The sequence below is a fragment of the Desulfovulcanus ferrireducens genome, from assembly GCF_018704065.1.
GTDB classification, from domain to species: Bacteria; Desulfobacterota; Desulfovibrionia; order Desulfovibrionales; family Desulfonatronovibrionaceae; genus Desulfovulcanus; species Desulfovulcanus ferrireducens.
On sequence record NZ_JAGUQP010000005.1, the window covers coordinates 38,035 to 95,088 of the forward strand.

Sequence of the window (57,054 nt, forward strand, 5' to 3'; positions counted from 1 at the left end):
AGAACAAATAGGGGGTAAGGTTATGAGTAAGGCAAAATTTGAGCGTAAGAAGCCGCATGTAAATATTGGTACAATCGGTCATATTGACCATGGTAAGACCACATTGACAGCAGCGATAACAAAGGCGTTGAGCATGAGGGGGGCTGCTGAGTTTGTAGCTTTTGATCAGATTGACAAGGCACCTGAGGAGAAGGAGAGGGGAATTACCATTGCAACAGCTCATGTTGAGTATGAGACAGATAAGCGTCACTATGCACACGTAGACTGTCCTGGTCATGCTGACTACATCAAGAACATGATTACAGGTGCTGCTCAGATGGACGGAGCTATATTGGTGGTAGCAGCAACAGACGGTCCAATGCCTCAGACCCGTGAGCATATATTGTTGGCCCGTCAGGTAGGAGTACCTAGTCTGGTAGTGTTTTTGAACAAGGTAGATTTGGTAGACGATCCAGAGCTTTTGGAGTTGGTAGAGCTTGAGGTGCGTGAGTTATTGTCCAAGTATGGATTTCCTGGAGATGAGATTCCAGTAATTCAGGGCAGCGCATTGAAGGCGTTGGAGGCAGATAGTGCTGACAGTGAAGATGTAAAGTGCATATACGAGTTGATGGATGCATGTGACGAGTATATCCCAGAGCCTCAACGTGATATAGACAAGCCATTTTTGATGCCAATAGAGGATGTATTTTCAATTTCCGGTCGCGGTACAGTGGTAACAGGAAGGGTAGAGCGTGGTATTATCAAGGTAGGAGATGAAGTAGAGATTGTAGGAATGAAGGAGACGATGAAGACAGTATGTACCGGCGTAGAGATGTTCAGGAAGATATTGGATCAGGGAGAGGCCGGAGATAATGTTGGAGTATTGTTGAGGGGTATTAAGAGAGATGAGGTTGAGCGTGGTCAGGTATTGGCAGCGCCCGGTTCAATTACCCCGCATCGTAAGTTTAAGGCAGAAGTTTATGTATTGAACAAGGAAGAGGGAGGTCGTCATACTCCGTTCTTCTCAGGCTACCGTCCTCAGTTTTATTTCAGGACCACGGACGTAACCGGTGTGGTGACATTGCCCGAGGGAGTAGAGATGATCATGCCTGGTGACAACACCACATTTGAGGTAGAATTAATAGCACCTATAGCCATGGAAAAGGGATTAAGGTTTGCTATCCGTGAAGGCGGTAGGACCGTAGGTGCTGGTGTTGTTTCAGAAATTATGGAGTAGTATAAAAAATGCGTGTGAACATCCTTCTCGCCTGCAGTGCGTGTAAAAGAAGAAATTACGCTACAACTAAGAATAAGAGAAATACCACATCAAAGCTGGAGCTCAAGAAATTCTGTCCTTTTTGTGGGAAACATACTCTGCATAAAGAGACCAAGTAAGTAGCGTAATATTAATAGTGCAGGCCAGTAGCTCTAATGGCTAGAGCACCGGACTCCAAATCCGGGGGTTGGGGGTTCGAGTCCCTCCTGGCCTGCCATTTTAATGAGCAAACAAATGGCCAAAAAAAAGAAAAAAGAAGTAGTTGAAAATAAAAGTCTCCTTCAGGAAAAAATCCAGAACTTAAGAGATTTTTTTGAAGAGTCCAAAGGAGAACTGAAAAAAGTTACCTGGCCGACAAAGAAGGAGACATTGACAACAAGCGCGGCAGTTTTGCTTCTTGTTTTAGTAGTTTCACTTTATTTGGGCCTTGTGGATCTTGCCCTGGCCAAAATTATAGAAGCTCTATTATCTTAAAAAAATAGAGTGGTAGTTTAGAGCCTGGGTAAGATAAAAAATAATTTCCAAAAAAGCTTGAGATAATAAAACAGGCTCTAAACAAAATATTTAAAAAATACGTTATGAATCCAGAGAAACCAAAGGCCAGATGGTATATTGTTCATACCTACTCTGGGTATGAACAAAGAGTCGAGCAAACAATTAAAGAAATGATCAGAACCGGACAGGATCAGGGCCTGATTGAGGATGTCATAGTGCCCACTGAAAAAGTGGTCGAACTGGTTAAGGGCCAGAAAAAAACCTCAACCAGAAAATTTTTCCCTGGTTACGTTCTGGTTAAGATGATTTTTAATGAACATTCTTGGCATTTGGTTCAGTCCATACCAAGAGTAACGGGTTTTATTGGCGGTAAAAACAGGCCAACTCCCCTGTCAGATAAAGAAGCTGAAAGGATACTGGCCACAGTCGTGCAGAGGCAAGAGCAGCCAAGGCCAAAATTTCATTTTGAAAGGGGAGACCAAATTAGGGTAATAGATGGTCCTTTTGCTAACTTTGATGGCGTAGTTGAAGAAGTAAATTATGATAAAGGGAAATTAAAGGTAACAGTTTCCATATTTGGACGCCAAACCCCGGTTGAGTTAGATTTTGTTCAGGTTACCAAAAGCTGATTGAATTAAGAGGTAAGTAGAAAATGGCCAAGAAGGTAATGGCAAAAATTAAATTACAGATTCCAGCAGGATCTGCCAATCCGTCACCTCCGGTTGGCCCGGCACTGGGTCAGCATGGAGTGAACATAATGGAGTTTTGCAAGGCATTTAATGCCAAAACTCAGGATCAGAAAGGAATGATCATTCCTGTAGTGATTACAGTTTACCAAGATCGTTCATTTACCTTTATAACCAAGACACCACCTGCATCTGTACTTTTATTGAAAGCTGCTAAAATTGATAAAGGCTCTGGTGAGCCTAACAAAAATAAAGTAGGTAAGGTAACTAGGGCACAAGTAGAAGAAATTGCCAAAATTAAAATGCCCGATCTTACAGCGAGCAGTATGGATGCAGCGGTCAGAACAATAATGGGGACTGCCCGTAGTATGGGTATTGAAGTAGAAAATTAGGCCGAGAGGAATGGAAAGCTATGCCTAAGCATGGAAAAAAATATAGAAAAGCAAAGGAAAGAATCGATACAGCAAAAAGATATGCTGTAGAAGAAGCGGTTAAACTGGCACTGGAAACTGCCTATGCCAATTTTGATGAGACAGTTGATATTGCTGTTCGTTTAGGTGTCAATCCTAAATATTCTGATCAAATGGTCCGAGGCGCAGTAACTCTCCCACATGGACTAGGTAAAGATGTAAAAGTCCTTGCCTTTTGTAAAGGAGAGAAAGAAGCCGAGGCCAAAGAGGCAGGCGCTGATTTTGTAGGTGGCGAGGATTTGGTTGAAAAAATTAAGTCTGGCTGGCTAGAATTTGATAAGGCTGTTGCTACACCTGACATGATGGCTCATGTGGGTAAAATTGGCCGCATATTAGGACCACGCGGTCTGATGCCTAATGCCAAAACAGGTACAGTAACATTTGATTTGGCTAATGCGATTAAAGAGTTGAAAGCAGGTAAAGTAGAGTTTAAGGTTGATAAAGCAGGCGTTGTGCATGCTCCTTTGGGCAAAGTATCTTTTGGCCCTGAAAAAATTCTGGAAAACCTAAAAGCATTAGTCGATACTTTACAGAGATTAAAACCAGCATCAGCCAAAGGAACCTATTTTAGAGGCATGGCTGTATCTACTACCATGGGGCCAGGAGTCAAGATAGATACGAGTTCCATTAGAAATCTGTTAGACTAGACTTGAGGGTGCTGAAAAAAATCATCCTTGAGTTAAATATAAAGAGTCAAAGACAACAGGCGGGGTATCCCTTAATTTCCTGTCGAGACCGCTTTGGCTCTAGAAGCTAGATGAAGTGAGGTGAACAGGTGAACAGGGCAGAAAAAGCAAAAGTTATTGAAGATTTGCGTTCTAAAGCCCAAAAAGCCAGTATAGCAGTAATTACAGACTTTAAAGGGCTTAAAGTCGAGGAGATGACTGAGCTGAGAGTCAAGCTCAGGGAAGAGAATGTCGACTATCAAGTGGTCAAAAATACATTGGCCAGGATTGCCTTTGGGGAAACTCAGCATGAAGCCTTAAAAGATCAATTTCAAGAATGCTGTGCTGTTGCATTTGGTTATGATGATCCAGTAGTTGCTGCCAAAATTTTGGTTCAATTTGCTAAAAAGAGCAAAAAGTTCAAGACCAAATGTGCATCCCTAGAAGGTAAATTTTTAGAGCCTGATGCCCTTAAAGAACTCTCTGAGTTACCAAGTAAGGAGCAATTACTAGCCAAGGCTTTGGGTACTATGAACGCAGTACCAACCAATTTTGTATCTTTGTTTGCCAATTTACTGCGTAACTTACTTTACGCTTTAAATGCAATTAAAGAGCAAAAAGAAGAGGCTTGAGCCAAAGCAAAAAAAACTTAAGGAGGAAATAAATGTCCGAAGTTACAAAAGAACAAGTTATTGAATTTATTTCTAATATGACAGTACTTGAACTGGCAGAGTTCATCAAAGAACTTGAGGATAAATTCGGAGTATCAGCAGCAGCCCCAGTAGCTGCCGTTGCTGCAGTTCCCGGAGCAGCAGGAGGAGAAGCTGGTGCCCAAGAAGAAGAAAAAACCGAATTTGATGTAGTTTTAAAAGAGATTGGTGGTAACAAGATTGCAGTAATCAAAGCTGTAAGAGCACTAACTGGTCTTGGCCTTAAGGAAGCAAAAGCCAAGGTTGATGAAGTGCCTTCAGTAATAAAAGAGGCTGTAAGTAAGGAGCAGGCTGAAGAAGCTAAGAAACAGCTTGAAGAAGCCGGCGCTGTTGTAGAGTTGAAGTAGGTTTTTTTGTATTATTTAAATTTTTAAGTTTAGAGAGCGCAAGTTAAGGGATACTTGCGCTCTCTAAACTATTTATTATTTTTCATTATCATAATAGATATTGAGCTAAATTACAACTGAAATTTGGCTATATTCTTATCTTTTTTATTTTATTGGTCTGTTTTTAATTGTTACAGATCCATAATTCCATCCATTTCCATTAATTAACCTACCCTAAATTTCTCTTTTGAGAGGATAAAATGGTAAAATTTTTAAAAAAATTTGGTGATATAAAAAATACATTAGAAATACCTCATCTACTTTCATTGCAACTTAACTCATATAAAGAATTTTTACAAGAAGATGTACCGCCTCAAGCTCGTGCAGATAAAGGATTAGAAGGTGTATTTAGATCTGTATTTCCCATTGAAGATTTTAATAAAACAGCAACTTTAGAATTTGTCAGTTATGAAATAGGAAAACCTAAATATGACGTTGATGAGTGTATTTCTAAAGGTCTTACTTATGAAGCACCTATAAGAATTAAAGTTCGACTTGTTGTCTATGATGTCGATGAGGAAACAGATAACAGGACTATAAGAGATATAAAAGAACAAGATATATACTTTGGTACAATACCTTTGATGACCCCTAAGGCTACTTTTATCATCAATGGGACAGAGAGGGTCATTGTTAATCAATTGCAGAGGTCACCGGGTATCATTTTTGAACACGACTCTGGGAAGACTCATACCAGCCGAAAGGTGCTTTACAGCTGCCGGATAATTCCTATGCGTGGTTCATGGCTGGACTTCGATTATGATCATAAAGACATCTTATATGTTCGCATAGATAGACGCAGAAAAATGCCAGCCACAATTTTGCTTAAGGCCATGGGCCTAAGCAAAGAAGAAATATTAAATTATTTTTACGATAAAGAGGAATTACTTTTTAAAGATGGAAAGGTTTACCGGAAGGTCAACAAAGATCATTATCGCAAAGATATTGCCGTTTCAGATATAATTACTCAGGATGGTAAAGTCCTTGTGGAGAAGGGTCGTCCTATTACCAAGAGGGCCTGGAAAGAGATTATTAAAAATAATATTGACTTGATTGAGCTTGATTCAGAGCTTTTGCATCAACAATATGTTGCTCATGAAATAATTCACCCAGAAACCGGTGAGGTCTTGGCTGAACCTGGTGATGCACTTGACCTTTCTTTGATTGAAAAGATTTTTGACGCTAACATTGAAAAAATAGAGATTTTATATACTTCGGGATTAGATGTTTCATCTTCTATACGCGATACGCTCCAATTGGATAAGACCACTGATGCTTTGGAAGCCCAAATAGAGATTTATAAAAGGCTACGCCCCAGTTCTCCCCCAACTCCTGAGATTGCAGCCAGTTTTTTTGATAATTTATTTCGGAATCCTGACTACTATGACTTATCTCCGGTAGGCAGGTATAAGCTAAATTCCCGTTTAGGCCTAGATTTGCCATTAGACTACCGTACATTATCAAATGAAGACATACTCAGGGCTATAAAAAAATTGACCAAATTGAAAGATAGTCATGGCCCTGGAGACGATATAGATCATCTTGGAAATAGAAGGGTGCGACCAGTCGGCGAGTTGGTTGAAAATCAGTACCGCATTGGCTTGGTGCGCATGGAAAGGGCTATAAAAGAGCGCATGAGCTTGCAGGAAGTAGCTACCTTAATGCCTCATGATCTGATAAATCCAAAGCCCGTTACTGCTGTACTCAAAGAGTTTTTTGGCACTTCCCAGTTATCTCAGTTTATGGACCAGACTAACCCGCTTTCAGAGGTAACCCATAAACGAAGACTTTCTGCTCTTGGGCCAGGAGGTTTGACACGGGAACGGGCGGGTTTTGAGGTTCGCGACGTTCATACTAGTCATTATGGTCGGATTTGTCCTATTGAAACTCCAGAAGGTCCTAATATCGGCTTAATCGTATCACTGACTACTTATGCGCAGGTAAATGAATTCGGTTTTATTGAAACCCCTTACAGGGTAGTTAAAAATGGTCAGGTTACAGAAGAAGTCCGCTATCTTGATGCCTCTAATGAATTTGGAGAGATTATCGCTCAGGCCAATGCGCCTCTGGACGATGAGGGAAGGTTTAAAAATGAGTTGGTTTCGGCCAGGGTCAATGGCGAGTTTGCCATGGTCAAAAGGGAAGAAGTGACTTTGATGGATATTTCGCCTAGCCAGATAGTCTCTATCTCTGCATCCCTGATACCTTTTTTGGAGCATGATGACGCAAACCGGGCCTTGATGGGTTCAAACATGCAACGCCAGGCCGTACCGCTCCTTAAGACTGAACTTCCCTTGGTAGGAACAGGAATGGAAGCTGTGGTTGCCAGAGACTCTGGTAGTTGTCTAATCGCAGAAGGTAATGGGGTTGTGCGTTATGTAGATGCAGAGCGAATTGTTGTCAGTTACGAAGATGAAGATATATATCCTGAGAGTCTTGGAACAGTAAGTTACGACTTACAAAAGTTCCATAAGTCAAATCAAAATAGCTGTTTTACCCAGAAACCTCGAGTCAAAGTAGGCCAAAAGGTTGCTAAGGGAGACATACTGGCTGACGGCCCTGCCATTCTTAATGGTGAACTGGCTTTGGGTAAGAATTTACTTGTCGCCTTTATGCCCTGGTGTGGATTTAACTACGAGGATTCAATTCTTATTTCTGAAAGGATGGTCAAAGAAGATGTTTATACCTCGGTACACATAGAGGAGTTTGAGGTTGTTGCCAGGGATACGAAGTTAGGTCCTGAAGAGATTACCCGTGATATCCCTAATGTCAGTGAAGATATGCTCAAGAACCTGGATGATAGCGGAATTATCAGGATTGGGGCCAAAGTTAAGCCGGATGATATTCTGGTAGGTAAAATTACACCCAAAGGCGAAACACAACTTACGCCCGAAGAGCGTTTGCTGCGAGCCATCTTTGGAGATAAGGCCAGGGATGTTAAGAATACATCATTGAAAGTACCTCCCGGAATTGAAGGCACAGTAATTAACGTTAAAGTCTTTAATCGTAGGTCAGGGGAAAAGGATGAGCGAACCAAACTGATTGAAGACTTTGAACTAGAGAAACTTGATCGCAAAGAAGCACAGCATGTTAAGGCCTTGACTGCCCAACTCAGAGATAAGATCTGGAAGGTAGTTTCAGGTAAGCGATTGGCAACTTCAATACTTGGCCGCAAAAAAGGTGAGGTGCTGGCAGAAGCAAACAAGCCTCTGAAGAGAGAAGATTTGGACAATATACCGGTTAAAAAGCTTGCTAATGTCTTTGTAAATAAAGAAGTCAATGAAGAGGTAAGTGAGCTTTTGGCCAACTATGAAAACCAACTGCGTTTTGTTAAAAATATATATGATCAGAAGCGAGACAAGGTTACCGAAGGAGATGATCTACCACCCGGCGTGATTAAAATGGTGAAAGTCTATATTGCGGTAAAGAGGAAATTAAATGTCGGAGATAAAATGGCAGGACGACACGGAAATAAGGGTGTTGTCTCTTGTATCCTGCCAGAAGAAGACATGCCATTTTTTGCCGATGGTACTCCAGTTGATATTGTGCTCAATCCTTTGGGCGTACCCTCACGTATGAATATTGGACAAATAATGGAAACACATCTGGGTTGGGCCGCTAGAGAATTGGGTCATCAGCTTGCGGCCATGCTTGAATCTGGTGTTGATATTCAGATGTTGCGTAAAGAGGTTAAAGAGATTTTTGACTCTAAAGAAATCGATGAATTAGTGGATAATCTTGATGACGAGGAATTTGTTGAGTCTGTACGGGAACTTCGAAACGGGATAATTACAAAGACTCCTGTATTCGATGGAGCAAAAGAAGAAGAGATTTGGCGTTGGTTGAAAAGGGCTGGGCTTAGTGATGACGGCAAAGCAATTCTCTATGATGGTCGTACCGGGGAGCCGTTTGATAATCCGATTACAGTGGGCAATATGTACATGCTCAAGCTCCATCATCTTGTTGATGAAAAGATTCACGCTCGATCCACTGGTCCATATTCTTTGGTTACTCAGCAGCCCCTTGGTGGTAAAGCACAATTCGGTGGTCAGAGATTAGGAGAGATGGAGGTCTGGGCAATCGAGGCCTACGGTGCTGCTTATCTCTTACAGGAATTCCTCACTGTTAAATCGGACGATGTCACTGGTCGTGTGAAGATGTACGAAAAGATAGTTAAAGGAGACAATTTCCTTGAAGCAGGAATGCCTGAATCATTTAATGTTTTGCTAAAGGAATTAATGTCACTGGGTTTAGATGTTTCATTAATTAAAGATGAGAAGAAAAAAGGGAAAAGGAAGTTACATTAAATAAAAGAAGTGAGCAGGAAATAGTGTACCAGGGATTGAGTTGATATTAAAATATGTAACCTGCTCATTGTATCTAATCCTTAGGTCGATGAAATTTATTTACGAATTACGAAAATAAGAGGGATTAAATTATGACTCTTGATGATCTTTTCACCCAAAGGGGAAGTGATACCTCTAAGATTACCAGCCAGGAGCTTAAAGGGATAAAAATCAAGATAGCTTCTCCAGAAAAAATCAGAGAATGGTCGTATGGAGAAGTAAAAAAACCAGAGACCATTAATTACCGAACCTTCAAACCAGAGCGAGATGGTCTGTTTTGTGCTAAGATTTTCGGCCCTGTAAAAGATTATGAGTGTAATTGTGGAAAATATAAACGCATGAAGCATCGCGGTATAGTTTGTGAGAAATGTGGTGTTGAAGTCATTGCATCAAAAGTACGTCGAGAGAGAATGGGGCACATAGAGCTGGCCGCTCCTGTGGCTCATATTTGGTTTTTAAAGAGTTTACCGTCGAAAATCGGTACACTCTTAGATATGACCATGGCTGAATTGGAGAAGGTCCTGTATTTTGACTCTTATATTGTCCTTGACCCTGGAGCCACAAATTTAACCAAGAAACAGGTCATATCTGAAGAGCAATACTTTCAAGTCATTGACCATTATGGAGAAGATGCACTCAAGGTGGGGATGGGCGCAGAAGCCATTAAGGTTTTGCTTGAGGAGCTAGATCTGGAAAAGCTGCGCGTAGAACTTCGCGAGGAATCTCTTACTACTCGTTCACAGACCAAGAAAAAGAAGTTAGCCAAACGATTAAAGATAGTAGAGGCTTTTATTGAGTCCGGTAATAAACCAGGGTGGATGATTATGGAAGTAATTCCGGTTATTCCTCCGGAGCTTAGACCTCTTGTCCCCCTGGATGGTGGCCGCTTTGCCACATCAGACCTCAATGATCTTTACCGCAGGGTTATCAACCGTAATAATCGTCTGAAAAGACTTATAGAGCTTGGTGCCCCTGATATCATTATTCGAAATGAAAAGAGAATGCTTCAGGAAGCTGTTGATGCCTTGTTCGACAATGGTCGAAGAGGAAGGGCCATTACTGGAACTAATGGCCGCCCGCTTAAATCATTGAGCGATATGATTAAGGGCAAACAGGGCCGTTTTCGTCAGAACCTGCTTGGTAAGCGTGTAGACTATTCAGGTCGTTCGGTGATTGTTGTCGGTCCAAAGCTGAAGCTACATCAGTGCGGACTGCCAAAGAAAATGGCTCTGGAGTTGTTTAAACCCTTTATTTACTCCAAGCTGGAAGAAAAGGGTTATGCCAGCACGATTAAAAGCGCCAAAAAGATGGTCGAGCGCGGCGATGTTGTTGTCTGGGACGTATTGGAAGAAGTAGTTAAAGAATACCCGATTTTATTGAACCGTGCACCCACCCTGCATAGATTGGGTATTCAGGCTTTTGAGCCTATCTTGGTTGAAGGCAAGGCCATTCAGCTTCATCCGTTGGTATGTACTGCCTATAATGCTGACTTTGACGGTGACCAGATGGCCGTACATGTACCTTTATCTATCGAGGCCCAGATTGAATGCCGCGTTTTAATCATGTCCACTAACAATATTCTTTCACCGGCAAATGGTTCACCGATCATTGTTCCCACGCAAGATATTGTTTTGGGTTTATATTATCTTACAGTAGAAAGATCGTTTGAAAAGGGTGAAGGCAAGGTTTTTACATCTCCGGATGAAGTTATTGCTGCATATGATGCTGGATGTGTCGAATTGCATGCTCGAATCAAGGTTCGTATCAACGGAAAAATTGTACCAACAACACCCGGGCGGGTTATTGTAGGCGAATTATTACCGGAAAATGTACCCTTTGAACTAGTAAACTGTCTTTTGAGCAAAAAGAATATCGCTCGTTTAGTAGGTGAAACCTACCGTCGGGCAGGGACTAAAGCCACGGTTATTTTGTGTGATAAGCTAAAAGATTTGGGTTATGAGTACTCTACACGTGCAGGGATTACGATTGGTGTAAAGGATTTGAAAATACCAGATAAAAAAGAGGCTATTCTTAGAGCTGCCCAAGAAGAAGCGAATGAAATAGAAAGACAGTACCGTGAAGGTATTATCACCAGAACTGAAAAATATAATAAAGTCGTTGACGTATGGACCAAAGCCACCAATGATGTGGCCGCGGAAATGATGAAAGAACTTTCCACTGATATTGTTAAAGACCCTGTGACGGGTAAAGAAGAAGAAAATATCAGCTTAAACCCCATTTTTATGATGGCTAACTCAGGTGCTAGAGGTAATAAAGACCAGATGAGACAGCTGGCAGGGATGCGGGGTTTAATGGCAAAACCATCAGGTGAGATTATCGAAACTCCTATTACGTCAAGCTTCAGGGAAGGACTAACGGTTCTACAATACTTTACCTCAACTCACGGAGCCCGGAAAGGTTTGGCTGATACCGCTCTAAAGACAGCTAACTCGGGTTATTTGACCAGACGACTAGTGGACGTTGTCCAGGATGTTACAATAAGTGAATATGATTGTGGGACAGTTGACGGGATTGAACTTACGCACTTGATGAAGGCAGGAGAGATCAAAGAGCGCCTAAGCGAAAGAGTATTGGGTCGTATAGCTATGTTTGATGTTCTGGATCCTGAGAGTGGTGAAGTGATAGTGCCTGCCAATAGTATGATTGATGAAGACAAAGCCAAGCAAATTGAAGACGCTGGTATCAGTAGTGTAGTTATTCGCTCTACTCTGACCTGTAAAAGTAGGCATGGCGTGTGTTCCTTGTGCTATGGTCGTGATCTGGCCCGGGGGCATCTAGTCAATGTTGGGGAAGCGGTAGGTATAATAGCTGCCCAGTCCATTGGAGAGCCAGGAACTCAGCTGACTATGCGTACTTTCCATATTGGTGGTACCGCATCAAAAGAGATTGAGCAGTCCAATATTTTGGCTCAGAATAAAGGGCAGGTAATATTATCCAGGGTGAAAACAGTAGCAAATACCAGAGGGGAGTCCATGGTCTTGGGTAAAAGCGGTCAAATCAAGATCGTGGATGACCAAGGCCGCGAGAGGGAAAAATATTTCCTGCCTTCCGGGGCCAAACTGTTTGTCAAGCACGAGCAGATGGTGGAGAAGGGTCAGCTCCTGGCAGAATGGGATCCATTCAATGAACCTTTTGTTACCGATGTAGATGGATATATTAGGCTGACAGATATTATTGAAGGTAGAACTTATCAGGAAAAGGTTGATGAAACTACAAATAAAGCTACTCAGACAATTATTGAATACAGATCCACCAACTACAGACCAAGTATATCCATCTGCGATGAAAATGGTAACGTGAAAAAAAGACCGGGAACAAACACAGATGCGGTCTTTCAGCTTCCAGTAGGGGCCATTATCATGGTCAAGGAAGGTGATCATGTTGAAGCAGGTGATGTAATCGCCAGAAAGCCCAGGGAAAGTTCCAAAACCAAGGATATTGTTGGTGGTCTGCCCAGAGTAGCAGAGCTGTTTGAAGTACGTAAGCCTAAAGATCAGGCTATAGTTTCTGAAATTGACGGTATTGTCTCCTTTGGTCCCGATACCAAAGGTAAAAGGAAAATCATTGTTACCCCTGAAACAGGTGAGCCGAAGGAATATCTTATCCCCAAAGGTAAGCACATAACCGTTCAGGAAGGTGATTTCGTTGAAGCTGGTGAACTTTTGACCGAAGGTAATCCAGAATTGCATGATATATTGAAAATTAAAGGAGAGAAACATCTGGCCAAATACTTAGTAGAAGAAATCCAAGATGTTTATCGTTTTCAGGGTGTACATATCAATGACAAACATATAGAGATTATAGTTCGTCAGATGTTAAAAAAGGTTAATATCATTGACCCAGGTGATACAGGGTTCCTTGTAGGCGAGCATGTTGACAAGAATAAGTTCATGCAGGTTAATGCTCGGTGTGTTAAAAAAGGCTTAAAACCGGCTCTGGCTGAACCATTGGTCCTGGGGATTACGCAGGCGTCATTAAGTACCGAATCATTTATTTCGGCTGCATCATTTCAGGAGACAACGAAGGTTCTTACAGAGGCGGCACTTCTAGGTAAAGTAGACTGGCTCAGAGGTTTGAAAGAGAATGTCATCGTTGGTCGCCTTATTCCTGCCGGTACAGGGTACAGAGCCTATGTAAATACTGACATAGTTGTCCCGGAGCAGCCTGAAAAACCTGATAAGTTCTTGGAAGAATTGGAAGAAGAAACTTATGTCTCAGAGTAAGGACTACAGCATATATGTCTGATAAAGGTCTGCCAAGCCAGATATCAAAGCTGATTGAGGCCAATGAGTCGTAAGCTTTTGCTAAAAAAATTAAACTTAAAACAGATAAAAATTAAATTAACCCTTGACAAGAGGGAGACTATAAAATAAGTCTCCCAGGTTTCTGCAAGGTTATTAACGATGGAGGATTTATGCCGACTATCAATCAATTGGTTCGAAAAGCTAGGCAAAAGGTAGTCAAGAGAAAGAAGAGAGCGGCCCTGCAAGGTTGTCCACAAAAAAGAGGCGTTTGCGTGCGTGTATATACAACAACCCCAAAAAAGCCTAACTCAGCCTTGCGTAAGGTGGCTAGGGTCAGGCTGACTAATGGGATTGAGGTTACTTCTTACATTCCAGGTGAAGGTCATAACCTGCAAGAGCACTCTGTTGTTCTGGTTCGTGGTGGTCGTGTTAAAGACCTTCCGGGCGTTCGTTATACTGTTATTCGTGGAACTTTGGATGCTGCTGGGGTGCAAGACAGGCGCAAAAGTCGTTCGAAATATGGAACTAAGCGACCAAAATAATTCATAAAAGGGAGTAGATTGATGCCACGAAAAGGCCCAGTACCCAAAAGAGAAGTCTTGCCAGATCCGGTTTATGGGAGCCGATTGGTAACTAAGTTTGTGAATAGGCTCATGATCGATGGCAAGAAAAATGTAGCGGAGAGGATTTTTTATAAGGCCATTGAGGAGTTGGCAAAAAATACCGGAGAAGAGCCACTGAAGGCTTTTGAGCAGGTTGTTGAGAATGTAAAGCCTCAGATGGAAGTAAAGTCTAGAAGGGTGGGTGGGGCAACCTATCAGGTGCCCATGGAGGTTCGCCCTGATCGTCAGCAGTCTTTGGCTATTAGGTGGCTGGTTACTTATGCCAGAGCCAGAGGCGAGAAAGGTATGGATAAAAAGTTGGCTGCAGAGTTTTTGGATGCATATAATAATCGTGGTGGCGCGATTAAGAAAAAGGAAGATACCCACAGAATGGCTGAAGCCAATAAGGCATTTGCGCATTATCGCTGGTAAAATTGGAGATTGATTGTGGCAAGACTTGTACCTATTGAGAAGCAGAGAAATATTGGGATAATGGCCCACATTGATGCGGGCAAAACAACAACGACAGAGCGTATACTTTTCTATACGGGAGTATCCCATAAGATAGGAGAAGTCCATGATGGCGAGGCCACCATGGATTGGATGGAACAGGAGCAGGAAAGAGGAATAACCATTACCTCAGCTGCAACTACATGTTTTTGGAAAGATCATCGTATTAATATTATTGATACTCCAGGACACGTTGACTTTACTGTAGAAGTAGAAAGATCCCTGCGTGTGCTTGATGGTGCAATTGCTGTTTTCTGTGCTGTGGGCGGAGTCGAGCCACAGTCAGAAACAGTTTGGCGTCAGGCAGATAGATATAAAGTGCCCAGGATGGCTTTCGTAAACAAGATGGATCGTACTGGCGCAGATTTTTTCCGTGTTGTCGATATGATTAAAGAAAGGCTGAAAGCCAAGCCTGTACCCTTGCAAATACCTATTGGTGCTGAGGATAATTTCAAAGGCGTTGTAGATCTTATTCAAGGCAAAGCCATGATCTTTGATGACCAGACCCTGGGCAAGAAATATGAGTATGTTGATATTCCTGACGAATTAAAAGAAGAAGCAGAAAATTGGCGTCAAGTAATGGTTGAAGCCATTGCAGAAGAGGATGAAGAATTACTCGAAAAGTATCTGAGCGGTGAAGAATTAGAGCCTGAGGAGTTAAGGGTAGGTATTCGAAAGGCAACGATTTCACTAAAAATATGCCCGGTACTCTGTGGAGCCGCCTTTAAAAACAAAGGTGTGCAACCTCTACTTGATGCCATTGTCGATTACTTACCCTCTCCAGTAGATATTCCGGCGATTAAAGGAAAAGATCCGCAAACCGGAGAAGAAATAGTATGTCACGCATCTGATGATGAGCCTTTAAGTGCATTGGCTTTCAAACTGATGTCTGACCCATTTATTGGGCATTTAACCTTTCTGCGTATTTATTCCGGATATATTCAGACCGGGATGACAGTTGTAAACGCTGTAACTGGGAGAAAAGAGCGTATAGGAAGGCTACTAAAAATGCACGCTAATAAGCGTGAAGAGATAAAAGAGGCTTATGCCGGTGATATTGTAGCTGCTGTTGGTCTAAAGTATACTGCAACCGGTGAAACCTTATGTTCTTTAGAGAGGCCAGTTCTTCTTGAGTCCATGGATTTCCCTGAACCAGTAATTGAAGTTGCAATAGAACCCAAAACAAAAGCAGATCGTGATTCATTAAGTAATGCATTGCAGAAATTAGCCAAAGAGGATCCATCTTTTAGGGTTAAGACAAATGAGGAAACAGGTCAGACTTTGATTGCCGGAATGGGCGAGTTGCATCTCGAGATCATAGTTGACCGCTTAACAAGAGAATTTAAAGTAGATGCCAATGTTGGTCAGCCTCAAGTTGCTTATCGTGAAACAATAACCAAACCCGTCAAACATGAAACTAAATATGTTAAACAGACAGGTGGTCGCGGTCAATATGGTCATGTAGTTATTGAAATAGAACCACTTGAGCCCGGATCCGGTTATGAGTTTGTTAACTCAATTACTGGTGGAGTGATTCCAAAAGAATATATCCCAGCGATAGATAAAGGTATTCAGGATGCTCTACAAAACGGCGTTCTTGCTGGATATCCTGTAGTTGATATAAAAGTAAACCTTGTTTATGGTTCCTATCACGAAGTTGATTCATCTGAACAGGCCTTTTACATAGCAGGTTCCATGGCCATAAAGGATGCATGCCAGAAGGCTGGGCCTGTTCTTCTTGAACCGATTATGTATGTTGAGGTCCTAACTCCTGAAGAGTATCTTGGTGATGTAATGGGCGATATAACCGGACGCAGAGGAAAAGTTATAAACCTTGAACCACGGCTAGGAACTCAAATCATTAGAGCCCACGTACCATTGAGTAGTATGTTTGGTTACGCCACCGAGCTTAGGTCCAAGACACAAGGTCGGGCAACGTATACAATGCAATTTGATCACTATGAAAAAGTCCCAGCAGGACTCGCTGAAGAACTTCTGAAGAACAAATAGGGGGTAAGGTTATGAGTAAGGCAAAATTTGAGCGTAAGAAGCCGCATGTAAATATTGGTACAATCGGTCATATTGACCATGGTAAGACCACATTGACAGCAGCGATAACAAAGGCGTTGAGCATGAGGGGGGCTGCTGAGTTTGTAGCTTTTGATCAGATTGACAAGGCACCTGAGGAGAAGGAGAGGGGAATTACCATTGCAACAGCTCATGTTGAGTATGAGACAGATAAGCGTCACTATGCGCACGTAGACTGTCCTGGTCATGCTGACTACATCAAGAACATGATTACAGGTGCTGCTCAGATGGACGGGGCTATATTGGTGGTAGCAGCAACAGACGGTCCAATGCCTCAGACCCGTGAGCATATATTGTTGGCCCGTCAGGTAGGAGTACCTAGTCTGGTAGTGTTTTTGAACAAGGTAGATTTGGTAGACGATCCAGAGCTTTTGGAGTTGGTAGAGCTTGAGGTGCGTGAGTTATTGTCCAAGTATGGATTTCCTGGAGATGAGATTCCAGTAATTCAGGGCAGCGCATTGAAGGCGTTGGAGGCAGATAGTGCTGACAGTGAAGATGTAAAGTGCATATACGAGTTGATGGATGCATGTGACGAGTATATCCCAGAGCCTCAACGTGATATAGACAAGCCATTTTTGATGCCAATAGAGGATCTATTTTCAATTTCCGGTCGCGGTACAGTGGTAACAGGAAGGGTAGAGCTTGGTATTATCAAGGTAGGAGATGAAGTAGAGATTGTAGGAATGAAGGAGACGATGAAGACAGTATGTACCGGCGTAGAGATGTTCAGGAAGATATTGGATCAGGGAGAGGCCGGAGATAATGTTGGAGTATTGTTGAGGGGTATTAAGAGAGATGAGGTTGAGCGTGGTCAGGTATTGGCAGCGCCCGGTTCAATTACCCCGCATCGTAAGTTTAAGGCAGAAGTTTATGTATTGAACAAGGAAGAGGGAGGTCGTCATACTCCGTTCTTCTCAGGCTACCGTCCTCAGTTTTATTTCAGGACCACGGACGTAACCGGTGTGGTGACATTGCCCGAGGGAGTAGAGATGATCATGCCTGGTGACAACACCACATTTGAGGTAGAATTAATAGCACCTATAGCCATGGAAAAGGGATTAAGGTTTGCTATCCGTGAAGGCGGTAGGACCGTAGGTGCTGGTGTTGTTTCAGAAATTATGGAGTAGTACTATGGTAACTATGAATAGAGATCGTATTAGAATAAAGTTAAAAGCTTATGATTATCGTATTTTAGATAAAGCCGTATCAGAGATTGTAGATTCAGCCAGAAATACCGGTGCTAGCATTGCCGGCCCAATTCCCTTACCAACAAGGATTCATAAAGTGACTGTTAACCGCTCCGTTCATGTAGATAAAAAATCACGTGAACAATTTGAAATGCGTGTCCACAAAAGGCTTTTAGATATATTAGAACCGACACAGCAAACCGTAGATGCATTAGGTAAGTTGAATTTACCTGCAGGTGTTGATGTTGAAATAAAGCTATAGTGTGAGGACAAAATGAGCAATAGTTTGGGAATTATCGGAAAAAAAATTGGAATGACAAGAATTTTTGGAGAAGACGGATCAGTTATCCCAGTAACTGTTGTCCAGGCTGGTCCTTGTCCCGTGATCCAGAAGAAGACTCTCGATAAAGAAGGATATAATGCAATACAGCTTGGCTTTGGAGAAGTTCCTGGCCACAAATTAAATAAACCTGAACAGGGTCATTTAAAAAAAGCTGAAAGAGGGTACTTTAAGCATTTAAAAGAGTTTAGAGTTGACGATGTAGAACAATATGAGCTTGGACAGGATATAACGGTAGAGATTTTTCAGCCTGGTGAAAAAGTTAAAGTAACAGGTACATCTAAAGGTAAAGGCTTTGCAGGCGTAATGAAGCGCTGGAATTTTGGAGGCTCACCAGCATCTCACGGACATGAGAAGGTACATCGTTCGCCAGGTGCTATCGGACAATGTGCTTATCCGAGCAGAGTTTTTAAGGGAAAGAAGATGGCCGGTCATATGGGCAATAGAAAGGTAACATATGTAAACGCTGAAATCGTGGACATTCGACCCAAAGAAAATCTTATTTTGATCAAAGGTCAAGTTCCAGGCTCAAAGCATAGTTTAGTTATATTACGAAAGAAGAGCTAAGAGGCATAAGATGATAAAGACAAAAGTATATTCTCAGGATAATGTTCAAATAGGCGAAATCGATTTGAAAGAGGAAGTCTTTTCAGTTGCTGTTAAGCCTGAAATTTTACATCAAGCTGTCAGATATCATTTAGCCGCAAAAAGGTCTGGTACAGCCAGTGTAAAAAATCGTGCCACGATAAGGGGTGGAGGGAGAAAACCTTGGCGGCAAAAAGGAACTGGAAGGGCAAGAGCTGGTTCAATCCGTTCACCATTATGGAAGGGAGGAGCCGTAGCTCATGGTCCTCAACCACGGGATTATTCTTTTAAATTGAATAAAAAGGTAAGACAACTCGCACTTAAGATGGCCTTATCAGCAAAGTATTTAGATGAAAGCTTAAAGGTCATAGAAAAGTTTGAACTTCCGGAGATTAAAACAAAAAAATTTGTTGAGATAAAAAATAAATTAGGTTTGAAAAAACCCTTGATTGTTCTAGCAGAAAAGTATAACACTCTTGAACTTTCCGCTCGGAATGTACCTGGTGTTCAAGTAGTTACACAAGATTCTTTAACAGCCTACGATATTTTAAAGCATCAAGAGTTAATATTAGATAAGCAGGCTGTTGAGAAATTGCAAGAGAGGTTAGGATAGTTATGGATAGTACACAAATACTGATAAAGCCTCTAATATCAGAAAAGGCAACCCTCCTAAAGGATGCTTATAATAAAGTAGTTTTTATTGTTCATCCTGACGCGAACAAGTATCAGATAAAAAAAGCTGTTGAGTCACTGTTTAATGTAAAAGTTGAAAAGGTAAGTATAGTTCGACAGAAGCCTGTTCTCCGAAAGAGATTTGGACGCGTAGTTGGTAAGAAATCTGGCTACAAGAAAGCCTATGTTTCTCTTTCAGCAGGCGATAAAATAGAATTTTTTGAAGGGGTATAAAAATGGCTATAAGAAAGCTAAAGCCTACTTCGCCCGGGAGAAGGTTTCAGACAGTATCCACTTTCGAGGAGATTACAAGAACAACCCCTGAGAAGTCCCTTGTTATAGGACTTTCAAAGAAAAGTGGGCGTAATAATTTAGGAAGAATTACTTCCCGTCGGCGTGGTGGTGGAAATAAACGTCGATATAGAATAATTGATTTTAAACGTGATAAATTTAATGTTCCAGCTAAAGTTACCTCTATAGAGTATGATCCAAACAGGAGTGCCAGAATCGCATTATTAACTTACGCTGATGGCGAAAAGAGATATATATTGGCTCCACTTGGTTTAAAAGTAGGCGATCAGGTGGTAGCAGGTGAAAAGGTTGATATAAAACCAGGAAATGCCCTCCCACTTGCTAAGATACCAGTAGGTACGATAGTACATAATATAGAGCTTTATCCAGGTAAGGGCGGTCAATTGGCTCGTTCAGCAGGAACTTATGCTCAGTTGGTAGCAAAAGAAGGTAAATATGCTTTGCTTAGACTTCCGTCCGGAGAGATGCGAAATGTGTTGGCCTCAAATATAGCTACAGTGGGTCAAGTTGGAAATGTAGATCACGAAAATATTTCCTTGGGAAAGGCCGGTAGAAACCGGTGGTTAGGTCGTAGGCCAAAGGTAAGGGGTGTTGCTATGAACCCCATTGACCATCCCCTTGGAGGTGGTGAAGGAAAAAGTTCTGGTGGGAGACATCCTGTATCACCCTGGGGTTGGCCGACAAAGGGTTATAAGACTAGAAATCCGAAGAAGCAGTCAACAAAACTAATTGTAAAAAGGCGGACTAAATAATTAGGAGTAACTATGCCCAGATCAGTTAAGAAAGGTCCATTTGTTGATGATCATCTGCTAAAAAAAGTAATAAAGGCCAGAGAAGAACGAAGTAGAAAAGTTATTAAAACGTGGTCAAGAAGATCTACGATTATACCTGAAATGGTAGGTCTTACATTTGCTGTACATAATGGTAGAAAGTTTATTCCAGTTTTTGTGACAGAGAATATGGTTGGGCATAAATTGGGAGAATTTGCTCCTACCAGAACATACTATGGTCATGCTGCAGATAAAAAGAGTAAGGCAAAAGGAAAAAAATAATTGAAGGTTTAAATTATGGAAGCAAAAGCTACAGCAAAATATGTAAGGATTTCTCCACGCAAGGCACGTTTAGTTGCAGAAATAATAAAAGGAAAACCAGTTGAAGAAGCTTTAAATATCTTGAAGTTTACACCTAAAAAGGCTGCAAGGATTATAAATAAGGTTTTAAATTCAGCCCTGGCAAATGCAGAGCAGAACTATAGTTTAGATATTGATAATCTGTATGTTAAACAGGTAAGGGTCGATGGTGGACCTTCTTGGAAAAGGATTCAGCCAAGAGCTATGGGTAGGGCATATAGAATCTTAAAGAGAACTAGTCATATCACTGTAATAGTAGATGAGCTATAGGAGGGCGAAGTCTTGGGTCAAAAAGTACATCCTTACGGTTTTCGTTTGGGCTATAATAAGAACTGGTTGTCACGCTGGTATAGCAAATATAATTATCCAAAATATGTCTATGAAGATAAACAGATAAGAAAATATGTAAAAGGTAAGCTATATCACGCAGGAATATCTAGAATTGAGATAGAGAGAGCAGCAGATAAAGTAAGGTTAATTATAAATACAGCCCGTCCAGGCATTGTTATTGGCCGAAAAGGCGTAGAAATAGAAAAGCTACGACAAGAACTGAAAAAGAAGTTTAAGCATGATTTTGTAATAGAAGTTAATGAAGTACGGCGTCCTGAAACTGATGCTCAATTAGTAGCCGAAAATGTAGCATTGCAGTTAGAGAGAAGAGTTGCATTCCGCCGTGCTATGAAGAGGTCAATAAGTTTGGCTCAGAAGTTTGGAGCTCAAGGTATAAAAATTTCTTGTGCCGGGAGACTTGGAGGTGCGGAGATAGCCAGAACAGAATGGCAAAGAGAAGGTCGTGTACCTTTGCATACACTTCGTGCAGATATAGATTATGGTTTTGCCGAAGCCAATACAACTTACGGAGTTATTGGGATAAAGGTCTGGATTTACAAAGGTGATATATTAAATGAGGTTAAATAACGATGCTTAGCCCTAAAAAAGTAAAATTTCGCAAACAACAAAAAGGTAGAATCAAAGGAAAAGCCACAAGAGGCACCGAGATAAATTTTGGTGATGTTGGTTTAAAAGCCTTAGAGCCTGGTAAAATTACAAACCAGCAGATAGAAGCAGCTCGTGTCGCAATGATGCGTCATATAAAAAGAGGTGGAAAGGTTTTTATACGCATATTTCCTGATAAGCCAATAACTGCCAAGCCAGCTGAAACAAGACAAGGTAAAGGTAAGGGTTCCCCTGTGGGCTGGTGCTGTCCTGTTAAGCCTGGCAAGATATTATATGAAATAAAAGGGGTAGATATAAATTTGGCTAAAGAAGCCTTGAAAAGGGCATCTTACAAACTACCCATAAAAACAGCTATTGTGGAAAAGGAGATGTAAGGTGAAAGCTCAAGAATTACGCAATCTTAGCATTGCTGAGCTGCATGATAAGTTAAATGACTTCAGACAAGAATTATTTAATCTCAGATTTCAGCATGCAACTGCACAACTCGAAAACACACAGCGCATTCCACAAGTAAAAAGAACTATAGCTCGAATATTGACAATATTGAGAGAAAAACAAATGGAGTCAGGAGATGACAGATAGTAACCTAAAAAAAAGCAATAAAAGAACCCTTGTAGGTTTCGTTGTTAGCGATAAAAATGATAAAACAATAGTTGTTCGAGTTGAAACATTGGTTAAGCACCCATTATTGAAGAAGTATATTCGTCGAAGAAAAAAATTTATGGCACATGATCCTAAAAATGAATGCTCAGTTGGCGATAAAGTCCAAATTATTGAACATCGCCCATTAAGTGCACGTAAAAGATGGCATTTACTAAAAATTATAGAAAAAGCAGTATAGAGGTTAACTATGATTCAAGTTCAATCAACACTTGATGTAGCTGATAATTCTGGCGCCAAAAAGGTTGCCTGTATAAAAGTATTGGGTGGCAGTAAAAGAAGATATGCCCGTATAGGAGATATAATTGTTGTATCTGTTAAAGATGCAATGCCACACTCAAAGGTAAAAAAAGGTGACGTATATAAAGCAGTAATAGTCAGAACCAAAAAAGAAATTGGTAGACCTGATGGATCATATATACGTTTCGATAATAATTCAGCAGTGTTGTTAAATAAGAATTTAGAACCTATAGGAACAAGAATTTTTGGACCTGTTGCACGTGAGCTTAGAGCAAAAAATTTTATGAAAATAGTATCACTCGCACCAGAGGTATTATAAAATGGCAAGGAAGATATTACAGAACGATAAAGTAATGGTGATTGCCGGCAAAGATAAAAATAAAATTGGAAAAGTTTTAAAGGTGCTGCGCAAGAAAGATAAGGTTATAGTTGAAGGGATTAATAAAGTTAAGAGACATGTAAAGCCAAACCCCTACCAGAATCAACAGGGCGGAATCATTGAAAAAGAGGCACCAATTCACATTTCCAATATTGCTTTAGTGTGTGAATCTTGCTCAAAGCCAACCAGGGTTGGTTTTAAGATTACAGATGGTGGAAAAAAGGTTCGATATTGTAAGAAATGTAACGAGACTATTTAGTAGGGTTGAAAATGATTAGACTTGAAAAAAAATTCAAAGAAGAAATCGCACCAAAGCTTTTTAAAGAGTTCAATTACAAATCAACAATGCAAGTCCCAACAATTAAAAAAGTTTCTTTAAATATGGGACTTGGAGAAGGTAGCCAAAATAATAAGATTATTCAGGATGCGGTTGAAGAGTTAACTTTAATTGCTGGACAAAGAGCTGTAATAACCAGGGCTAAAAAATCAATAGCAGCTTTTAAATTACGTGAAGGAATGCCCGTTGGATGCAGAGTTACATTGCGCAGGGAAAGGATGTGGGCCTTCTTGGATAAACTCTTTAATGTTGCCTTGCCAAGAGTAAGAGATTTTCGTGGTGTACCAGATAGAGGATTTGATGGTCGTGGAAATTTTACTTTAGGTATAAAAGAACATACAATATTTCCTGAGATAGATTTAGATAAAGTAGATCGTGCTAAAGGTATGAACATTACAATTGTGACTACGGCAAAAACTGATAAAGAAGGCAAAGCTCTTTTAAATTTACTAGGAATGCCTTTTAAGAAGTAAGGAGGTCTGTTTTGACTCGTAAAGCCCTAATGGTAAAAGCTAGGAGAAAACCTAAGTTTTCAACACGTAAATATAATCGTTGTCCGATATGTGGCCGACCAAGAGCCTTTTTAAGAAAGTTTGGAATATGCAGGATATGTTTCCGTAATATGGCTCTAGCCGGTGAACTTCCAGGTGTCCGTAAATCCAGTTGGTAATAGAGGAGAAAAAAATGCCTGTTGTTGATCCAATTGCAGATATGCTAACTAGGATTAGAAATGCCTATACGGCATTACATAAAGACGTGAATGTTCCCTTAAGCAAATCAAAACTTGAGATAGCTAATATTCTCAAGCGAGAGGGATTTATAACTGATTATTTACCCAGTGAAAGAGAGCTCAAGATTAAGCTTAAATATTTCAAAGGAAAACCAGTAATTAAAGGATTAACTAAAGTTTCAAAACCTGGAAGAAGAGTTTATGTAAAGGCTGATGAAATACCAAATGTTAGAAACGGTTTAGGAATTTGTATTTTATCTACTTCGCAAGGTATACTAGAGGGAAAAGAGGCCAAACAAAAGAGAGTTGGCGGCGAATTAATTTGTGAGATCTGGTAGAGAGGTTTCATATGTCTAGAATTGGAAAAAAGCCTATTACAATCCCGCAAGGGGTTGAAGTTAAAAAAGAAAAAGATAGTATTTTAGTAAAAGGCCCAAAAGGGCAGTTGAAAGTACAAACTCATGAAAAAATTGATTACCAAATTGAAGATAATCAAATTTTAGTAAAAAGAGTTGATGATACTCGAACTGCACGAGAACAACATGGTCTTAGAAGAACCCTACTTGATAATGCCATTATTGGTGTAAGTAAAGGATTTACTAAAACACTAGAAGTAGTTGGTATTGGGTACAAAGTCAACGTAAAGGGTAAAACCATTGAACTTAACGTTGGATACTCTCATCCGGTAACAATCGATTTGCCTCAAGACATCGACGCTAAGGCTGATGGAAACAAGCTGACTATTATGGGCATTGATAAACACCTAGTTGGTGAATTTGCCGCTAAGGTAAGGAGAGTTCGACCTCCTGAACCTTATAAGGGTAAGGGCATAAAATATATTGATGAACATATTCGTAGAAAAGCAGGAAAATCAGGTGGAAAGTAGGTAAAGCTATGAAACTGACAAAAAACCAAGCTCGGAAAAAAAGAAAAATAAGAATCAGAAAAAAAATTTACGGGACCACTGAAAGACCAAGATTAGTGGTATTTAGATCAAATAAACATATTTATGCACAAATAATAAATGATCAAGCTGGTCAAACTTTAGCTTCTTTCTCATCTTTAACACTTGAAGAACCTTCCAAGTTAAATAAAGAAACTGCTGAGTTAGTCGGTCAAAAAATTGCTGAAAAAGCATTAGAAAAGAATATAAAATCAGTAGTTTTTGACCGGAATGGGTATTTGTATCATGGTCGTGTAAAAGCCCTGGCTGATGGAGCCCGCAAAGGTGGTTTAAAATTTTAAGAGGTAGTAAATGCAACACAATGAATTAGAATTAACAGAGAAAATTGTATATTTAAATCGAGTTGCTAAAGTTGTTAAAGGTGGTCGCAGGTTCAGTTTTAGCGCCCTAGTCGTAGTCGGAGATGGCAAGGGAAAGGTTGGATATGGGTTAGGAAAAGCAAACCAAGTACCAGAAGCTATTCGTAAGGCTACAGATAGGGCAAAAAGGAATATGGTAAAAATTGCATTGTCTGGTACAACTATACCATTTCAAGTTATTGGTGAGTACGGAGCAGGCAGAGTTCTTCTTAAGCCCGCTAGCAAAGGTACTGGGATTATTGCAGGTGGCCCGGTTCGTGCTGTACTTGAAGCGGTTGGTGTAAAAGATATATTGACTAAGGCTATTGGCACCAATAATCCTCATAATGTTTTAAAAGCAACAATGGAAGGCTTAAAAGAGCTGACAACTCCTGAGGAAATTAGTCTTCAAAGAGAAAAAGAAGTACAGTTAATAAAACAATAGGTGAAGAAAATGATTAAAGTTAAATTAATCAAAAGCACAATTGGTGCAAAGCCAAAGCAAAAGAAAACCATCCAAGCATTAGGCTTTAAAAAATTAAATCAGGTGCGTGAACTGCCAAAAAATGAAGCTGTTCTTGGAATGATAAAAAAAGTTGATAATTTTGTTGAGGTGGTCGAATAATGAAAATACATGAATTATACCCTTTTCAAGAAGAACGAAAGCAGAAAAAAAGAATTGGTCGGGGGTCAGCAACAGGAACCGGTTGTACAGCCGGTAAAGGTAATAAAGGACAGAATTCACGTGCTGGAGGTGGTGTTCAACCATGGTTTGAAGGCGGTCAGATGCCTTTACAAAGACGTCTCCCTAAGCGTGGATTTAAGAATCCCTTTCGTACAGAATATGCTGTAATAAATCTGGATAAAATAAGTAAATATTTTAGTGACGCCAGCGAAGTAGATATAGAAGATATATATAAAAGAGGTTTAGTGAAAAAAAAATTGCCTGTTAAAATTTTAGGAAATGGACAGATAGATAAGCCTATAAAAATAACAGCACATAGATTTAGTAAGTCAGCAATAGAAAAAATTAATAAAGCAGGTGGAACTGCAATTTCATTAGAAGGATAAAAGAGTGAAACCTGGGATGATTGAGAATTCAGGCTTAGCTGAGCTAAAGAAAAGAATTTTTTTTACGTTTCTTTTATTAGCAGTATACAGAATAGGTATACACATACCGGTTCCAGGAATTGATGGTAATGCCTTAGCTGATTTTTTTGCAAGTACTCAGAATACATTATTAGGTTTATTTGATATGTTTTCCGGTGGAGGGTTGAGTAAACTCTCCATTTTTGCTCTTGGTATAATGCCATATATTTCCGCGTCTATTATTTTGCAGTTATTAACAGTAGTAAGCCCAGAACTTTCAAGACTAAGCAAAGAAGAAGGTGCAGCAGGCAGAAAGAAGATAACTCAATATACTAGATATCTAACAGTATTAATTACTGTAATACAAGGTCTCGGTATAGCAATTGGCCTTGAAAATATGAGTAGTCCATCTGGTGCTCCTATTGTGTATACTGCAGGATGGTCATTTAGACTTATCACTATTTTAACACTTACTGCTGGAACAATTTTTATAATGTGGCTCGGAGAGCAGATTACTGAATTTGGGCTTGGTAATGGTATTTCACTTATCATATTTGCAGGTATTGTAGCAAGATTTCCTTCAGCAGTCGTAAATACATTTCGTTTAATGTCTGCTGGAGAAGTTACTTTATTTGTATTACTTTTTTTGCTTTTAATCATGGCAGGCGTTCTTCTCGGTATCGTTTTTGTAGAACGTGCTCAACGGAGGATACCAATCCAATATGCTAAGAGAATGATGGGGCGCAAACTATATGGTGGACAAACTACGCATCTACCACTAAGAGTTAATACTGCTGGTGTTATTCCTCCTATTTTTGCTTCATCAATACTCATGTTTCCAGCAACAATTTCAAATTTTTCTCACATTGAATGGTTGAATAAAGTATCTAGTTTGTTTGCACCTGGCTCCGTGCTTTATAATATAGTTTTTGTAGCTCTTATAATATTCTTTTGTTACTTTTATACTGCAATCATTTTTGATCCCAAAGATATAGCTGATAATCTAAAAAAACAAGGTGGTTTTATACCAGGGATTAGACCTGGGATTAAGACCAAAGAATATATAGACAAAGTTCTTTCCAGGATCACATTTTGGGGTGCAATATATATATCTGTAGTTTGTGTCCTTCCTATGATTCTGATAAAACAATTTAATGTCCCTTTTTATTATGGTGGTACAGCACTTCTTATTGTGGTTGGTGTAGCGATGGACACTATGTCTCAGTTTCAGTCCCATCTTATATCTAGTCAATATGAAGGTTTGATGTCAAAAGCCAAAGTAAAAGGAAGGCGTTAATTTTTGAGAAAGTTTAGAGGTATCTTTTTAAAAAATGATTATGAAATTGGCCTCCTAAGGGAGGCCAATCGTATTGTAGCCCAAATTTTACTAGAACTTGGGGAACGCATTAAGCCTGGTATAAAAACAATTTTTCTTGAAAGGTTAGCCATAGAACTTTGCCAAAAATTTGATGTAAAGCCAGCTTTTAAGGGATATCACGGATATCCATATGCATTATGTTGCTCTGTTAATGAGCAAATCGTACATAGCTTCCCTTCCGAGCGAATATTAACTGAAGGAGATATTGTCAGTATTGACATGGGAGTTATTTATAAAGGCTTCTATGGTGACTCAGCTCGAACTTACCCTGTAGGAACGATAACTCCCGAAGCTTCAAGATTAATAGAGGTTACAGAGGAATCACTTTATAAAGGAATAGCAGAAGCAGTTGTTGGGAATGATTTAAACGACATTTCAAGAGCCATACAGACTCATGTAGAAGATAATGGATACTTTGTTATTAAAAGGTTTGTAGGTCATGGAATAGGAACAAAACTTCATGAGAAGCCAGAGGTTCCAAATTTTGTACCGAAAACTGCCCAGAGGTTACCATTGAAAAAAGGCATGGTTTTGGCTATAGAACCAATGGTTGCCGTGGGTACAGATCAGGTTGAAATTTTAGCCGATAAATGGACAGCGGTAACAAAAGACAGAAGCCTGTCGGCTCATTTTGAGCATACTATAGCAATAACAAAACAAGGACCTTTAATTTTAAGTAAACCATAATTTTGGGGGTAATATGAAAGTAAGACCATCTGTAAAAAAAATCTGCCCCAAGTGTAAGATTATACGAAGGAAGGGCATTCTCAGAGTTATTTGCGAAAATCCAAGACATAAACAAAGACAAGGTTAGATTTAGGGGGAAAAAAACGTGGCCAGAATAGCAGGGGTTGAATTGCCAAAAAATAAGAGATTAGACATTGCCTTAACCTATATTTATGGCATTGGACAATCTACAGCTCTCAAAATTTTAGATGCAACCGGTATAGATTGGACAAAAAAAACTGATGATTTAACACCTGATGATGTTAATCGTATCAGGAACGAGATTGAAAACAACTACAAGGTTGAAGGTGATTTGCGACGAGAAGTAGCTGCAAACATTAAAAGGCTAATGGATATTGGTTGTTATAGAGGACTAAGACATAGAAGGGGTTTGCCTGTAAGAGGACAAAGAACTCATACAAATGCACGGACTAGAAAAGGTCCAAGAAGGTCCATTATTAAAAAGAAAAAATAAATAGTTTTGGAGAAATGTGATGGCTAAACCAAAGAAAAGCGGAAAGAAAAAAGAGAAAAAAAATATCCCAAATGGCATAGTCCATATTAATGCTACCTTTAATAATACTATAGTAACCTTTACAGATATGAACGGTAATGTTGTAAGTTGGGCTAGTGCAGGGATGGCTGGATTTAAGGGATCAAGAAAGAGTACTCCCTTTGCCGCTCAAAAAGCTGCTGAGACTGCAGCAAGAATGGCCCAAGAAAATGGCATGCGTACAGTGGGAATTTTAGTCAAAGGACCAGGTTCAGGACGAGAATCTGCCATGAGGGCTATTAACGCCGCTGGTTTTAAGGTCACCTTTATCCGTGATGTTACCCCGATACCACATAATGGATGTCGTCCACCAAAAAGGCGAAGAGTGTAAAGGAGGATAAAAATTGGCTAGATATACTGAAGCAAAATGTAGATTATGCAAAAGAGAAGGTACTAAATTATTTTTAAAGGGTGACCGCTGCTATACCGACAAGTGTGCATATGAAAGAAGGGCTTATCCTCCCGGGATGCATGGTAGGATTCGCAAAAAGCCTAGTGATTATGCTATCCAGTTACGCGAAAAGCAAAAAGTAAGAAGAATGTATGGTTTATTAGAAGGCCAGTTTAGAAAATACTTTAAAATTGCTGATTCAAAGAAAGGTGTAACAGGAGCTAATCTCCTTATTCTTCTGGAAAGACGATTAGATAATGTTATATATCGGATGGGATTTGCAAACTCCCGAAATCAAGCCAGGCAACTAGTACGACATGGTCACTTTATTTTAAATGGTCGGCGTGTAAATATCCCATCAATTCTTGTTCGTGAAGGTGATGTAATTGAAGTACGTGAAAAAAGTAAAAAAATTCCAGTAATACAGGAAGCTCAAGAAGTAATTGCCAGAAGAGGTCTTCCAGGATGGATTGAGGTTGATGAGAAGGCTTTCAAGGGAACTATTAAGTCCCTGCCGACTAGAGAAGACATTACCTTTCCAATTAATGAGCAACTAATTGTTGAGTTATACTCCAAGTAAGTAGGTGAAATGATGATTATTCAAAGCAGTGACAAGCTCATTAATACAAGAAATTGGTCTGAACTTGTAAAGCCAGATCAGCTTGTCCGCGATGCAAAGTCAAATGACTCTTATGGTAAGTTTATATGTGAACCTCTTGAAAGAGGTTTTGGTACAACTATAGGCAATGCTTTGCGTCGTGTACTACTTTCATCCTTGCAGGGAGCTGCTATTGTAGCCATAAAAATTCAAGGCATTCAACACGAGTTTACAACAATACCTGGAGTAATTGAAGATGTTACTGATATCGTGCTTAATTTAAAACAAGTACGATTTGCCATGACAACTGATGAGCCACAAAAGTTGCGGTTGATAGCTAATGAAAAAGGCGAAGTTAAGGCTTCTGCGATACAAGAAAATCAAAATGTAAAAGTATTAAATCCTGATCTACACATAGCTACTTTGACAGATGATATTGATTTTGTAATTGATATGGAAGTTAGAATGGGTAAAGGTTATGTTCCAGCTGAAATGCATGAAGGTTTGGATGATCAGATTGGTGTAATCCCAATGGATGCTACTTTTTCACCCATTAAAAAGGTAGCTTATAGCATAGAGCAGGCTCGTGTCGGCCAGATGACCAACTATGACAAGCTGATTCTGGAGATTTGGACAGATGGTTCCGTGATACCAGAGGATGCACTTGCTTACAGTGCTAAAATCTTAAAAGATCAATTATCAGTTTTTATCAATTTTGATGAGTCTGTGACAGATGTTCATACTTCAACCTCTAAACAAGATGAAGAATTGAATCCGAATCTTTTTAAGACAATTGATGACTTAGAGCTTCCTATGCGGGCAAGCAATTGTCTGAAAGGAGCAGGAATCAACTTGGTTGGAGAATTAGTCCAAAAAACAGAATCAGAGTTACTCAAGATGAAAAATTTTGGTCGGAAGTCTCTTGATGATATCTGGCGAGTATTAAATAGTTTAGGCTTGGAATTTGGTATGAAGCTAGAAAATTTTGAAGAAAAATATCAAGAATGGAAAAAGAGGAAGGAAGAAGATGAGGCATAGAAAATCAGGCAGAAAATTGAACCGTACATGGGAGCATAGAAAGGCCATGCTTCGTAATATGGCAAGGTCTTTGATTACTCATGAAAGGATTAAAACAACGGTTCCCAAAGCCAAAGAACTTAGCAAACTTGCAGATCGCTTGGTTACTTTGGCTTTAAGAGGTGATTTGCATGCCAGACGTCAAGCGTATAAAATTTTAGAAAATCACCAACTTGTTAAAAAGCTCTTTGATGAGATTGGTCCACGATTTCAAGAAGTTAAAGGTGGTTTCACCAGAGTAGTAAAATTTGCTCAACCTAGAATAGGGGATGCAGCTCCTATGGCCGTCATTGAGTTTAGCCGGACTGTTGAAACAGTAACTGAAGAGAAGTCTTCAGAAGAAAATAATGCATCGGAAAAGATTGAAGAAAATGTATAATTAGAGAGAGGCCTACAGGCCTCTCTTTTTTTGTTCTGTACTATAGATATAGCTTATTCCAAAGATTAGCAAATGTAATACGCCTCTCTTCAAACATAATCTTTATAATTTAATTTATCTCTTAGGGAATTAGTGACTATGGATTTTAGAAGACTTAAGGCTTTTTGCAAAGTTTTCGAACACCAGAGTTTTTCTCGTGCTGGTCATGATTTATATTTGTCTCAGCCAACGATAAGCGCGCATATCGCTGCTTTAGAAACCGAATTAGGGGTGAATCTATTTGATCGTACTGCGCGTAGTGTTATCCCTACTGCTGCGGCACAACTTTTATATTCTAGAGCCCAGGAGATTTTTCAGCTATTGGCCAGGACCAAACAGGAAATCAATGAACTGAAAGACAATGTCGCGGGAGAAATAATTGTGGGCGGAAGCACTATTCCGGCAAATTACTTGTGGCCAAAAATTTTAGCCAACTTCCTGGAAAAATTTCCACGTGTTTGTGTTGATCTCCGTGTTGAAGATTCTAATAATGTATGTTCGATGGTTTTGAATGGCAAATTGGATTTCGGTGTTGTTGGTGGTATTTATGAACATCATGATCTTGAACATGAGTTATTGATGAAGGATCATCTGATTTTTGTTGCCCCAATAGCAATGAAAAGTAAACTTCCCCCCAGGATAGTACCTGATAGTTTAAAAGACATCCCGTGGATTATGCGCGAAAAAGGTTCCGGTACCAGGCAGGCCATGGAAAAAGCATTAACTAAATCTAATATAGATATTAGAGACTTAAATATCGTAGCCATGGTTCAGAGTACCGAGGCCCTAATTCGTTGTTTACTTGCAGGGATTGGGATTGGTGTAACGTCCAAGCTGGCTGTTCAGGAATATATCCAAAGCCAGAAAATGTTTGAGGTCAATGTTGAGGGTATAAACTTGGAAAGAAATTTTTACATTATCAACCACAAGAGGCGCAGCTTGTTTCCAGCGGCTTTAAAACTGATTAACTATACCAAAAAGCATGCTAAAGAACTTATCTTTGCTTAAGTCTAGTAAGGAAGGCAAATCATGAGTAAAAAGATTCCATTAGTACAGACAGTCAAGGCTGCGGGTTGAGCTGCCAAAATCCCTCCAGGGGACCTGGAGGAAATATTGCAAGAGTTGAATTTAGACCAGCACCATCCACGTCTTATTCTTGGGCCGGAAGATTGTGAAGACGCATCCATTATAAGTTTTCCCGAAAAAAAGGCTCTAATTCAGACTGTGGATTTTTTTACACCAATAGTCAATGATCCCTATAAATTTGGCGAAATTGCAGCGGCCAATGCTTTGTCTGATGTATATGCCATGGGTGGAAGCCCTTTGGCGGCCATGAATATCGTCCTTTTTCCCGTAAAAAAAATGGACAAACAAATATTAGCAAAAATATTGCAAGGTGGCTTAAACAAAATTAAGGAAGCCGGGGCGATCATGGCTGGAGGACATAGTGTTGAAGATGATGAGATCAAATATGGCCTGGCTGTATCCGGAGTCGTTGATCCAGACAGATTTGCAACCAACAAAGGTTTAACCATTGGAGACCAGCTTATTTTGACAAAACCCTTGGGGACTGGTGTCCTGGCTACGGCGCTTAAGGCCGAGTTTGGAGATATAAAGAAAATAGAAAATGATTTATATACTTGGGCCGCCCGTTTGAATAAGTTTGCTGGTCAAGCCATAGAAAAGTTCCGGATTAAAGGAGCTACCGACATAACTGGTTTTGGACTGGGCGGACATGTTCTTGAGATGGCCAGGGCCTCCAAAGTGGTGGTGGAAATTTATTCTTCAAAAGTGCCTGTTTTAGATTCAGCCAAAGAATTGGCTGCAGTGGGCATGATCCCTGCCGGAAGTTATGCCAATAAACATTTTTGTGACTGCTCGGTGAGTATTGAAGACGGAGTTGAACCACTGCTTATTGATCTTATTTTTGATGCCCAAACTTCAGGAGGACTTGTTCTGGCTGTCGCCAAGGAAAAGGTTGATGAAGTTAGTGAGTTTTTAATGGCTAAAGGTGATTTGGCTGAGCACATTGGACAGGTGGTTGCAAGTGATGCTCAGGGTGGCTTAATTTTGAGACCGTAATTCGCTATTTATGGTTCAATATGATTAACTTAAGTGGGGATAGTCCTTCCCTGACCTCAACTTCCAGACCCTGTTTTTTCTAAGCCCCATTTTATGGCGGATAATTGTTCCCTCCCCGCTCTATGTAAGAAGCAATTAAGCAGTTTTAAGCTAGTGGCAGTATGCCGTGAGTTGTCATACATTTGAACTTGTAGTTTCGAGTTGCTGGTGTGAGAAAAATTAGTATTTATTTGGAATCTTCTCTGGAAACACAAGAGCTTCACTTTGATTCCAGAAAAACTTACGCTCAGAACCTGTTTACTTATGGTCTGATTAGAGAACGTCCTTTATGTTCCGGTTTAGGTCTTTGTGGTCAATGTAAAATTAAGTTCGTATCAAACTCCCCAAAGCCAAAGCCTAAAGATTTGCAGATTCTTTCTCCTCGGGAGCTTGAACTGGGGTATCGACTGGCTTGTATTCATTTCCCTGAGTCTAATCAAAAAATAGAAATCCCTTCAACAAAAGGTTACTTTAATTTTTCAAAAAAAAGTCAAAGTCCTGCCGTATGTCTAGGCATTGATCTTGGCACAACAACTATTAAGTGGGCCCTTATTCATGCAGATAAGGAGGTGAGTAAAGGGCAGTGCCTGAATCCCCAAATGGGAGCAGGTGCAGAAGTTGTGTCCAGGCTTGCCTTTGCCCTGGAAAGTGAGAAGAACAGGCAATTGTTAACAACTCTGGTACAGGCCAAGGTAGGCCAAATAGTGAGCAAGGCCGGAGAAAATAAGTGTCCCCTTGTTCTGGCGGGAAATCCGGCCATGATTTACTTGTTTCTTGGACTTGAGGTGCGGGAACTAAGTTTTGCCCCGTTTAATCTTAATTATTGGGGAGGATGTGAAGAGTTGCTAAATCCAGATATTCCCAAGCTCTATATCCCGCCTCTTCTGGGAGCATTCGTGGGCGCAGATATTAGCGCTGGACTTACTTACATTGAGTTTGAACGTGATGAGGATGGTTATCCTTATCTTTTTTGTGATCTTGGCACTAACGGGGAAATGGTTTTGGTCAAAGATAGCCGAACTTTTTTGTGTACTAGTGTAGCCATGGGGCCGGCCTTGGAGGGAGTAGGGCTTAGATTTGGCAGTGTATTTGGAGATAACGATGTCTGTAGCCGTTTTTTTCTTACACCTTCCGGGCTTAGCGGCTGGCCGCAAAAAGATTTTCGTATTTCGGGCAGTGGCTATTTGTCTTTGATAGGTATTCTACTTCAGCTTGGCATACTGGATAGAAATGGTCATTTTCAGGAAGGCCGCCATCCTTTGGCCCGTAAAGTTCAGGCGAGGCTACAGGAAAATAGATTATATTTAACTGAAGAAGTTTATTTAAGTGCGCACGATATTGAAGAAATATTAAAGGTGAAGGCTGCTTTTAACCTGGCTATTAATTACTTGCTTGAAAAGGCCGGGTTAACATTTAGAGATATAAGAAGAATTTTTATTGCCGGAGCATTTGGCCAACATGTGCAGGGAGGTTCACTTGAGGAACTAGGTTTTTTACCACAGGGAATGGAGGCCAAAACCAGCTTTGTGGGCAATACTGCCCTGAAAGGGAGTGTATTACTTTGCCAGGATGAAAGGGCCAGAAATTGGGTGGAAGGGCTTAAAGATAAGGTGCGATATATTAATTTGGCTCACGGAGATTATCTGGCTGAGAATTTTGCCAAGCATATGCGGTTTTCTTTTGTTGATGAAGACAGGAGGATTGGTTAATGTCCTCCCCCTCTGGCTAGGGGAGAATATTTAGTCCCTTGTTTTGAGTTTTGTACAGGACTGGTAATCTCATCCAAGAGATATTTACCCTGTGGAATCCCGCAGAAACGGGTTGCCTTTGGTAGCATTACACTGGGCAGGGAGGCATGGAAAAGAAATTTGCTCCCTGTTGTCACATACGACAAGGCTCTACTTTAGGAGAAAATATTCATGAAGACAGCAATATTTGGTTTTGCCGGCAGTGGAAAAACAGATTTGTTCATGGCTCTGGCTGGGCCGGAAATTGGTATGAATAACAGGGCCATGGTCAAGGTTCCTGAACCGCGGCTTGAGCCTCTGGCCAGGCTTTTTAACCCTCAGAAGGTAACCCAGACTGAAATTGAATATCTGGACATTCCCGGCGGGGGAGGAAAAGGTCAGGGTCTGGGAGCCAGGGTGCTAAATGAAATCAGGCCTTATGATTGTTTACTGGCAGTCCTGGATGGATTTAGTGGGGTAAATGACCCCAGTGAGCAGTGGCAGGCCATTGAGATGGATTTGATCATTTCTGACCTGGCTGTGGTGGAAAAGAAGCTGGAGCGGATCGCCATGGACAAAAAGAAGGCCAAGCATCTGGTTGACCCCAAAGAAGAAGAACTGCTTGTTAAGGTACGGGAGTTGCTGGAGTCTGAACAGCCTGTGCGCAAGGAACCTTCACTGGCACAGGCTCATGAACTGAGAGGATTTTGTTTTTTGTCTGCTAAGCCAATACTTTATGCCTGGAATGTGAGTGAAGACAACATCGGGCAGGTCAAGTTCCCTGAAGAAGAGACCGGTCAGGTGCATCTGACTGTATCGGCAAAGCTGGAGCGGGAGATGAGAGAACTTACCGATCCGGAAGAACTTCAGATGTTTATGGATGATCTAGGTATTAAGGAGTCAGCCCTGGATAGGGTTATTTCCAAGACCTATCATTTATTGGGGCTTATTACGTTTTTAACCGCTGGCGAAAAAGAAGTTCGGGCCTGGCCGTTAAAAAAAGGTGCTACCGCACCAGAGGCCGCCGGGGTAATTCATTCAGACCTTCAAAAGGGATTTATCCGTGCTGAAGTGCTCTCCTGGGACGATTTTCTAACATACCAGGATTTCAAAAAGGCCAAAGAACAGGGAGCACTTCGTCTGGAAGGAAAAGACTATATAGTACAGGACGGAGATATTATTACTTTTAGGTTTAATGTTTAGCTGTGACCACAATTTAAAACTCTTTTCCTTCAGCAATTTGACAACACTGAGTAAATCTTTTCTGGCATTTGGTAATTTAATTAAGCACCCATTTTACAACGACTGTTTGAATAGAATGGCCATTGATTTTTTAAAAGCTTAATTTCAGAACCTGACCATAATATTGGCTAAAAATGAGTGCTGGATAGTCTGTGACCAAACCTTGATCAAACTCAAAGGCCATCATAATTTTTTTCGATCCCGATTTCTTTCAAGCTGGTGCAAATGCCTGGACCCATCTATAGTTTGCTTGCGGGCAGAGCATAATGGGGCATTTAGAATGTGAGAGAATATTTTATTTATTGCCGATAGTTATGGCAAATAGTCTCAGATATTTAGGTTTGTCACCCCGATGCTCTGCTTATCCACAAGCTTCGCCAAGATGGTTTACCCAGCCCTTTACAATGCTTTCAAGAAACCAGGATTTTCAATTTGGTGGGCAAAATTGGGTTTGGCCACAGACTTTGGAGTTTAGAATTTTGAAATTAGGATTTCGGACTTATAAAAGATGCTGGACAATATTACAGTAGTTTTATGTAGGACAAAGTATTCAGAAAACATAGGGTCTGTGGCCAGAGCCTGTGTGAATATGGGCTGTCCCAATCTTATCCTGGTCAACCCTAAAGAGTTTGATATGGACAGGGCCCTACCCTTGGCTACTGTCAAGGGGAAGAAGGTTTTGGAAAGGGCAGAGGTTGTTTCCAATCTGCCTACGGCCCTTGCTTCTTTTCATAAAGTCTATGCCACTACAGCCAGAATGGGCGGTTGGCGCAAAGGCATACTCATGGCGGAAGAAGCTGCCAAGCGCATGACCGCCGAGATTGAATCTGGTGCAGAGATTGCTATTGTCTTCGGTCCTGAAGATACTGGTCTGACCAATGAGGAAATTGAGATCTGCGGCTCCCTTATCTCTATCCCGACCATGCCCGACGCCTGGTCACTTAATCTGGCCCAGGCAGTACTTATCATTCTTTATGAGTGTTTTAAATTAAAGCCGACAAGGAAATTAAGACCTATTATTACTGAAAATTCACGTTTGGCTACTCACGAAGAGCTTTTGACTTTGTATACCCATATGCAGCAGGCTTTGCTGGACATTGATTTCCTACGCAAAGACAACCCTGATTATTTTATGATGCCCCTGAAAAGGTTCATGAACAGGCTTGCGCTTCGGCGAAATGAATTCAATTTACTCATGGGGGTGTGTCGGCAAATCAGGTGGCTGAAATCACAGGTAGATAAATCAAAAAGTGATTGATTCCACAAAAAAAGGCAAGCATGATGCTTGCCTTTTTTTGTGGGGTAGTTTGGTAAATTGGTGCCTAAAATTTATACCCGATGCTCAAGCCAATGAGATGGCTGTGCCCATTTTTAAACTCACCTTCGAGGATATAGTCAGTAGTTCTAGCGTCGACATCCCTGTCCTCGATCAACAAATAGGTGTAAGATAGGTCAACCACCCACTTATCCCAATGAAAACCGGTTCCCAGTCCAAACAAGTGCCTGTTGTTTGCCGGGACCATGTAATCCACATGTTCATCCGGGATAGGGCTTTGATCATAGACATAGCTGGCACGCAAGTCCACTAACTCATTCAAGCTGTATTCCACGCCGAATTGAAGGCGCCATACATCGTGCCAGTCTTTTTTAGTAGTGGTGGAGGAAGTATCTCCTGACGGATGGCCTGGTGTTAACGGATCATCATATTCTATTGTTAATTCGTCATAGGTACTCCAGCGAGTATAGACAACATCTGCCTCTAAAGTTAGTCCTGACATGGGTTCAATCATAATACCCGCGGTAAAGGAATCAGGTAATGTAATATCACCCTTTGCTCCTGTATCTTTGAACCAGTCGGGATATAAAGCGACAAAGGCTGCAGGCCGATCAAAAGTTGCATCTCCTCTTACTGTTTGTTCCACCTGGCTTCTGTAAACAATGCCCATGGATAACCAGTTGGTTGGTTTATAATGGATGGCAGCGTTAAAGCCGTAGCCCACACTATCACCGACTAGCTTTGCCTGCATATCCTCACCAACTCCGAGGTCTTTCATTTTCTTCTGCGTAAACTCAAACCACATGGCCTCCAGGCCAAAGGCAAAAGAAAGGTCATCTGTCAGTTTGATAGCCAGATTGGGGTTTACAGATATAGACCTGATTCCGGCATAAGTTACATTATATCTTCCTGGCCAGTCATCAGGGTATTCACTCCCCAAACCGAATCGAGAAAAGATGCCGAGTCCTAACCAGTAGCGGTCATTCAGCTGGTAAGTCAGATAAGCGTGTGGAGGCAGCCAGATATTACTTTTAGCTTTAGTGGTTTCTGTGTCCGTGACTACCTCTACTTGCGGGGTAATGGCTGTGAATCCGGCCATAGCCCTGCCGCCTTCAAGCTGGGTGGTACCAGCAGGGTTAAAGGCCACAGCAGAAGGGTCATCTGCCCGGCCAACAAGTGTTCCCCCCAGTGCGTTTCCACGCGCGCTCCATTCGTAAATGCCAAATCCTGCACTTTGTACAGGAGATGCCTGAAGCAACCATAAAGCAAGCAGAAATAAAAAAATTTTTTTGGAACCCATCTCTCCTCCTAAAAAAAATTGTGGATTAACAATCAACAAATCTACTTTTCAGAACAAGAGAACGGGCTCATTATCTTAATTGGAAAAATGAGGCAAATAAAAAACTAGGAAAAAAGTTGGGCTTTTAGCTTGTAAATCAACATTTTAACGTGGATGATACAATAATTGGACAAAGTATTTTGCCTGTCTCTCGTCCCTCCTTTTTTCTTCAATCATAACTTCTTTAAAAAATTTGACTTAAGTCAAGGAAGGTTCTCTGAAAGGTATTGTATCAACTAACGCAACGAAACGGCATTATCCGTCTCTAGAGAAGCTTTCAGGGCTGAGAACGTTTTGGGCTATATATGGCCTAAAGAAGCACTGGGACAGTTAATCGGACTGTGATTATGCCTAAAACTTTTAAATGGTAGGAGATGTAGGCACAGAGGTATGGGGATTAACCAACAAACACAAAAAAGGAGGTTGGGGAACATGAAGGGAAAAAATTTTGTCGCAATGGTAGCAGCGGTTGTCTTTGCCTTCGGTGTGGTGTTGTTTAGGCCGGATTTTGCCGCGGCCCACTGCGACACCCTGGACGGGCCGGTAGTGACGGCTGCAAAAATTGCCCTGAAAAAGGGTGACGTAACCCCTGTGCTGAAATGGGTGAAAAAGGAGTATGAGGCGGAAATTCGCGATGCATTCAAAAAGACAATGGCTGTCAGGGGGAAAGGTAAAGATGCAAAGGAATTGGCTGATCGCTACTTCTTTGAAACTCTGGTCAGGATACACCGCGCGGGCGAAGGGGCTCCTTACACTGGGCTGAAACCTGCCGGAGCAGTGGAACCTATCGTAGCAAAGGGCGACAAGGCCTTGGAAAGCGGTTCGGTTGATAACCTTGTAGAACTCGTGACCAATGCAGTGGCTAAGGGGATACGTGAACGTTTTACCCATGCCATCGAGACTAAAAAGCATGCTGAGGAAAGCGTAGAGCAAGGGCGTGAGTTTGTAAAGGCCTATGTGGAATTCCTTCATTACCTGGAACGGCTGCATATGGCCGTCAAGGGGCATGGAGCTCATTAAGAAATAGTCAGGGTAAGCTTTAATGCTGTATGTTGTAGGTGAACAGGGTCAACTGACTCCTGCATGACTTGAGTTGTTCCAGAGCGCAGCGGAGGGAGTTCCTTTGGCGCAAGCCCTGGTTGGGCCAGCGTCAAAGCCCTCCGTTGACTCTCTGGATTTTTTAGTGCTCAGCCCTTTGTTATACGAAATAGAACAACTGTCGGATACACCTTGCCAAATTTTACTAACTTTAATGTTTCAAATTCAGGGATTTTTTCCTTGATTTTCTCTACTTTTCCAGCCTTCACCTACTCAACTACTTAACCCAAGTGCAGCCATCGGATGCACTCACCTTCATCTTTCCGGAGATTTTCAATAACGTCCCAGATTTTGGTGAGGTCCAAACTAGTTTTGCGATATCTTATGTAAATTTTCTAAGACAAATCAGTTGTGTTTTTTGCCAACCACACTTTTCATAGAATTTTAGTGCTGGTACGTTGTTTTTATCAGCTAATAATTGAAGCCTGGTCATACCTTGGAGTTTTCCCCACTTTTCAATGGAAGCAAGTAAGGTTTTACCAATACCTCTACCTGAATACTTTTTCTTGATAACCATATCTTCGATTAACCCCACAATTCCACCTTCAGCTGTAGAAGTTAGGGTTTGGATAGAGCACATAGCAACCACTTCATTATTAATAGTGGCGACCATGACACGGCCTTTTTCACTACTAAGCAGTTTTACCAGTCCTTTGCGTTGCTTTGTTTCGTTGAAGACGAAGTCTTCTTCAATAGAAAATAGTTCTTTTAGAAGTGGTAAAAGAGAATCTATGTCATCTAAAGTAGCTGGTCTAATGGAAACTTCTTGATTGTTCATTGATTATCCCTTCTTCATTTCTAAATGAATATTGTTGGTGAGATTGTTGTATTGGGCCTAACATGTGGCGAGATGGGCCATTTCGTAGCCCACGTCTCAAGGTGCGAGGCGAATATCGTGGTTAATAAATTGGGCTGACAGTCCATTTACAACCGCAGGCTTCTGGTTAGTTATTATGTTAGTAAATATTACCTTCTATTTTTTGACAAGTTACAGTGCCTACAGGTTGAAGTCAATGAGAGTGCAAAATTGAGACTACGGTGTTAAGTTTTGTGGCAGTATGTTTATGGTCTTGCGGGATATATGAATGGGTGGCTGATAAAGAGCAGCATTAAACTTATGCTCAGTGGAGTTTTAAGGCTGATTGTAAAACACATTTTTACCCTGAAAACAGAATAGAATTGGGTTTGGGGGCTAGCTGAGGACAGGGGGTAAAGGTTTTTTCAATATATTTAATTATATTCTCTTTTGTTTGCACTTTCATAAATCCATTCAGTATGGAATTGCCAAAGACAAAATTAGCGCAAAAATAGAGGGCGAATTTTTTAAAGAGCTTAATGGCTCGTGTAGGCTCAAAATAGGTCCACAAAAGTTCAACCATTTTTAAGGCAACTTGCGGATAAAGCTCAGGGTAAGGTTCAAACCCTTCGGTCATCTCGGCAAAAATCCATGGTTTGGCTATAGCCATTCTGCCCAGGGCAATTCCGGCACAGTTTGTTGTGTCCAGCATCCGGGCACAGTCCTCAGGGCTAAACACGTTGCCATTACCAAAAACGGGGATGGAGACAGCCTTCTGCACTTTCTTTATGTACTCCCATTTGGGTGGACGTGAGCGGCGATCAGGGGCTACGCGGGGATGAAAAATTAAGGCATCCACCCCGGCCTGTTCAAACTCCTGGGCAAGCCTTATGGCTGGTTCCGGTTTATCTTCCCAACCTGTGCGATACTTAATGATTAAAGGACAGGATACCGCCTCTCTGATAGACCTGACAATGGACAGGGCAAGCCCGGGGTCTTTTAACAAAGCTGCCCCTGCATTTTTATGGCAAATGCCGGCCACAGAACAGCCCATATTCACATCTACCCCAAAAAGACCTTCACTTTCAATGCGCACGGCGGCTCTGGTCATCACTTCTGGCTCTGATCCATATATCTGACAGACGAGGTGTACTGCCTCTGAGTCACGCCAGGAAAACACAGGTGATTTATAGCGGTTCTCATGGGGCAGGGCCCTGGCATTGCACATTTCAGTATAGGTCAGGCCATAGCCGCCAAAATCATCCAGGATTTCTCTAAAGGCTATGTGCGTTAGACCGGCCATAGGTGCTAAAATGACTCTCTTAGCTATTTCCTTCCGGCCGATTTTTAAGGGAGTGTTTAGAAAAGATTTTAATGAGTTCATACTGAAGGCTAAAAGATTAAGAGGTGCAAAGCTAAACAGAAAAGCTACCTCTTAGCCTTTTTATCGTCAATGGTCATATGTTGCTAGAGCTTTGGGGCATAACTGGAAAAAATAACAAAATCAAGGAGATGACGAAGCGAGATGGGCTAAGTTTTAGCCACAAATCCCTTATTTTTGCTTTTTTACCAAGCAGATTATCAATTTTTTAGGCTTCTGGTTTAGTCACTTTTCTGTTGTATTACAGCAGAACCCCAACTGATGATTTTTTCTACTGATACTGATTGTTCGCAAGAGAATTGATCTAAATCTATCATCAAGTAAGGCTTGTTGTGCTTCTCAGCATATTCAAGGTCAGGGCTGTTCCTCCGGTAGGAGGGCTATCCCAAAACGTCAGATACACTGTAAGACTACACAGATGACATGGTGGGAATGAAGTTGTCGTGCTTAAGCCTGCCACCCTTAACAGTTACGGGCGAAGTATGACTCATAGTTAATCAATGCTTGAATCTTGATTTGATGTCCCACGGTTAACTTGGGGTCACCGTCGATATTGCACTTCTCGAAGGCTTTGCTGGCGTTGGCTGAGGGCTGTGCCAGAGGCAAGGAAAGTTAGACGGGGCTTGTGGCGTGATGAGTGAGTTCCCGCTATCAGTAATTACTTACAATAACTTCTTTTATTTTGCCTCGCCCATTACTCTTACAATTAACAGCCCTATTGGCATAAACAGTGTGAATATTATATTCCTTATACAAATTCAACACAAATTCAGTATATGAATTAGATAGCATCCATAAAACGCCTTTATCAGTTAACTTATCGCATACTTCTTTTAGTATAAATTGCATATCTACATCAAAACCGTTTTGTGTGTAGGCAGTAAAGTTTGACGTGGCATTAAGAGGGACATAAGGAGGATCAAAGTATACAAAATCTTTCGGATTGGCAAAATCAAGGACAATAGAAAAGTCAGCATTCACAATTTCAGTTTTTTGCAAAGCTTGGCTGCACGCTCTAAGATTTTCAGCATCACAAATTTTAGGATTTTTATATTTTCCAAAAGGGACGTTAAACTGACCCTTGCTATTTACCCGATAGAGCCCATTGTAACATGTCTTATTAAGATAAATGAACCTGGCCGCTTTTTGTAGTGCTGGCAATCTGTGGTAATCAGGTTTTCTGTCCATGTCTCTGGTTTGGTAATAACAAGTCTTTGTATTTTTATATTTGGAAAGCTCTTTAATAAGTTTCTCAACATAGTCCCTGACTATTTTATATACATTAATTAATTCTGAATTAAGGTCAGCAATAAAAGCTTTTTCTGGTTTTAAAGCAAAAAATAAGGCTCCCCCGCCAACAAAAGGTTCAAAATATCTGTTATAGGAGCTGGGCAAACGTTTTTGTAATTCGTCCGCAAGCTGTCTTTTTCCGCCTACCCATTTGATGAACGGTTTACACATTTTTTATATTCCTTTTACCTCAACTCCATTGCCCTGTTTCAGGGCAAAGAACTGGTAATTCCATGGGATAAGTCTCAGTTTCAGCTCAGACATTCGCAGGCACAGGAACTATACGCATTGCTTTTTTTGAAATTGTAGAATTTGCGACAGTATCTTTTCAACAGGTCTGCTGCAATCTCCTGCCATAACTGTACCTTCTCAAAACTCGTAAACTCCAACATGTGCTCAGGAATAAACAAGTCATACCAATCGTTTTGAGAAAGCAGCTCCCGAATTGAATCACGGCTGATTTCAAGATTGTACATGGCATTCTGTTTTTTGAAGTGAAGCAATTCCATGTAGAGCCGGTCGTAATCAAGAAACTTGAGATTTTCAGGCTTCAGGTAAGTGGGTTCAAGTGTATTACCCTCGTCCGAATGCAGAGCGTGCCGCTTCGTCTTGCTGTCCAGTCGGCCATACCAATCAGCCGATACTTTAGTCCGAATATTTTCACAGCGATGAAGGTTCGCTTTTACTTCCTTTTTGAAATCCGCCATATCTTTTTGAGGCAGGATAATTTTCTGCTCAGTCCGGGCCAGGTTTTTGATTGTTGGGAGAGAATTGGCTTCTATCTTCTTTTCAGATAGCATATCTTCTTCATCGATATATTCATTGAACGCTTGCATATAGTCGGCTCGTATCCCGAACACATTCAATGTCTCAAGTTCTTCGATAAACTCTGGATGTTCAACATCAGGTATATGCCTGCTTCGCTTCAGACAGAAGTTCAAACCTTTCAGACGTACCCCGCGACCGAAAAGCTGTATGATCTGGGAACCTTCTTTGCGGCCTACGTTAATCAAACCCATGCAGCTCACCCGCCAGCAGCTCCAACCTTCCGTAAATTTTTTTGCTCCAATCAGAAGCCGGATTTTACTGTTATGGGACTTGATATTGTCAAAGAGGGAAACAGAAAATTGCTGTTCAGAGCAGACAATAGTTTTCCCGTGCTGCTCCTGAAGCAAATTCCAGAGTTTTTTTGGCTCTCCCACATTGATGACCCCAAAATACTCGCCCCCTTCGCCCACGCGTAGCCCTATTTCATTGCCGCTGCCCTCGAGATAAACAGCATGTAAAAGGCCGCGTCCGGCTGTATTGAAAACAACACGAAGAATATCCCGGAAAAGACGCGTGGCCGAATCAGGTTCGGTAGGTGAAAACAGCTTTCGGACATAGTTAAACGCATTACGGAAAACCAGTCCTTCACTGTCGTACAATTCGTCCAGCTGGCGAAGCAGCAGAACAAGGTGGTGAATGCTGGTCTGCTCATCGGTCACGAAGTCCGCAAAGAAGCGAAGAGCAGTGACCACATCGGTGTCATGGGTTTGCCGGCGGTGTCCGGTTACAGAACCACCCACAAATACCATCAATGGGTCATCAACCAGATAGGAAACGTATTTGCGGTGGTTGTCCCGGTACAGACGGCATTGTTGGTAAAAACGAAGCAGGCAGGCTGTAAGATACAGCTTGTGAAGCTCATCCTGACTGGCGCTGCCATCCTGGCTAAAGTTCAGAATATGAAAATCCTTCCCATAACCATCACCGAAGAAGAACTTGTATGAGTAGTCAAAGAGGATGCTCTTGGCATAAAGCTGGCTCATCTCTTTTTGTTTCGCACCTGAAAGAGCGTTAACGGATTGGCCGAAAGTAGCGGAATATTCAAAAGAAAAGCCTTCGGCGCAGAGCTGCTGGCGTTTGTTGAACCATTCGTCTCCCCCAGAACCACGGTGACCTTCGTCAACCATGACTACATTATTCCGTGAGAATTGTTCTACGGCTACAGTACTAACGCCGGTTTTTTCTTTTAGTTTTGTAATTTCAATAATCTCAACAAGAAAAAGATTATGCCGGTTCTGGTCCGGCTTATAGCGCATAGCAGGGATGCCAGATAGACTGAACTCGTCAATGTGCTGATTGGTAAGTCCTTCATTAGGTGTGATGAGTAGATACTTGTTGAGGAAGCGAGTCAATTTGCGTTTTTCGAGGTAATGTTTCAATTGAAGAATATTACAGTGCATGATCAGAGTCTTACCGCCGCCGGTGGCAATCCAGAAGGCAAGTTTTGTTAAATCCTGTTCAGTGTATAGTTGAATCCGGTCTGACGCAGCCCCGCGTTCAGTGAAACGATGGTTGAAGGTTTTGCGGAACGTATTAAGTTCATCCAGGAGCGTTGTTGTCTGCTGTTGTTTGTCACGGGTCCAACGGTCCAGGTAGTATTCCGTGAAGAGTAGGGCCAGATACTGAAAGTAAAGCGGAAAAATATCGCGATGCTCTTTGAACCTTCGATTTTTTGTGATGGCTTGCCAATGTTCAAAAATGTTCCGGTCGTATTCCATCAGGAGGTCGTTGGTGAGCGCGCGTTTTTCAGGCAGGCACACCTCCAGCTGTCGGCGGAAGTAAAAGACATTCTGCTCGTCCCAGCCGTTTTTTTCATTCCGGAGAACCCGGCTGAGGTGCTTCATCCCATGTTTGGTGTCATTGTAGCCCAGTTGTCTGAAAAGCCATTCGTTCAGCACCAGGCGTTTATCGAGTTTCACAGCCATAGTGCTTTCTCCTTACAGGCTTTCCACATCAAACATCAGGTTAAGAAATACTTCTTCGGTGAGCATGATCTTATTGTGCGGATCATTCAGTGTGGTGTCGCCGTTGATATAGATCGCTTGGTATTCAGTATCCGCCGGGTTAATGCGAAGAGTTCCGGAAACGAATTCTTCCAGGGCGGCGTTGTTCTTCTCCTTCACATTCCGCCAAATGACCAGCACGGTTTCTCCCGCCGGGTTTTCACCCTCGATGGTCAGGAAGCCGTCCTTTATGCGCACTTTCCGTACCCGTAACCCCAGCAGGTAGTTGAAAGTGTCGGGCAAATCTATTCTTTTCGGTTCCGCCTTCCCTGTTTCGCGAGTGTAGATTTTTAGCATGCAGTTGAACGGATCTTCAAAATGGTCAAGCTTGAGGAGTGAGCCGCGGGTCTCCACATCCAGCATGTAATGAAGCAAGTACTCTTCCTGCACTTCTTCCATGAGGCCCAGTAGGTCTACTTGTCGGTCTTCAAACTCTAGATTGTTTAGGGTGTCTTCGTAGCTCTCCAGGCGGATATATTTGAAGCAGTGACTTACGCCTGTCTCTGGCGCGGTTGGTTTACCGTCTAACCAATCCTTTGAGTAAATGACTTTTTGAATACGCGGCTTGAGCACCGTGTCAAAATAGTCACCCATCTCCACAAGGATATACTTCCGTTTCCCGCCATCCTCGCGGTTGAGATTGACAACTGCATGGCCGGTTGTGCCGGAACCGGCAAAGTAGTCGAGAATAAAGTCAGTTGAATGGTGAGTGGTTGGCAAACCAATAAGATATTGGAGCATTTTTACTGGTTTAGGTCTGCCGAATATCTCCTTACCAAACATTGAGGCAAGGCTAGCAGTGGCATTGGAGACAGTCCCGAATTTAGGAAGTAATGTACTTGGAGTGATGCGAGTTCTTTTTTTGGTAATTTTAAGTTTGCCAGTTCTAGTGAAGAAAAAACCTGTAACTTCCTGGCCTTTAGAATCGTAAACAGGTCTGTTTCCATAGAAAAATTGCTCCATTTGTTTCTTCTGGGTCCAACCAGCCTTTAATGTTACAGGATACTTTAATTTTCCAGCTTCACATACCATCCTCCCCCTCACCAAAGTAACTTTTTCCATACCACCCCAAGTCCCTGAAAGATCAACTCCATCATCAGCTAACCACGGCACACCTGCTGGAAAATCAAATTCACTCTCAGGATTTGCTCTTGATATTTTTTTCATAGCGCCGGCTTCAATTTTTCCGTCGCCTCCTTCAAAATTATCTAACTCGTTGCTGGGAATAAGAGAATAGACTTGAACATATTCATGATAAGGTGAGAACAAACCGTTCTGTTGGCTATGTTGAGTGTTCCAGATCAACTCGGCAACAAAGGAGTTCGGACCAAGAACAGTATTAGCCACATGTCTCAATGTTGCGACCTCATGCTCATCGATACTGATAAATAAAAGTCCGGTTGAGTGTTGTAACCTGGAGGATAATGAAAGACGATCACTGAGCAATGTTGCCCATGATGAGTGTTTATAGCCATCCTTGTAACGGAAGTCGTCTTTTTTTGTATTATATGGCGGATCAATATAAATACACTTCACCTGTTCCCGGTATCGTTTCTGCAACAGATTTAAGGCCTGAAAGTTTTCCGAGTGGATCAGCAGACCGTCGATTTGTTCGTCTATATCTTCAATAGAGGCAAGTAGTTTGTATTTGAATTTTTCCGGGTAGAAGGCTGTATCGAGCACCATATATTGCTTTTCTTTAAGCAACTCCGGAGATGGCGTTTCAGCTTTTCCGATAAAGCCAAGTTTACGCCATTCTTCCCACTGCCGCTCGTTTTCTACAATCACGGGATAAAGTTCCTCTGGCACTCTATCCAGAGTTATGCAGTAGTTTGTTTCCACAACAAATTTCTTTTTCAGCCACAGTTTTTTTTGGAAATCCTCGAACTGGGCCAAAAAATCGATCAAATCCTTTGCCACGGCACGGATTGCCTTGATCTTACGGATTTCACCTTCCAGATAGTTTGCTGGGCGGTTGTCCACGTCATCCAGGTACATCACTTCGTTTTTAATGTAGAAATCCAGCTCCTGCCTTAAAAATCCGCCAAGATCTTTGTGGATAAAATAGTCGCCTGTGTTTTTCTTTGTGAAGTTCTGCAAATGTTTTTGAAGAATCGTCCTGGTATTCTTGCCGGTGTATGTTTGATCATCGGCCCATAGACTTTTCTTCCACCTCGCAGGTATTTTAGCCTCGATAGCAGCTTCAAGTCTCTCTATTACCTGTTTTGCTGTTGGTTTACGGTCAAAAATTTTAAAATGAAACGGAATGACCAGCGTGTCATCTGTGGTTTCAATGTCTGCTTCTTCATCAAGGACGAAGGCCCTTACAGCCTTGTTATTGTTTTGAACCGCATCCATGCGCGTTAGTTTAAATTTTACTCGGAGCTTGTGGCCCTTTTCCTCTATGGTGAAGGTGTAGTCTTTCAGGTCTTCCGAGGACTTGATGTAATATTGATCTTTGTTGGCCCAATGGAGTATGATTTCCTCCCCGTTGTAAGGAATGGCGTATTTTTGCTTGTTGCTGTAGCGCCGAAGCGACATGAAATCGCCGCTTTCATAATAGCGGCTGAAGAACTCATAGAGATGAGAATAGACTTCGGCTTCCAGACGGTTGGCATCAACAGACTGTTGAGCTGACTCAAACCGTTCCATGTATTGCTTCCCAAGAGGGAGGGATTGCCGCTTTTTCGCAAGTGCTCCGTCAGGTTCAAAAGCATCAACGCCGAACGAAGATCCACACTGTTGGCGCACCTCCTTGAGTTTGTCCTGAGCGTTGTTTTGAGCCAGATCGCTTAAAACTTGTCTAACTTTTTCCGGTAGTCGTTTATGCAAGTATTCATGAATTTGCTTATGTTTCTTCTTTATGATCCGGTGAATGCCAAAATCCAGGTTTGCCTTGTCGAGCTCAAAAAGTTCCTCCAGCTTGGCGACAAGTTCATCGAATTTATTCATATTTTGGTTCCTTCAGCAGATTATAATTCATACTTCGAACTATACCGCCATCGAATCAACCTGGTTTGAGACGACATTTTAAAATTGCCTCAAATCTGAGGCGATGAGTTAATGGTTTTTGTGGTTCTACCTAAGAACATTCAAGGTGCGTTTGCCCTGCAGGTTGTGGTTTCCGGCATGGAAGAACTGCCCATGATGGGGTAAGTGTCATGTTTCTCCTGATTACGAAGCAGTTTTGTAATGCTTTTCCTGGGACTGGAGTTTTTTTACCTAGCCTGTTAGAAGTTTTCGTTACAGCTTTAGCAGAATGGCATTTTCCCGATTTTGACCTGTCACCTGCTTTCTGCTAGTCAACCTCAACTCATCATAGGGTGTACACTTGAATCTGGTTTCCTTGGGGGACATATTATGGAACAAGAAAAGTTAAATGCCAAGATTTTATTAGAAGCATTACCTTATATCCGCGAGTTCTATGGGCAGACTATAGTCATCAAGTATGGTGGTCATGCCATGATTGATGACTCTTTAAAAAAGAGCTTTGCCTTAAATGTGATCCTGCTAAAATATATCGGTTTGAATCCTGTGGTGGTTCATGGTGGAGGTCCGCAGATTGGAAAGATGCTCGATCAGTTGGGCATTGCCTCTCAATTTCGTGAGGGTCTGCGGGTCACTGATGCGGCGACCATGGATGTTGTGGAGATGGTCCTGGTGGGCAAGGTAAATAAGGAGATTGTAAATTTGCTCAATCTCCATGGAGGAAGAGCAGTTGGATTTTCGGGCAAAGATGGTCGCATGATCAGGGCCAGGAAGTTAGAAATGGTCATCAATAAAAAAGATGCGCCCCCGGAGATTATTGACCTTGGCAAGGTAGGCGAAGTGGTTGATGTGGACATAACCCTGATTAAATCTATACAAAAGGAAGGATTTATTCCCATTATTGCACCTGTGGGTGTTGATGAAGAGGGTGAAACCTATAATATTAACGCTGATTTTGTGGCCTGTGCTGTAGCCTCAAGCCTAAAGGCCAAGAAATTGATTTTACTTACGGATGTTCAAGGCGTCCTGGATGAAGATGGGCAGATTATTTCTTCCCTGAACAAGAGAGAGACTGTAGAGCTTATTGAAAGCGGTATAGCCAGAGGCGGAATGATTCCTAAGCTCAAGTGCTGTCTTGAGGCTGTTGAATCCGGTGTTGAAAAGGCACATATCCTTGATGGTCGTGTTGAGAATTCAATAATTCTGGAGCTCTTTACCCGGGCTGGAATTGGCACAGAAATATATGGATAGAGTCAGGAGTCGAGAGTCAGGAGTCAAAGATAAAGGGTCAGAAACAACTCGCGACTCTCAAGTATCAGAATCTAAAGATTCGAATATTTACAAAGAGTTAGCCTTAACTGTTCCGGATAATGCCCATGGCCAGAGGCTGGATGTATTTTTGTTCTCCTTAGGCCTGGAAGGAGGCGTGGCCAGGGCCAAAGTACAGAAGTGGATCAAGCATGGACTGGTCACTATTAATGGAAGGCCTATTACCAAGCCCAGTTTTAAAATCAGCCATGGCCAGGAAATAAGAGTTTTACTGCCTTTCCACGAAGGAGAGAATAAAGCGGACCCAATCTCTGGACAACTTGACGTTGTTTATGAAGACCAGCATATTCTGGTCGTAAACAAACCTGCCGGACTTACGGTCCATCCTGCACCAGGAGAAGAAGGCCCGACCTTGGTCAATTTTTTGGTCTATAATTATCCCCGGTTAGCTCAAAAAGATTCTGATCGTCCGGGCATTGTCCATCGTTTGGATAAAGATACTTCCGGCCTTATGCTTATTGCCTTGACTGAGCAGGCCAGGTTGAAGCTGGTTCAAGATTTCAGCGCCCGTCAAGTACATAAGGAGTACCTTGCTTTGGTTTTTGGGGTACCAGCGGGTGATGAGGGTGAGATTGACTTGCCTATCGGCAGGCATCCGAGACATAAAACCAAAATGGCCGTGGTAAAAAAAGGTGGGCGCACGGCCCTATCCAGATATACGGTGGTTTTAAAAGATAGACTAGGTATGTGGAGTCTTTTGCGGGTGAAAATTTTTACCGGCCGGACCCACCAGATTAGAGTGCATCTATCGCACTTAGGTCATCCAATAATAGGCGATAATGTTTATGGGGGGACAAATTTCAGCTTGTTGGGTGATAGGGGAAAGAGTGCGTCAAGTTTGTTCAAAAGGCAGCTTCTTCATGCCTGGTGTTTAGGCTTTAGCCACCCGGAATCCGGAGAAGAAATGGAATTTACTTGTCCTCCGCCCAAGGATTTCTGGCGCGCTCCTTTGCTCTTGAAGCGGGAGACACAGCGAATAGTGCTTACTGGAAATCCTGGCAGTGGCAAATCAGAAGTGCTTAAATGCTTTAGAAAATTCGGGGTCCCTGTCTTTAGTGCTGATGAAGAGGTTGCCGAGCTGTATCAGCCTGGAGGAGATGGTTGGTTTATTCTCCGACAGAGGTTTGGACAGGAATTTATTGCACCTGAGACAGGAGAAGTGGACAAAAAAAAGTTGTTCGCGGAAATGGTGGCGAGCGATAGCTTTCGCAGAGAAGTTAATGCCCTTATCCATCCCCTGGTTGAATTCAGATTGCGCAACTTCTGGGAGAAACATAAAAGACAAAGAGTATGTGTGGCTGAAATCCCCCTGATATTAGAAGCTGGCTGGAAGATGGATGGTTTGATTTTAGTAGGTGTATTTTGTCCTGACGAGCAGCGTAAGCAAAGGCTGCTTGCCAGAGGATGGGCAGAGCAGCAGATGGCACAGATTGAATCATGGCACTGGCCGCAAGCTGATAAACTGCGTAAGTGTCATTTGATTATAGATAACAGTAATGATTTGTCCGCTCTGGAGCAGAAAGTTTTGGCCCTTAGCAATATTTTAAAGACTTTGCGTCAAAAAAGAGTCCGCCATCTTAAAAAAAGACTGGACGTTTTTTATCGGTCAGCCTCCTTTCTGGAGAACTAAATGATTCCCTTAAGAGACAGTATCCCCAATGTGCACCGGCCAGTCATGGTTTGGACCATAATTGCTGTTAATACTATTGCTTTTTTGTTTGTCCTGGAATTAAATCATTTTCAACTGGTGAAATTTTTCCATCTTTTTGGGGTTGTTCCTGCAAGATTTACCCATCCTGAATGGGCCAGGTGGATGGGCTATCCGGATGGCGGTTATATATCTTTGATAACGCACATGTTTTTGCACAGTGGTTGGCTCCATTTTTTGGGTAATATGTGGACATTGTGGATTTTTGCAGACAATATTGAGGACGTAATGGGGCCTTTCAGGTTCCTTGTCTTTTATCTTTTATGTGGTCTTTGTTCCTTGTTGATTCATTTTTTATTTAACATGGACTCCGCCGTGCCAGTTGTCGGGGCTTCGGGAGCCATTGCCGGGGTAATGGGTGCCTATTTTTTACTTTATCCCCACGCAAAGGTAGTGACATTTATTCCAATATTTTTTGTGCCTTATATTTTTGAACTGCCTGCTCTTATTTTTTTGGGTTTTTGGTTTCTTATTCAAATTATATCGGCTATTTCTTCGAATGTTTTTTCTTCTGCAGGTGGGGGAGTGGCCTGGTGGGGCCATGCAGGCGGTTTTTTAGCTGGCATGCTCTTGCTCTCCCTTTTTAAAAATGAGAAAAGATGCTATTATTGTTATAAACAAAAAGAAAGTGATCATAATTTTCATCTAAAATAGGCCAAAAGTAGAGAATGTTTTTTTTGCCTTTGGTGAAATAATTGGTTAAAATTTTTTTATAAAAAATTAAGAGGGATGGCTATGCTAAAAATTGAAGACCTGCATGTTAATGTAGGAGGAAAAGAGGTCTTGAAGGGGATAGATCTCCATATTGAAGATGGAGAGACCTTTATTTTGTTTGGCCCCAATGGTTCTGGCAAAACAACTTTGCTTATGACTATTATGGGTTTTGCCGGGTATGAGGTGACGCAAGGCAGAATTTTATTCAAGGGTAAGGATATAACCGATTTGCCCACTTATGAAAGGGCCAGAATGGGGATTGGCATGTCCTTTCAGCGCCCACCGACCATCCATGGCTTAAAGACCAGAGATTTGGTTCGGTTGTGTGCCCGGGACAGGGAAATAGATGTAGAAGATTTGGCCAGGAAGGTCAATTTTGAAAATTTTTTAGACAGAGATATAAATGATGGTTTCTCAGGGGGTGAAATAAAGCGTTCGGAGTTGCTGCAACTCATGGCCCAGGAACCTGATTTGGTTCTTTTTGATGAGCCAGAGTCAGGAGTGGATTTGGAAAACATGGCCCTGATTGGCAAGATAGCCAAGGCTCTTTTGGATGGTTCCTTGGAGCCCAGCCCTGCGGTTTGTATGAAAGACCTGAAAGCGCAGAAAAAGACTTCCGGGCTGATTATTACTCATACCGGATATATTTTGGACTATGTTAATGCTGACAGGGGGAAGGTCATGTTTCAGGGGCGACTTTGTTGCGAAGGCCGGCCTAGAGATATTTTGGATCATATCAGTAAATATGGTTACAAGGAGTGCGTCAGATGTCTGAGTTAAAAAATGATAAAACTCCCCAGGTGGATTTGAGCGTATATAATTTTGATCAGGCTGAAAGTCCGATGCTTCCCGATTTACGTCAGCTTGACTCTGAGGATCGGGCTGAGTTGCTCATGGCTGGAGTGGATGTAGAAGAGGAGCAAAGGAGCGGGACTTATCTTCAGATTGATCATAGTAGTGTGCATTGCAGCTCTCGCCGCCAGGGCGTGGAAGTGTTGAGTATTCAGAAGGCCCTGGAGAAATACGATGGTCTGCCAGAATATTATTGGCAGGCAGTGGATAAAGACAAGGATGAGTTTACAAGGGCTGCAGCAGAAAAGCTTCACGGCGGGTATTTTATTCGCACTGAAAAAGGGGCGAAAATAGAGGAACCAGTGCAGTCCTGCCTGTTTATCAAGGGGCAAGACGTAGCCCAAAGTGTGCACAATATCATCGTAGTGGAAGAAGATTCAGAAGTACACATTATCACTGGTTGCGCTACGTCACATAAAGTTCGTTCTGCCCTGCACTTGGGTATTTCTGAGTTTTTCATCAAAAAGGGCGGTAAATTGACCTTCACCATGATTCACAATTGGGGAGATGAGGTCACTGTCAGACCCAGGACCGTAGGTATTGTTGAAGAAGGTGGGGTGTTTGTAAGCAACTATATTTTGTTGAAGCCGGTCAAGTCTGTGCAGTCATTCCCGGCCATTTTTCTTAATGGCAGGGGTGCAGTGGCTAGATTTAACTCTATTTTGGTCGCGCCTCAAGGAACGCACATTAATTCAGGAAACAAGATTGTGCTCAATGCGCCTGAGACCAGAGGGGAGATTATATCCCGGGCCATTACAACCGGAGGGACAATTATTGCTCCGGGAGTAATTGAGGGCAATGCAGTGCCTGTGCGGGGTCATTTAGAATGTAAGGGTTTGATTTTAAACGATGGTGTAATTCACGCTATTCCGGAACTTAAGGGAACCAAGTCCGGAGTTGAGCTCTCTCATGAGGCGGCTGTGGGCAAGATTGCCCAGGAAGAGATAGAGTACTTGATGGCCAGGGGACTGGACGAGGATGAAGCTACTTCCACTATTGTCCGCGGTTTTCTCAACGTGGATATTATGGGCCTGCCCAAAGAACTCAAGGAGAGCATAGATAAGACTATAGCTGAAAGTGAGAAAGATATGTTTTAGCTCTAAGGCTAGGGGGAAAGGGGTGCATCCGATGGTTGCACTTGGGTTGAGTAGTTGAGTAGGTGAGTGGTTGACTAGGAAGGACGGTCAGTGGACGTGGGATTCCGTAGAAGAATTTTCCCCTGATTGCTGCCAGATTCTGGATTTTTCAATCCAGGTTTCTTTCATACTGTTGCAAATGCCTGGACCCATCTATAGCTTGCTTCTGGGCAGAGCATAATGGGACATTTTGGATAGATGAATATTCTTTTCATTATTAATAATTATGGCAGATAGCGTCAGTCAGATATTTGGCTTTGTCGCCCCGATGCTTTGCTTATCCGCAAGCTTCGTCCCGCACCCATTTTGAGTGGGTATCTGAATAGCGATGAGCATTGATGGTTTTAAAGTTAATTTTTTGCTTTGCCACAAAAGTTGCCGAAAATGGGTGCGGGACTACCCAGCCCTTTGCAATGCATTCAAGAAACCAAGATTTTCAATCTGGCAGTAAAAATGGAGTTTGGCCACAGGCTCTAAAAAAGCTACAAGGGAAACTGTAGTGCCAGGATATAAAGGACACCTGCTGGGGAGCTTAGCGCTTTCCGGTTCAGCAGTAGCCGCGGCTTTTTGGTTCGGGCAGATTCACCTGGACCTGAAAATTATTTTTATCCTTTTGTGTATATCTTTACTTGCCTCTTTATTTCCGGATGTAGATACTGATTCTAAAGGTCAGAACTTATTTTACGCTCTTTTAGTTGCTTTGGATCTGGGCTTAATGATTAAGGGACTATACAAATGGGCGGCTATTCTGGGCTTTTGCGCCATGTTGCCTGCCTTGGGGCATCACCGGGGATGGACTCATACTTGGTGGGCCATGTTTCTAGTCCCTTCAGCTATTCTGGTCCTGCCCATGATTTTTTATAATATTTCCATAGAAAAGCTCCTGCCCTATTATCTGGCCGCGATCGTTGGTTATTTTTCACACCTCCTTTTGGATCGCAAGTTCTAATCTTGTTTTTCCCATAGTAATAAAAAGTGCGCGCCCCATAAGATGAGGATCATGTTGGCGTTTAGCCAGAGCAAAAATAAAATGATTGAGGACAAAGTGCCGTAAATCAAGCTGTAATTGGGTTGAGTCCATAAGATGTGTGTGAAGAATTTGGTAATCAGTTGGCTTACTAAGGATAAAGCAAGGGAAAGGATAAAACTTGGAACAGTGGCGAATCTTTTTTGTGGCAGGATTTGATATAAAGAAAAGATAAGCAAGGCAAAACCCAACCAGGTCCAGATGTCGGGAGTCATACCCGGGGGGATAAAACGCGCCGGTATATAACTCAAAACATGCATGATAAGCATAAGGATAATGAAGCTTATACCCAAAAAAGGGCCTATGAGCCAGGGTAGAGGCAGGCGCCAATATTGTTTTTTGATGGGTCTATTATCGATGTAGTTAAAGCTTATTTGCAGGGCATGAAAAAATAAACCTGCGCTCCAGAAAATAAAAATAAAACTGATCCAGCTAAGTCTTGGGGCCATGTTTAAAAATTTATTTAGTTGCAAGGTAACGATTTCTTTTGCCCAGGGCAGGATGGCCAATTTATTTTGAATAAATTCTTGAACCTGTATGGTGTCGCCCCAGATTAGGCCGGCCAGGGATACCAGGAGAAAAATTAAAGGGATAAATGAGAGCAGGGCATAAAAGGTCAGACCAGCAGAGTGTAAAAAGCCCTGCTGGCGCGAAAAGTTT

At 41.7% G+C, this 57,054-nt stretch carries 62 protein-coding genes and 1 tRNA gene (1 of these 63 only partly in view); 56 read left to right on the forward strand and 7 right to left on the reverse strand.

What is annotated here, in order from left to right:
- Nucleotides 1–22 precede the first annotated feature (22 nt).
- The 49 genes from tuf (KFV02_RS02865) (at nt 23) to KFV02_RS03105 (ending at nt 37,887) form a co-directional block, all read left to right on the forward strand.
- Nucleotides 23–1,216, forward strand: coding sequence for an elongation factor Tu (gene tuf, locus KFV02_RS02865; protein WP_252380091.1), 1,194 nt, complete (start codon nt 23–25; stop codon nt 1,214–1,216).
- Nucleotides 1,217–1,224: 8 nt separating this feature from the next.
- The gene (gene rpmG, locus KFV02_RS02870; RefSeq protein ID WP_252380022.1) at nt 1,225–1,374 is read left to right on the forward strand and encodes a 50S ribosomal protein L33; all 150 of its coding nucleotides are present in this window, start codon (nt 1,225–1,227) and stop codon (nt 1,372–1,374) included.
- A 21-nt stretch (nt 1,375–1,395) separates the two neighbouring features.
- A tRNA-Trp gene (locus KFV02_RS02875) sits at nt 1,396–1,472 on the forward strand.
- A gap of 17 nt (nt 1,473–1,489) precedes the next feature.
- Nucleotides 1,490–1,729: a preprotein translocase subunit SecE gene (gene secE / locus KFV02_RS02880; protein WP_252380023.1), complete on the forward strand. Its 240-nt coding sequence runs from the start codon at nt 1,490–1,492 to the stop codon at nt 1,727–1,729.
- A gap of 104 nt (nt 1,730–1,833) precedes the next feature.
- The gene (gene nusG / locus KFV02_RS02885) at nt 1,834–2,379 is read left to right on the forward strand and encodes a transcription termination/antitermination protein NusG (RefSeq protein WP_252380024.1); all 546 of its coding nucleotides are present in this window, start codon (nt 1,834–1,836) and stop codon (nt 2,377–2,379) included.
- A gap of 23 nt (nt 2,380–2,402) precedes the next feature.
- Entirely contained in the window at nt 2,403–2,828 is a 426-nt protein-coding gene (rplK, locus tag KFV02_RS02890; protein ID WP_252380025.1) for a 50S ribosomal protein L11, read from the forward strand.
- A 20-nt stretch (nt 2,829–2,848) separates the two neighbouring features.
- The gene (gene rplA / locus KFV02_RS02895) at nt 2,849–3,553 is read left to right on the forward strand and encodes a 50S ribosomal protein L1 (protein ID WP_252380026.1); all 705 of its coding nucleotides are present in this window, start codon (nt 2,849–2,851) and stop codon (nt 3,551–3,553) included.
- Between the two features lie 128 nt (nt 3,554–3,681).
- Entirely contained in the window at nt 3,682–4,203 is a 522-nt protein-coding gene (rplJ, locus tag KFV02_RS02900) for a 50S ribosomal protein L10 (protein ID WP_252380027.1), read from the forward strand.
- Nucleotides 4,204–4,235: 32 nt separating this feature from the next.
- Nucleotides 4,236–4,628 (forward strand): 50S ribosomal protein L7/L12, encoded by a 393-nt coding sequence (gene rplL, locus KFV02_RS02905; protein WP_252380028.1) that lies wholly within the window; start codon nt 4,236–4,238, stop codon nt 4,626–4,628.
- Nucleotides 4,629–4,867: 239 nt separating this feature from the next.
- On the forward strand, nt 4,868–8,974 hold the full coding sequence (gene rpoB, locus KFV02_RS02910) for a DNA-directed RNA polymerase subunit beta (RefSeq protein ID WP_252380029.1): 4,107 nt from the start codon (nt 4,868–4,870) through the stop codon (nt 8,972–8,974).
- Between the two features lie 131 nt (nt 8,975–9,105).
- Nucleotides 9,106–13,257 (forward strand): DNA-directed RNA polymerase subunit beta', encoded by a 4,152-nt coding sequence (gene rpoC, locus KFV02_RS02915; RefSeq protein ID WP_252380030.1) that lies wholly within the window; start codon nt 9,106–9,108, stop codon nt 13,255–13,257.
- Between the two features lie 191 nt (nt 13,258–13,448).
- On the forward strand, nt 13,449–13,820 hold the full coding sequence (gene rpsL, locus KFV02_RS02920; RefSeq protein WP_252380031.1) for a 30S ribosomal protein S12: 372 nt from the start codon (nt 13,449–13,451) through the stop codon (nt 13,818–13,820).
- Between the two features lie 21 nt (nt 13,821–13,841).
- On the forward strand, nt 13,842–14,312 hold the full coding sequence (gene rpsG, locus KFV02_RS02925) for a 30S ribosomal protein S7 (RefSeq protein WP_252380032.1): 471 nt from the start codon (nt 13,842–13,844) through the stop codon (nt 14,310–14,312).
- 15 nt (nt 14,313–14,327) lie between these two features.
- Nucleotides 14,328–16,400, forward strand: a complete 2,073-nt coding sequence (gene fusA / locus KFV02_RS02930) for an elongation factor G (RefSeq protein ID WP_353617283.1) — start codon at nt 14,328–14,330, stop codon at nt 16,398–16,400.
- An 11-nt stretch (nt 16,401–16,411) separates the two neighbouring features.
- Entirely contained in the window at nt 16,412–17,605 is a 1,194-nt protein-coding gene (tuf, locus tag KFV02_RS02935) for an elongation factor Tu (protein ID WP_252380033.1), read from the forward strand.
- A gap of 4 nt (nt 17,606–17,609) precedes the next feature.
- On the forward strand, nt 17,610–17,927 hold the full coding sequence (gene rpsJ / locus KFV02_RS02940) for a 30S ribosomal protein S10 (RefSeq protein ID WP_252380034.1): 318 nt from the start codon (nt 17,610–17,612) through the stop codon (nt 17,925–17,927).
- Nucleotides 17,928–17,939: 12 nt separating this feature from the next.
- Nucleotides 17,940–18,572: a 50S ribosomal protein L3 gene (rplC, locus tag KFV02_RS02945; RefSeq protein WP_252380035.1), complete on the forward strand. Its 633-nt coding sequence runs from the start codon at nt 17,940–17,942 to the stop codon at nt 18,570–18,572.
- A 10-nt stretch (nt 18,573–18,582) separates the two neighbouring features.
- Nucleotides 18,583–19,203, forward strand: coding sequence for a 50S ribosomal protein L4 (rplD, locus tag KFV02_RS02950; RefSeq protein ID WP_252380036.1), 621 nt, complete (start codon nt 18,583–18,585; stop codon nt 19,201–19,203).
- Nucleotides 19,204–19,205: 2 nt separating this feature from the next.
- Nucleotides 19,206–19,496, forward strand: a complete 291-nt coding sequence (gene rplW, locus KFV02_RS02955) for a 50S ribosomal protein L23 (RefSeq protein ID WP_252380037.1) — start codon at nt 19,206–19,208, stop codon at nt 19,494–19,496.
- Nucleotides 19,497–19,498: 2 nt separating this feature from the next.
- Entirely contained in the window at nt 19,499–20,326 is an 828-nt protein-coding gene (gene rplB, locus KFV02_RS02960) for a 50S ribosomal protein L2 (protein ID WP_252380038.1), read from the forward strand.
- Between the two features lie 12 nt (nt 20,327–20,338).
- The gene (rpsS, locus tag KFV02_RS02965) at nt 20,339–20,626 is read left to right on the forward strand and encodes a 30S ribosomal protein S19 (protein ID WP_252380039.1); all 288 of its coding nucleotides are present in this window, start codon (nt 20,339–20,341) and stop codon (nt 20,624–20,626) included.
- A gap of 15 nt (nt 20,627–20,641) precedes the next feature.
- The gene (gene rplV / locus KFV02_RS02970) at nt 20,642–20,974 is read left to right on the forward strand and encodes a 50S ribosomal protein L22 (protein ID WP_252380040.1); all 333 of its coding nucleotides are present in this window, start codon (nt 20,642–20,644) and stop codon (nt 20,972–20,974) included.
- Between the two features lie 12 nt (nt 20,975–20,986).
- Complete coding sequence (rpsC, locus tag KFV02_RS02975; protein WP_252380041.1) at nt 20,987–21,622, forward strand: 30S ribosomal protein S3; 636 nt, start codon at nt 20,987–20,989, stop codon at nt 21,620–21,622.
- Between the two features lie 2 nt (nt 21,623–21,624).
- Nucleotides 21,625–22,035: a 50S ribosomal protein L16 gene (rplP, locus tag KFV02_RS02980; RefSeq protein WP_252380042.1), complete on the forward strand. Its 411-nt coding sequence runs from the start codon at nt 21,625–21,627 to the stop codon at nt 22,033–22,035.
- Between the two features lies 1 nt (nt 22,036).
- Nucleotides 22,037–22,243 carry a 50S ribosomal protein L29 gene (gene rpmC / locus KFV02_RS02985; RefSeq protein ID WP_252380043.1) on the forward strand — a complete coding sequence of 69 codons (207 nt, stop codon included), beginning with the start codon at nt 22,037–22,039 and terminating at the stop codon, nt 22,241–22,243.
- Nucleotides 22,233–22,502, forward strand: a complete 270-nt coding sequence (gene rpsQ, locus KFV02_RS02990; protein ID WP_252380044.1) for a 30S ribosomal protein S17 — start codon at nt 22,233–22,235, stop codon at nt 22,500–22,502. Before rpmC ends, rpsQ begins: the two co-directional genes overlap by 11 nt.
- Before the next feature lie 9 nt (nt 22,503–22,511).
- Nucleotides 22,512–22,880, forward strand: a complete 369-nt coding sequence (rplN, locus tag KFV02_RS02995; protein ID WP_252380045.1) for a 50S ribosomal protein L14 — start codon at nt 22,512–22,514, stop codon at nt 22,878–22,880.
- A gap of 1 nt (nt 22,881) precedes the next feature.
- Entirely contained in the window at nt 22,882–23,199 is a 318-nt protein-coding gene (rplX, locus tag KFV02_RS03000) for a 50S ribosomal protein L24 (RefSeq protein ID WP_252380046.1), read from the forward strand.
- Between the two features lie 11 nt (nt 23,200–23,210).
- Nucleotides 23,211–23,750 (forward strand): 50S ribosomal protein L5, encoded by a 540-nt coding sequence (rplE, locus tag KFV02_RS03005; protein WP_252380047.1) that lies wholly within the window; start codon nt 23,211–23,213, stop codon nt 23,748–23,750.
- Between the two features lie 11 nt (nt 23,751–23,761).
- Nucleotides 23,762–23,947 (forward strand): type Z 30S ribosomal protein S14, encoded by a 186-nt coding sequence (locus tag KFV02_RS03010; protein ID WP_252380048.1) that lies wholly within the window; start codon nt 23,762–23,764, stop codon nt 23,945–23,947.
- A gap of 14 nt (nt 23,948–23,961) precedes the next feature.
- Nucleotides 23,962–24,345: a 30S ribosomal protein S8 gene (gene rpsH / locus KFV02_RS03015; RefSeq protein WP_252380049.1), complete on the forward strand. Its 384-nt coding sequence runs from the start codon at nt 23,962–23,964 to the stop codon at nt 24,343–24,345.
- An 11-nt stretch (nt 24,346–24,356) separates the two neighbouring features.
- Entirely contained in the window at nt 24,357–24,893 is a 537-nt protein-coding gene (rplF, locus tag KFV02_RS03020) for a 50S ribosomal protein L6 (RefSeq protein WP_252380050.1), read from the forward strand.
- A gap of 8 nt (nt 24,894–24,901) precedes the next feature.
- The gene (gene rplR, locus KFV02_RS03025) at nt 24,902–25,252 is read left to right on the forward strand and encodes a 50S ribosomal protein L18 (RefSeq protein ID WP_252380051.1); all 351 of its coding nucleotides are present in this window, start codon (nt 24,902–24,904) and stop codon (nt 25,250–25,252) included.
- A gap of 10 nt (nt 25,253–25,262) precedes the next feature.
- Nucleotides 25,263–25,754 carry a 30S ribosomal protein S5 gene (gene rpsE / locus KFV02_RS03030; RefSeq protein WP_252380052.1) on the forward strand — a complete coding sequence of 164 codons (492 nt, stop codon included), beginning with the start codon at nt 25,263–25,265 and terminating at the stop codon, nt 25,752–25,754.
- A 9-nt stretch (nt 25,755–25,763) separates the two neighbouring features.
- Nucleotides 25,764–25,934 (forward strand): 50S ribosomal protein L30, encoded by a 171-nt coding sequence (gene rpmD / locus KFV02_RS03035; RefSeq protein WP_252380053.1) that lies wholly within the window; start codon nt 25,764–25,766, stop codon nt 25,932–25,934.
- Nucleotides 25,934–26,380 carry a 50S ribosomal protein L15 gene (gene rplO, locus KFV02_RS03040; protein WP_252380054.1) on the forward strand — a complete coding sequence of 149 codons (447 nt, stop codon included), beginning with the start codon at nt 25,934–25,936 and terminating at the stop codon, nt 26,378–26,380. The genes rpmD and rplO overlap by 1 nt, the downstream gene beginning before the upstream one ends.
- Before the next feature lie 16 nt (nt 26,381–26,396).
- The gene (gene secY, locus KFV02_RS03045; protein ID WP_252380093.1) at nt 26,397–27,695 is read left to right on the forward strand and encodes a preprotein translocase subunit SecY; all 1,299 of its coding nucleotides are present in this window, start codon (nt 26,397–26,399) and stop codon (nt 27,693–27,695) included.
- Nucleotides 27,696–27,698: 3 nt separating this feature from the next.
- Nucleotides 27,699–28,463, forward strand: coding sequence for a type I methionyl aminopeptidase (gene map, locus KFV02_RS03050; RefSeq protein ID WP_252380055.1), 765 nt, complete (start codon nt 27,699–27,701; stop codon nt 28,461–28,463).
- Between the two features lie 13 nt (nt 28,464–28,476).
- Complete coding sequence (gene rpmJ / locus KFV02_RS03055; RefSeq protein ID WP_252380056.1) at nt 28,477–28,590, forward strand: 50S ribosomal protein L36; 114 nt, start codon at nt 28,477–28,479, stop codon at nt 28,588–28,590.
- An 18-nt stretch (nt 28,591–28,608) separates the two neighbouring features.
- Nucleotides 28,609–28,977, forward strand: coding sequence for a 30S ribosomal protein S13 (gene rpsM / locus KFV02_RS03060; RefSeq protein WP_252380057.1), 369 nt, complete (start codon nt 28,609–28,611; stop codon nt 28,975–28,977).
- Nucleotides 28,978–28,996: 19 nt separating this feature from the next.
- Nucleotides 28,997–29,386, forward strand: a complete 390-nt coding sequence (gene rpsK, locus KFV02_RS03065) for a 30S ribosomal protein S11 (RefSeq protein WP_252380058.1) — start codon at nt 28,997–28,999, stop codon at nt 29,384–29,386.
- Nucleotides 29,387–29,399: 13 nt separating this feature from the next.
- Nucleotides 29,400–30,026 (forward strand): 30S ribosomal protein S4, encoded by a 627-nt coding sequence (gene rpsD / locus KFV02_RS03070; protein ID WP_252380059.1) that lies wholly within the window; start codon nt 29,400–29,402, stop codon nt 30,024–30,026.
- 12 nt (nt 30,027–30,038) lie between these two features.
- Nucleotides 30,039–31,082: a DNA-directed RNA polymerase subunit alpha gene (locus KFV02_RS03075; RefSeq protein ID WP_252380094.1), complete on the forward strand. Its 1,044-nt coding sequence runs from the start codon at nt 30,039–30,041 to the stop codon at nt 31,080–31,082.
- Nucleotides 31,072–31,500 carry a 50S ribosomal protein L17 gene (rplQ, locus tag KFV02_RS03080; RefSeq protein ID WP_252380060.1) on the forward strand — a complete coding sequence of 143 codons (429 nt, stop codon included), beginning with the start codon at nt 31,072–31,074 and terminating at the stop codon, nt 31,498–31,500. The genes KFV02_RS03075 and rplQ overlap by 11 nt, the downstream gene beginning before the upstream one ends.
- A gap of 138 nt (nt 31,501–31,638) precedes the next feature.
- Nucleotides 31,639–32,547 carry a selenium metabolism-associated LysR family transcriptional regulator gene (locus KFV02_RS03085; protein ID WP_252380061.1) on the forward strand — a complete coding sequence of 303 codons (909 nt, stop codon included), beginning with the start codon at nt 31,639–31,641 and terminating at the stop codon, nt 32,545–32,547.
- Between the two features lie 21 nt (nt 32,548–32,568).
- Nucleotides 32,569–33,621 (forward strand): selenide, water dikinase SelD, encoded by a 1,053-nt coding sequence (gene selD, locus KFV02_RS03090; RefSeq protein ID WP_252380062.1) that lies wholly within the window; start codon nt 32,569–32,571, stop codon nt 33,619–33,621.
- Between the two features lie 209 nt (nt 33,622–33,830).
- On the forward strand, nt 33,831–35,369 hold the full coding sequence (locus tag KFV02_RS03095; protein WP_252380063.1) for an ASKHA domain-containing protein: 1,539 nt from the start codon (nt 33,831–33,833) through the stop codon (nt 35,367–35,369).
- A 210-nt stretch (nt 35,370–35,579) separates the two neighbouring features.
- Nucleotides 35,580–36,590 (forward strand): DUF933 domain-containing protein, encoded by a 1,011-nt coding sequence (locus KFV02_RS03100; protein WP_252380064.1) that lies wholly within the window; start codon nt 35,580–35,582, stop codon nt 36,588–36,590.
- Between the two features lie 547 nt (nt 36,591–37,137).
- Nucleotides 37,138–37,887 (forward strand): RNA methyltransferase, encoded by a 750-nt coding sequence (locus tag KFV02_RS03105; RefSeq protein ID WP_252380065.1) that lies wholly within the window; start codon nt 37,138–37,140, stop codon nt 37,885–37,887.
- 64 nt (nt 37,888–37,951) lie between these two features.
- Here KFV02_RS03105 and KFV02_RS03110 read toward each other — a convergent pair whose 3' ends face one another.
- Nucleotides 37,952–39,205, reverse strand: a complete 1,254-nt coding sequence (locus KFV02_RS03110) for an OmpP1/FadL family transporter (protein WP_252380066.1) — start codon at nt 39,203–39,205, stop codon at nt 37,952–37,954.
- A 471-nt stretch (nt 39,206–39,676) separates the two neighbouring features.
- Here KFV02_RS03110 and KFV02_RS03115 point away from each other — a divergent pair, with 471 nt between their 5' ends.
- The gene (locus KFV02_RS03115) at nt 39,677–40,264 is read left to right on the forward strand and encodes a DUF6448 family protein (RefSeq protein ID WP_252380067.1); all 588 of its coding nucleotides are present in this window, start codon (nt 39,677–39,679) and stop codon (nt 40,262–40,264) included.
- 400 nt (nt 40,265–40,664) lie between these two features.
- Here the strand turns inward: KFV02_RS03115 and KFV02_RS03120 are convergent, their stop codons facing one another.
- The 5 genes from KFV02_RS03120 to KFV02_RS03140 form a co-directional block, all read right to left on the reverse strand.
- Nucleotides 40,665–41,120, reverse strand: a complete 456-nt coding sequence (locus KFV02_RS03120) for a GNAT family N-acetyltransferase (RefSeq protein ID WP_252380068.1) — start codon at nt 41,118–41,120, stop codon at nt 40,665–40,667.
- A gap of 379 nt (nt 41,121–41,499) precedes the next feature.
- Nucleotides 41,500–42,522 (reverse strand): tRNA dihydrouridine synthase, encoded by a 1,023-nt coding sequence (locus KFV02_RS03125; protein ID WP_252380069.1) that lies wholly within the window; start codon nt 42,520–42,522, stop codon nt 41,500–41,502.
- Between the two features lie 648 nt (nt 42,523–43,170).
- Nucleotides 43,171–43,980, reverse strand: coding sequence for a DNA adenine methylase (locus tag KFV02_RS03130; RefSeq protein WP_252380070.1), 810 nt, complete (start codon nt 43,978–43,980; stop codon nt 43,171–43,173).
- Nucleotides 43,981–44,060: 80 nt separating this feature from the next.
- Nucleotides 44,061–46,562, reverse strand: a complete 2,502-nt coding sequence (locus KFV02_RS03135; RefSeq protein ID WP_252380071.1) for a DEAD/DEAH box helicase family protein — start codon at nt 46,560–46,562, stop codon at nt 44,061–44,063.
- Between the two features lie 12 nt (nt 46,563–46,574).
- Nucleotides 46,575–49,592 carry a site-specific DNA-methyltransferase gene (locus KFV02_RS03140; protein ID WP_252380072.1) on the reverse strand — a complete coding sequence of 1,006 codons (3,018 nt, stop codon included), beginning with the start codon at nt 49,590–49,592 and terminating at the stop codon, nt 46,575–46,577.
- A gap of 408 nt (nt 49,593–50,000) precedes the next feature.
- Between KFV02_RS03140 and argB the strand changes: the two genes are divergently transcribed.
- The 6 genes from argB (at nt 50,001) to KFV02_RS03170 (ending at nt 56,316) form a co-directional block, all read left to right on the forward strand.
- Nucleotides 50,001–50,879 carry an acetylglutamate kinase gene (gene argB, locus KFV02_RS03145; protein WP_252380073.1) on the forward strand — a complete coding sequence of 293 codons (879 nt, stop codon included), beginning with the start codon at nt 50,001–50,003 and terminating at the stop codon, nt 50,877–50,879.
- Nucleotides 50,872–52,587, forward strand: a complete 1,716-nt coding sequence (gene coaE, locus KFV02_RS03150; protein ID WP_252380074.1) for a dephospho-CoA kinase — start codon at nt 50,872–50,874, stop codon at nt 52,585–52,587. Before argB ends, coaE begins: the two co-directional genes overlap by 8 nt.
- Entirely contained in the window at nt 52,588–53,319 is a 732-nt protein-coding gene (locus KFV02_RS03155) for a rhomboid family intramembrane serine protease (RefSeq protein WP_252380075.1), read from the forward strand.
- An 81-nt stretch (nt 53,320–53,400) separates the two neighbouring features.
- Nucleotides 53,401–54,159 (forward strand): ABC transporter ATP-binding protein, encoded by a 759-nt coding sequence (locus KFV02_RS03160; RefSeq protein WP_252380076.1) that lies wholly within the window; start codon nt 53,401–53,403, stop codon nt 54,157–54,159.
- A gap of 62 nt (nt 54,160–54,221) precedes the next feature.
- Nucleotides 54,222–55,328, forward strand: coding sequence for a SufB/SufD family protein (locus KFV02_RS03165; protein ID WP_434800279.1), 1,107 nt, complete (start codon nt 54,222–54,224; stop codon nt 55,326–55,328).
- Between the two features lie 538 nt (nt 55,329–55,866).
- A complete protein-coding gene (locus KFV02_RS03170) occupies nt 55,867–56,316 on the forward strand; it encodes a metal-dependent hydrolase (protein ID WP_252380078.1) in 450 nt (149 codons plus the stop codon).
- On the opposite strand, the gene KFV02_RS03175 is transcribed toward KFV02_RS03170, so the two are convergent.
- Nucleotides 56,313–57,054: the 3' portion of a YihY/virulence factor BrkB family protein gene (locus KFV02_RS03175; RefSeq protein ID WP_252380079.1), read on the reverse strand. The gene runs 113 nt beyond the window's last position; only the last 742 of its 855 coding nucleotides appear in the window; its start codon lies beyond the right edge, outside the window — the gene reads right to left on this strand; it ends in the stop codon at nt 56,313–56,315. The genes KFV02_RS03170 and KFV02_RS03175 overlap by 4 nt on opposite strands.

What these genes read in the sequence shown, in the direction of transcription:
- tuf (WP_252380091.1), top strand. Translation starts at nt 23, where the DNA reads ATGAGTAAGGCAAAATTTGAGCGTAAGAAGCCGCATGTAAATATTGGT.
- rpmG (WP_252380022.1), top strand. Translation starts at nt 1,225, where the DNA reads ATGCGTGTGAACATCCTTCTCGCCTGCAGTGCGTGTAAAAGAAGAAAT.
- secE (WP_252380023.1), top strand. Translation starts at nt 1,490, where the DNA reads ATGGCCAAAAAAAAGAAAAAAGAAGTAGTTGAAAATAAAAGTCTCCTT.
- nusG (WP_252380024.1), top strand. Translation starts at nt 1,834, where the DNA reads ATGAATCCAGAGAAACCAAAGGCCAGATGGTATATTGTTCATACCTAC.
- rplK (WP_252380025.1), top strand. Translation starts at nt 2,403, where the DNA reads ATGGCCAAGAAGGTAATGGCAAAAATTAAATTACAGATTCCAGCAGGA.
- rplA (WP_252380026.1), top strand. Translation starts at nt 2,849, where the DNA reads ATGCCTAAGCATGGAAAAAAATATAGAAAAGCAAAGGAAAGAATCGAT.
- rplL (WP_252380028.1), top strand. Translation starts at nt 4,236, where the DNA reads ATGTCCGAAGTTACAAAAGAACAAGTTATTGAATTTATTTCTAATATG.
- rpoB (WP_252380029.1), top strand. Translation starts at nt 4,868, where the DNA reads ATGGTAAAATTTTTAAAAAAATTTGGTGATATAAAAAATACATTAGAA.
- rpoC (WP_252380030.1), top strand. Translation starts at nt 9,106, where the DNA reads ATGACTCTTGATGATCTTTTCACCCAAAGGGGAAGTGATACCTCTAAG.
- rpsL (WP_252380031.1), top strand. Translation starts at nt 13,449, where the DNA reads ATGCCGACTATCAATCAATTGGTTCGAAAAGCTAGGCAAAAGGTAGTC.
- rpsG (WP_252380032.1), top strand. Translation starts at nt 13,842, where the DNA reads ATGCCACGAAAAGGCCCAGTACCCAAAAGAGAAGTCTTGCCAGATCCG.
- tuf (WP_252380033.1), top strand. Translation starts at nt 16,412, where the DNA reads ATGAGTAAGGCAAAATTTGAGCGTAAGAAGCCGCATGTAAATATTGGT.
- rpsJ (WP_252380034.1), top strand. Translation starts at nt 17,610, where the DNA reads ATGGTAACTATGAATAGAGATCGTATTAGAATAAAGTTAAAAGCTTAT.
- rplC (WP_252380035.1), top strand. Translation starts at nt 17,940, where the DNA reads ATGAGCAATAGTTTGGGAATTATCGGAAAAAAAATTGGAATGACAAGA.
- rplD (WP_252380036.1), top strand. Translation starts at nt 18,583, where the DNA reads ATGATAAAGACAAAAGTATATTCTCAGGATAATGTTCAAATAGGCGAA.
- rplW (WP_252380037.1), top strand. Translation starts at nt 19,206, where the DNA reads ATGGATAGTACACAAATACTGATAAAGCCTCTAATATCAGAAAAGGCA.
- rplB (WP_252380038.1), top strand. Translation starts at nt 19,499, where the DNA reads ATGGCTATAAGAAAGCTAAAGCCTACTTCGCCCGGGAGAAGGTTTCAG.
- rpsS (WP_252380039.1), top strand. Translation starts at nt 20,339, where the DNA reads ATGCCCAGATCAGTTAAGAAAGGTCCATTTGTTGATGATCATCTGCTA.
- rplV (WP_252380040.1), top strand. Translation starts at nt 20,642, where the DNA reads ATGGAAGCAAAAGCTACAGCAAAATATGTAAGGATTTCTCCACGCAAG.
- rplP (WP_252380042.1), top strand. Translation starts at nt 21,625, where the DNA reads ATGCTTAGCCCTAAAAAAGTAAAATTTCGCAAACAACAAAAAGGTAGA.
- rpsQ (WP_252380044.1), top strand. Translation starts at nt 22,233, where the DNA reads ATGACAGATAGTAACCTAAAAAAAAGCAATAAAAGAACCCTTGTAGGT.
- rplN (WP_252380045.1), top strand. Translation starts at nt 22,512, where the DNA reads ATGATTCAAGTTCAATCAACACTTGATGTAGCTGATAATTCTGGCGCC.
- rplX (WP_252380046.1), top strand. Translation starts at nt 22,882, where the DNA reads ATGGCAAGGAAGATATTACAGAACGATAAAGTAATGGTGATTGCCGGC.
- rplE (WP_252380047.1), top strand. Translation starts at nt 23,211, where the DNA reads ATGATTAGACTTGAAAAAAAATTCAAAGAAGAAATCGCACCAAAGCTT.
- rpsH (WP_252380049.1), top strand. Translation starts at nt 23,962, where the DNA reads ATGCCTGTTGTTGATCCAATTGCAGATATGCTAACTAGGATTAGAAAT.
- rplF (WP_252380050.1), top strand. Translation starts at nt 24,357, where the DNA reads ATGTCTAGAATTGGAAAAAAGCCTATTACAATCCCGCAAGGGGTTGAA.
- rplR (WP_252380051.1), top strand. Translation starts at nt 24,902, where the DNA reads ATGAAACTGACAAAAAACCAAGCTCGGAAAAAAAGAAAAATAAGAATC.
- rpsE (WP_252380052.1), top strand. Translation starts at nt 25,263, where the DNA reads ATGCAACACAATGAATTAGAATTAACAGAGAAAATTGTATATTTAAAT.
- rpmD (WP_252380053.1), top strand. Translation starts at nt 25,764, where the DNA reads ATGATTAAAGTTAAATTAATCAAAAGCACAATTGGTGCAAAGCCAAAG.
- rplO (WP_252380054.1), top strand. Translation starts at nt 25,934, where the DNA reads ATGAAAATACATGAATTATACCCTTTTCAAGAAGAACGAAAGCAGAAA.
- secY (WP_252380093.1), top strand. Translation starts at nt 26,397, where the DNA reads ATGATTGAGAATTCAGGCTTAGCTGAGCTAAAGAAAAGAATTTTTTTT.
- rpmJ (WP_252380056.1), top strand. Translation starts at nt 28,477, where the DNA reads ATGAAAGTAAGACCATCTGTAAAAAAAATCTGCCCCAAGTGTAAGATT.
- rpsK (WP_252380058.1), top strand. Translation starts at nt 28,997, where the DNA reads ATGGCTAAACCAAAGAAAAGCGGAAAGAAAAAAGAGAAAAAAAATATC.
- KFV02_RS03075 (WP_252380094.1), top strand. Translation starts at nt 30,039, where the DNA reads ATGATTATTCAAAGCAGTGACAAGCTCATTAATACAAGAAATTGGTCT.
- rplQ (WP_252380060.1), top strand. Translation starts at nt 31,072, where the DNA reads ATGAGGCATAGAAAATCAGGCAGAAAATTGAACCGTACATGGGAGCAT.
- KFV02_RS03085 (WP_252380061.1), top strand. Translation starts at nt 31,639, where the DNA reads ATGGATTTTAGAAGACTTAAGGCTTTTTGCAAAGTTTTCGAACACCAG.
- KFV02_RS03100 (WP_252380064.1), top strand. Translation starts at nt 35,580, where the DNA reads ATGAAGACAGCAATATTTGGTTTTGCCGGCAGTGGAAAAACAGATTTG.
- KFV02_RS03105 (WP_252380065.1), top strand. Translation starts at nt 37,138, where the DNA reads ATGCTGGACAATATTACAGTAGTTTTATGTAGGACAAAGTATTCAGAA.
- KFV02_RS03110 (WP_252380066.1), bottom strand. Translation starts at nt 39,205, where the DNA reads ATGGGTTCCAAAAAAATTTTTTTATTTCTGCTTGCTTTATGGTTGCTT.
- KFV02_RS03115 (WP_252380067.1), top strand. Translation starts at nt 39,677, where the DNA reads ATGAAGGGAAAAAATTTTGTCGCAATGGTAGCAGCGGTTGTCTTTGCC.
- KFV02_RS03120 (WP_252380068.1), bottom strand. Translation starts at nt 41,120, where the DNA reads ATGAACAATCAAGAAGTTTCCATTAGACCAGCTACTTTAGATGACATA.
- KFV02_RS03125 (WP_252380069.1), bottom strand. Translation starts at nt 42,522, where the DNA reads ATGAACTCATTAAAATCTTTTCTAAACACTCCCTTAAAAATCGGCCGG.
- KFV02_RS03130 (WP_252380070.1), bottom strand. Translation starts at nt 43,980, where the DNA reads ATGTGTAAACCGTTCATCAAATGGGTAGGCGGAAAAAGACAGCTTGCG.
- KFV02_RS03135 (WP_252380071.1), bottom strand. Translation starts at nt 46,562, where the DNA reads ATGGCTGTGAAACTCGATAAACGCCTGGTGCTGAACGAATGGCTTTTC.
- KFV02_RS03140 (WP_252380072.1), bottom strand. Translation starts at nt 49,592, where the DNA reads ATGAATAAATTCGATGAACTTGTCGCCAAGCTGGAGGAACTTTTTGAG.
- argB (WP_252380073.1), top strand. Translation starts at nt 50,001, where the DNA reads ATGGAACAAGAAAAGTTAAATGCCAAGATTTTATTAGAAGCATTACCT.
- coaE (WP_252380074.1), top strand. Translation starts at nt 50,872, where the DNA reads ATGGATAGAGTCAGGAGTCGAGAGTCAGGAGTCAAAGATAAAGGGTCA.
- KFV02_RS03155 (WP_252380075.1), top strand. Translation starts at nt 52,588, where the DNA reads ATGATTCCCTTAAGAGACAGTATCCCCAATGTGCACCGGCCAGTCATG.
- KFV02_RS03160 (WP_252380076.1), top strand. Translation starts at nt 53,401, where the DNA reads ATGCTAAAAATTGAAGACCTGCATGTTAATGTAGGAGGAAAAGAGGTC.
- KFV02_RS03165 (WP_434800279.1), top strand. Translation starts at nt 54,222, where the DNA reads ATGCTTCCCGATTTACGTCAGCTTGACTCTGAGGATCGGGCTGAGTTG.